This is a genomic window from Flavobacterium sp. ov086, from assembly GCF_900187965.1.
Taxonomy (GTDB): domain Bacteria; phylum Bacteroidota; class Bacteroidia; order Flavobacteriales; family Flavobacteriaceae; genus Flavobacterium.
This window is the reverse complement of sequence record NZ_FZNL01000002.1, coordinates 173,015-230,685: the sequence shown is the minus strand read 5'-3', so window position 1 is coordinate 230,685 and position 57,671 is coordinate 173,015. Positions and strand designations below refer to the sequence as shown.

General features: G+C 37.0%; 29 protein-coding genes (1 of these 29 cut by a window edge). All 29 read right to left on the bottom strand.

Annotation, left to right across the window (positions count from 1 at the left end; translation table 11 throughout):
* On the bottom strand, positions 1-450 hold the 5' portion of the coding sequence (locus tag CHB81_RS03025) for a beta-galactosidase (RefSeq protein ID WP_089350412.1). It extends 1,635 nt beyond the left edge of the window; the window shows 450 of its 2,085 coding nt (coding positions 1-450); its start codon is at positions 448-450; the stop codon falls past the left edge of the window.
* Between the two features lie 5 nt (positions 451-455).
* The gene (locus CHB81_RS03020; RefSeq protein WP_089350411.1) at positions 456-1,244 is read right to left on the bottom strand and encodes a GDSL-type esterase/lipase family protein; all 789 of its coding nucleotides are present in this window, start codon (positions 1,242-1,244) and stop codon (positions 456-458) included.
* Between the two features lie 85 nt (positions 1,245-1,329).
* Positions 1,330-3,093, bottom strand: coding sequence for an alpha/beta hydrolase-fold protein (locus CHB81_RS27040; protein WP_217899708.1), 1,764 nt, complete (start codon positions 3,091-3,093; stop codon positions 1,330-1,332).
* A gap of 26 nt (positions 3,094-3,119) precedes the next feature.
* On the bottom strand, positions 3,120-4,922 hold the full coding sequence (locus CHB81_RS03005; protein ID WP_254920944.1) for a glycoside hydrolase family 2 protein: 1,803 nt from the start codon (positions 4,920-4,922) through the stop codon (positions 3,120-3,122).
* Between the two features lie 76 nt (positions 4,923-4,998).
* Entirely contained in the window at positions 4,999-6,918 is a 1,920-nt protein-coding gene (locus CHB81_RS03000) for a glycoside hydrolase family 97 protein (protein WP_176427478.1), read from the bottom strand.
* Positions 6,919-6,921: 3 nt separating this feature from the next.
* Positions 6,922-9,258: a glycoside hydrolase family 2 TIM barrel-domain containing protein gene (locus tag CHB81_RS02995; RefSeq protein ID WP_254920943.1), complete on the bottom strand. Its 2,337-nt coding sequence runs from the start codon at positions 9,256-9,258 to the stop codon at positions 6,922-6,924.
* 189 nt (positions 9,259-9,447) lie between these two features.
* Positions 9,448-11,226, bottom strand: coding sequence for an NPCBM/NEW2 domain-containing protein (locus tag CHB81_RS02990; protein ID WP_089350409.1), 1,779 nt, complete (start codon positions 11,224-11,226; stop codon positions 9,448-9,450).
* 85 nt (positions 11,227-11,311) lie between these two features.
* A complete protein-coding gene (locus CHB81_RS02985) occupies positions 11,312-13,162 on the bottom strand; it encodes a beta-L-arabinofuranosidase domain-containing protein (RefSeq protein WP_089350408.1) in 1,851 nt (616 codons plus the stop codon).
* A gap of 304 nt (positions 13,163-13,466) precedes the next feature.
* Complete coding sequence (locus CHB81_RS02980) at positions 13,467-15,527, bottom strand: beta-galactosidase (RefSeq protein ID WP_089350407.1); 2,061 nt, start codon at positions 15,525-15,527, stop codon at positions 13,467-13,469.
* 51 nt (positions 15,528-15,578) lie between these two features.
* Entirely contained in the window at positions 15,579-18,008 is a 2,430-nt protein-coding gene (locus tag CHB81_RS02975; protein WP_089350406.1) for an alpha-L-arabinofuranosidase C-terminal domain-containing protein, read from the bottom strand.
* 66 nt (positions 18,009-18,074) lie between these two features.
* Positions 18,075-19,703 (bottom strand): alpha-L-fucosidase, encoded by a 1,629-nt coding sequence (locus CHB81_RS02970; protein WP_089350533.1) that lies wholly within the window; start codon positions 19,701-19,703, stop codon positions 18,075-18,077.
* Between the two features lie 434 nt (positions 19,704-20,137).
* Positions 20,138-20,689 (bottom strand): hypothetical protein, encoded by a 552-nt coding sequence (locus tag CHB81_RS02965; RefSeq protein WP_089350405.1) that lies wholly within the window; start codon positions 20,687-20,689, stop codon positions 20,138-20,140.
* Positions 20,690-20,877: 188 nt separating this feature from the next.
* Positions 20,878-23,742, bottom strand: coding sequence for an RICIN domain-containing protein (locus CHB81_RS02960; RefSeq protein ID WP_089350404.1), 2,865 nt, complete (start codon positions 23,740-23,742; stop codon positions 20,878-20,880).
* A 171-nt stretch (positions 23,743-23,913) separates the two neighbouring features.
* Complete coding sequence (locus CHB81_RS02955; protein ID WP_176427477.1) at positions 23,914-25,530, bottom strand: TIM-barrel domain-containing protein; 1,617 nt, start codon at positions 25,528-25,530, stop codon at positions 23,914-23,916.
* 191 nt (positions 25,531-25,721) lie between these two features.
* Complete coding sequence (locus tag CHB81_RS02950; protein ID WP_089350402.1) at positions 25,722-27,254, bottom strand: glycoside hydrolase family 43 protein; 1,533 nt, start codon at positions 27,252-27,254, stop codon at positions 25,722-25,724.
* A gap of 152 nt (positions 27,255-27,406) precedes the next feature.
* Positions 27,407-28,723, bottom strand: coding sequence for a glycoside hydrolase family 43 protein (locus tag CHB81_RS02945; protein WP_089350401.1), 1,317 nt, complete (start codon positions 28,721-28,723; stop codon positions 27,407-27,409).
* A gap of 145 nt (positions 28,724-28,868) precedes the next feature.
* The gene (locus CHB81_RS02940) at positions 28,869-30,395 is read right to left on the bottom strand and encodes a glycoside hydrolase family 43 protein (RefSeq protein WP_089350400.1); all 1,527 of its coding nucleotides are present in this window, start codon (positions 30,393-30,395) and stop codon (positions 28,869-28,871) included.
* Positions 30,396-30,695: 300 nt separating this feature from the next.
* Positions 30,696-32,234, bottom strand: coding sequence for a glycoside hydrolase family 43 protein (locus tag CHB81_RS02935; protein ID WP_089350399.1), 1,539 nt, complete (start codon positions 32,232-32,234; stop codon positions 30,696-30,698).
* Positions 32,235-32,343: 109 nt separating this feature from the next.
* Positions 32,344-34,464, bottom strand: coding sequence for a family 16 glycoside hydrolase (locus tag CHB81_RS02930; RefSeq protein ID WP_089350398.1), 2,121 nt, complete (start codon positions 34,462-34,464; stop codon positions 32,344-32,346).
* Between the two features lie 200 nt (positions 34,465-34,664).
* Positions 34,665-36,680 carry an NPCBM/NEW2 domain-containing protein gene (locus CHB81_RS02925; protein ID WP_089350532.1) on the bottom strand — a complete coding sequence of 672 codons (2,016 nt, stop codon included), beginning with the start codon at positions 36,678-36,680 and terminating at the stop codon, positions 34,665-34,667.
* A 175-nt stretch (positions 36,681-36,855) separates the two neighbouring features.
* Complete coding sequence (locus tag CHB81_RS02920; protein ID WP_089350397.1) at positions 36,856-38,325, bottom strand: cellulase family glycosylhydrolase; 1,470 nt, start codon at positions 38,323-38,325, stop codon at positions 36,856-36,858.
* A 122-nt stretch (positions 38,326-38,447) separates the two neighbouring features.
* On the bottom strand, positions 38,448-39,953 hold the full coding sequence (locus CHB81_RS02915; RefSeq protein ID WP_141130354.1) for a glycan-binding surface protein: 1,506 nt from the start codon (positions 39,951-39,953) through the stop codon (positions 38,448-38,450).
* A gap of 19 nt (positions 39,954-39,972) precedes the next feature.
* Entirely contained in the window at positions 39,973-41,556 is a 1,584-nt protein-coding gene (locus CHB81_RS02910; RefSeq protein ID WP_089350395.1) for a RagB/SusD family nutrient uptake outer membrane protein, read from the bottom strand.
* A gap of 23 nt (positions 41,557-41,579) precedes the next feature.
* On the bottom strand, positions 41,580-44,762 hold the full coding sequence (locus tag CHB81_RS02905; protein WP_089350394.1) for a TonB-dependent receptor: 3,183 nt from the start codon (positions 44,760-44,762) through the stop codon (positions 41,580-41,582).
* A gap of 681 nt (positions 44,763-45,443) precedes the next feature.
* Positions 45,444-46,817, bottom strand: coding sequence for a glycoside hydrolase family 43 protein (locus CHB81_RS02900; RefSeq protein WP_089350393.1), 1,374 nt, complete (start codon positions 46,815-46,817; stop codon positions 45,444-45,446).
* Positions 46,818-47,588: 771 nt separating this feature from the next.
* On the bottom strand, positions 47,589-51,605 hold the full coding sequence (locus CHB81_RS02895) for a two-component regulator propeller domain-containing protein (RefSeq protein WP_089350392.1): 4,017 nt from the start codon (positions 51,603-51,605) through the stop codon (positions 47,589-47,591).
* Between the two features lie 460 nt (positions 51,606-52,065).
* On the bottom strand, positions 52,066-53,604 hold the full coding sequence (locus CHB81_RS02890) for an alpha-N-arabinofuranosidase (protein ID WP_089350391.1): 1,539 nt from the start codon (positions 53,602-53,604) through the stop codon (positions 52,066-52,068).
* Positions 53,605-53,668: 64 nt separating this feature from the next.
* Positions 53,669-55,264 carry a glycoside hydrolase gene (locus tag CHB81_RS02885; protein ID WP_089350390.1) on the bottom strand — a complete coding sequence of 532 codons (1,596 nt, stop codon included), beginning with the start codon at positions 55,262-55,264 and terminating at the stop codon, positions 53,669-53,671.
* Between the two features lie 396 nt (positions 55,265-55,660).
* Positions 55,661-56,785, bottom strand: coding sequence for an alpha/beta hydrolase-fold protein (locus CHB81_RS02880; RefSeq protein WP_089350389.1), 1,125 nt, complete (start codon positions 56,783-56,785; stop codon positions 55,661-55,663).
* Positions 56,786-57,671 lie beyond the last annotated feature (886 nt).

Below are 57,671 nucleotides of genomic sequence, written 5' to 3'. Positions count from 1 at the left end.
TTCTACAAATTTGCGGTATTTGGCATTAGTAATCGAACCTAATCCTCTTGTACCATTCTCGGCACGAATGTACTGGCTGTTCATAATGAAGGTTTCGGGATAATTCACACGCATCCATGTAGGAGTAGTTGCTGAGGGTGTACACATCAGCACTTTGAGATTGTTCTTCACACATAAATCAACCACTTTATCCAGCCACGCAAAATCGAATTTTCCTTCTTCGGGCTCCATTTTATACCAGGCAAACTCCGCCAGATGAACAAACTCGTAACCCATATCGGCAATTTTCTTTATATCTCGTTCCCACTGGTTTTCGTTCCACTGTTCAGGATAATAATAAATTCCCGTTGTTACCAGATTTTTATCGGGAAAATACGAATTGGCATTTTGTGATTTCACGGTAATTCCGGAGATCATTATTAACATTAATGCCATTAAATATTTTTTCATAATTTTTACTTATTGTTATATTGCTTTAAAAAAGTCAAACGATGACTAACTTGTCTGATCCATTCACGAGCCATCAGTTCATGACCAAATACTGTTGGATGCACACCATCCCAAACCCAATAATCAATTGGAGCATGTTGCCTCGCGTCTTCAAAAACTTTAGGATAATCAACCAGCACAGCATTGAAATCTGCAGCAATTCTTCTTATAATTGCAGCTCTTTCAATTGTCAAGGGATGCCACTTTGCATATTGATCTTTGCGCCAGCCCGAAGCAAAAAAGAACGGTAAACCTAATATTATCAAAATATTTGGATTTTGCTGCACAACCAAATCTAACAATTTACGGTAGGTACTTTCGAACATTTTTGCATCCAACGCGTCTTGTTTTCCTTCTATTAAAGCGTTCACATCATTTATACCAATTAATAAACTTAAAACGTCTGGTTTCAAATCTAAGGTGTCTGTCTGCCACCTTTTTTCAAGATCACTCACGGTGTTGCCACTTATACCCCGATTAATAAACTTAAAGCCATATTGTGGAAAATCAGCGCCAATTCTACTTGAAACAGAGAAACAATAACCGTGTCCCAAAATATGATTGGGGTCTTCATTTCGCCCTCGGTTACCATCTGTTATCGAATCGCCCTGAAACAAGAATACTAAGTTCTTCTCTTTTGGTTTTGTTGTTACTGATTTCGTATTTGAACAAGCAATTGGCAATCCGGTTACAGCTATTCCAGCTACTGAGATAAGTTTAATAAAATCTCTTCTGGAAGAATCTTTTGTTACCATTCTATTTATTTATTTTTTTTCTCCATTCTCCATTCTCCATTCTCCATTCTCCATTCTCTATTCTCTATTCTCTATTCTCTATTCTCTATTTAAAAATATGCTGAGCAAAGAAATACAGATTATTGGCCCATTCCGTATCATCGTGAGCATTATTATCTACATTCCATATATGTGGCACGCCTTGTTCTTTAAGGTATTGGTGCACGCGCTGGCTGACACTAAACAAACCATCTTTACTGCCACAGGCAAGCCATAACACTTTAAGTTTCTTTTTGGCGGCCATCAAATCAGGTAAAAGCTTAGTATCAGAAAGCCCTCCAAATTCATTGGTATTTGGAGCCGAAGAAAATCCACCAACATAAGCGAAAGTATCAATATGAGAAAGTCCTATATTCAGGGATTGACCACCGCCCATCGACAATCCTGCGAGTGTACGATGTTTTCGGTCTGTATAAACTGAATAGTGAGATTCTACGAAGGGAATGATATCAAGAAGTAAATCGTCCTCGAAAGGTTTTCCATATCCTTTATATCCTCCTTTTCGTTCTTCCTGTTCATCACTTTTAGGCTTTTCTACAGTCACATTTGTATTACAATTAGGAAAAACTACAATCATTGGTTTGATTTTTCCATTGGCCAACAGATTATCAATTATGTAATCAGCATGAACCCAATACGGCCATTGACCATTCCCCGAGTTAAGTCCGTGTAGTAAATACAGCACTGGGTACTTTTTATCAGAGGAATAACCAGGAGGCGTATAAACCATCAGTTCACGATGTGTTCCAAGTGTTTTCGAGTCATATTGAACAGTTGTAATAGTACCATGTGCTATATTGTCGCGCTTATCTCTAAAACCAACTGGCGGATCACCAAATGCAGGCTTGTCATCAGGACCTAGTTTAACTGATTCACCAAAACCTACTTTGGGTGCTTCCTTCTCTCCAATATATCCCCTTGCCTCAAGCCATTTGCGACAAGCTTCCGGCCATGAAGATTCTGTGTTTTTTGATTTTCCAAGTCCATAACCATGTCCTCCTGATTGATAAATATGAAGTTCACAGGGAACATTGTACTTTTCCATAGCTAGTGCATAGTCAATACTGTTTTGCACCGGAACTGCTTTGTCATCTATAGAATGAACCAGGAATGCCGGGGGAGTTTCTTTATTTACCTGTAGCTCATTTGAAAAATGTTTTATCTTTTCTAAGGATGGATTATCCCCCAGTAAATTGACTTGTGATCCTTTGTTTGTAATGCTTTCTTCCATTGATATTACCGGATAAATCAATAGTGAAAAATCAGGACGAGCACTAGTCGGGTCTGATGTTTCATAGACTTTTTCATTAAAATGGGTCGATATTGTAGCCGCAAGATGTCCTCCGGCAGAAAAACCCATTATTCCTATTTTGGCAGGATCGATTTCCCATTCCTTTGCATGACGCCTAACCAGACGAATGGCTTCCTGCCCATCTTGTAATGGTCCAATAGATTTATCGACCATAATAGCATCACTCGGCAATCTGTATTTTAATACAAAAGCCGTCACTCCAAGATTGTTGAGCCATTTGGCTACATCCTCTCCTTCGTGAGCAATTGCCAGCCCCAAATAAGCACCTCCCGGGCATATTATTACTGCTGCTCCAGTTGCTTTTTCTTTGGGAGCAGGATACATATCAAGTACAGGGTTTGTAACAAACCTCATCTTTGTCCAGTTATCTTTTGAATCTACTGTCTGTTTATAATCGCTATTAGGAATTGCTCCGGGAATTTTTCCGTTCCAAAGATTGATTTGTGTGCTTTGACCAAAAAAATTAAAGCTGATCATTATCAAACAGACGAAGGTCAAAAGAGGTTGTTTTATATTTATATCTTTCATTTTCTTTTATAATATTGTTCAATAATATACCAGGCTTTCTTTTTTTCTCCTTTTTCAGATAACAATCCTTTTCTGTTATACCCTTTTTGATAAACCTGGTTCATCCTCCCCAATGATTTGTAATCAAATAACAACCAGGGAGAGATTCCGCATAGATTTGGTATAGTTTTAAATAATTCTATTTGATCCTTATAAATTTGTTCCTGATACTCTTCTGTCCAATAAGCAGCCTGATCACTTGGTTCAGTATTATTTCCATAGACTGCTTCTCCTCCAAACTCTGAAATAAATACCGGTTTATCAGGATAAGCAAAGTCCCATTTTACCTCCGATGGTTTACCTTGCCACGGATCATACCATCCAATATACTCGTTAATGCAAATCAGATCAGAATATTCATAAAGCGTATCCCACACCTTAAAGGAGTTATCCTTGTATGATTGTGTATTGACTACATGGGTAATCAAACGGGTTGAATCTAATGCCTTACATTTTTGAGTTAACGCACTAAGAGCATTATTTCGATTCGGTGTTCCCGGATATGTCTCATTTGAAAGACTCCATATTATAACGCCACAATGATTTTTGTCTCTGTGAATCATTTCTTTCAGCATAGTCTCCATCTTTATCTGAACAAGACTGTCCGAAAATTGAATATGTTGATAAATAGGAAGTTCACTCCACACCATTAAGCCCATTTTTTCAGCTTCCTTAATTATGTTCTCATTGTGTGGATAATGGGCAAGACGAACAAGGTTACAGCCTAATTCTTTTGCTGCATTCAACAATACTAAGGCATCCTGTTTGGAATGGGCCCGAGTTCCTTTATATGGATTTTCTTCATGGATATTTACTCCTTTAAAAAAGATTTCTTTTTTATTAAGCAGCACTTTATTCCCTCGTACTTCAATACATCTAAACCCAATAGTATCTTTTACAGTATCTGTTTCACTTTCAATTATTACGTTATAAAGCTTAGGATTTTCAGGAGACCAAAGCTTAAAATTTGAATCAAACTCAACATTGACATATCCCATATCATTTGATTCCATTTTATAAGATTTGTTAATCTCCGGAATCTTTATCGTAACCTTTTGCTTTTTAGCTGTTCCATTTAGCTGTATCCATCCCGAAACTTTTTTCAGACTTCCTTTTTTTAACTGAATAGAATAATCTTCGATAAATGTTTTATTCGTTTCAATCAAATTAACATCACGTGTTATACCGCCATAATTGAACCAATCATAGCCCGTACCAGGCAAACCGCTCTCCAGTCGCTTGTTATCTACTTTTACGATTAGAGAATTCTTTCCTTTTTTTACCTTGCTTGTTATTTCAAACTCAAACGGTGTAAATCCTCCCTCGTGAATGCCTATTTTTTCTCCATTAAGATATACAGTGGCTAAATAATTTACTGCCCCAAAATGAAGAAATAGTCTTTTTTCTTTATTGAGTTTGTAATCGAATAGTTTCTTGTACCAAACAACTCCCTCAAAATAAGTTAGTTCACATAACTGTGAGTTAAAATCACCCGGAACTTTTAAAACTGGTCCGCCATCGAAGGAATATTCGATAAAGTCAGTCTTCTTTTGTGGTTTTCTCTCTAACCAGATTTGTTTCCAATCGCCTATGTTTGTCGGGTCAGTAATAACCTGCCAGTCGCCATTTAAACTTAATAAGTTTCGGGGCTCATCATTTACCATAGCAGATTGAGCCTGTAAATAATTCCCAAAAAAAAGAATAATCACAATAGCCAGTTTCTCCATTTTCAATACTATTTTCTCTGTTCTTTTACGCATTTCTTTTGGTCCTTTCTATTAATATTATCGTCTATTACATGCAAAGTTTTGGAAATCAAAAAAACGTATTATTGAATTATTTTATCACACCAACAAATCCTCCTCCAGGAAGACACTCCACGTTTACTGTACTTCCTTTTTTGATTTTTATCGTTTCTGAAGAAAAAGATTTGTCGTCCTTCCCGTCTTTAATCAAATGCAAATCATAGTTTCCTTTGTCCAGAAAATCAAATTTTATGATTAAAGTCTGAGGTTCCCCTTTTCCGTTGAGTCCGCCTATATACCATTGATTTCCTTTCTTACGGGCAATTACTATTTTTTCGCCCGGATCACCATCAATTAACTTTGTATCATCCCATGCAGTTGGAATCTCTTTCAAAAAGTTTTTTGGTTCTGGTGGTAAAGCTTTATATGCAGATGGCCTGTCTGCAAAATGCTGTAATCCTGATTCAAATACAACTGACAAAGCCAGCTCATGAGCATAAGATGTTATATGTGGATGCTGCGAATTTGAAAAAGTAACAGGCGTGTAATCCATTGAACCAATTGCATTTCGTGTAAAAGGAAGCGTAGTATTATGAACTGCTGCTTTATTAGTCAATACCTGATCATTATTGTACCATTCTGCACCATAAACCGCTTCTGTTGTCATTAAATTAGGATACGTTCGCGCCCACCCACGAGGAATTGTCGCTCCATGAAAGTTTACCATTAAATGATATTTTGCAGCATCTTTCAAAATATCAATGTAATACTTCATCATATCCTGGTGGTCACCGGCAAAAAAATCGACTTTGATTCCATAGACTCCAATTTTGTTGAGCCACGAAAATTCTTTGGCACGTTTTTCTGCTGTAAGTAAACGGTCATTTGGTGTTGGGTCGAGCCAGATTGAGCCGGAATTATACCACATCAATGGTTTTATTCCTTTGCTTTTTGCATAATTCACTGCAGTATTTATATCTCCTCCATTGGTCATTACATCCCATTCCCAGTCGATCAATACATAAGGCCAATTCATTTCAACAGCTAAATCAACGTACTCCGCTACTTTTTGATAATCCTTAGAGCCATGATTGTTTGCCCAATAAATCCATGAAACTGCACCTGGTTTAATCCAATCAGTATCTTTTAATTGGCTTGGTTGGCTAACATCTGTAATCAAAGTTGATTCGACTATATCTGATAATTTACCAATGATAAGGGTATGCCACTGAGAATTCCAAGGTAATGTAGTCTTAACTCCATCCTGCTTAAAATTATCACGGCCATTAGGGTAAGTAACCTGATATTGGTTCGTATTTTTTAAATTACTCAGCTTTGCTCCGCAATTATTTTCTGTTATATCTGCCTCAGAAATTAATGCCCAAACGGGTTGATTATTCACTTTATATAAAGCCGGAAAACCCCATTCCTGGTATTTATCAATGTTCAAACCCGTTTTGCTCAAGGGATAAAAACCTTCATAAGCAAGATTGAAAGGCTGCATCCAACGGGATGTGTTCTCAGGCAAAACATACGTTGTAGCTTCACCTATGACATTAACTTTTGAGTCTGATTGATTTGGGAAAACATAGCGAAAGGCAATACCATCATTATAAACCCTGAAAATAATATCTAATGGCTGATGATTGGAATTTTGAAAACTGAATGTTTTTTCGGTGCCTGAATTCTCGCACTGCTGACGTTTACCGCAAACCATTTCATATTTATCGTGTATTGAAACTGGTTTTGACGTTGAAATCAAACGCAGGTTATCTGCAAATTGTTCATCAACACGATTAATACCTAATTTAGAATCCGGTAATACTTCTACAAACTTGTTTTCAATTTTATACAATGCCTTAAAAAAAAGATTATGTTCCGTATTCTTTTCAGACAAATTCAAAACAACTTTTATTTTTCCGTTAGGCGAAATTATTTCCTGTGCATTTATACTTAATGAACTTAAAATAACAAATAGTACAGAAATACTATGTTTCATTGATGCTTTCATATATTAATTATTGTGCTTTGATTTAATAACTATACTTTTTGCTTCTAATCCGTTAGGGATTACCGATAATTTAATTTCACCTGCCTCATGATTGCTCTTTATTACAACCAAAGCTCGTCCGTGCCATGCTTTACGAGTACTACCTACATATTGCTCAGTGTCTTTTATATCAGCATTATCAACTCCTGCAATAACTCCTGGTCCTTCAATTTTAAAATCCAGACGATTGGCAGCATTCGGTTGGAATATTCCATCCTTATCTGTTATTTCGATAGTTATATACGATAAGTCCTGACCGTTGGCCAATATTTCATTTCGATCTGCTGTAAGTTTTATTTTTGCAGCATCGCCGGCAGTTTGTAAAATAGTTGATGCTACTTCTTTATCATTTTCTACTCCAACAGCTTTAAGCAAACCGGGAGAATATGGAATTGAAAAAGTAGCCTTAAATTGCTCTTCTTTACTAGTTTTTTGTTCACCAACCAGTTTGTCGTTCAGGTATAATCTTACTTTAGGATATTTAGAATATACCTCAACCTGAACCGTTTTTCCTTCAAAGACAGGCCATGTCCAGCTTTCCCACGTTGGCCATACTGACCACCATGTTTCTTTTATTTCCAAAGGTTCCGGAGCTGGTTCACGAACCGCCATATAGAGTTTTTCGTTATTATTGTACAACATACTACGGTAATGAGAAATGGGTTTTCTCCAACCAAGCAGATCTATATCACCGCAGTAAGCACCATGATAGGGAAAGAAATCATTTTCCCAGTGCTGACCAGGTACTTCTCCCGAATAATACCAACGTCCAATTCCCGATTCTCCCAAATAATCCATAGCTGTCCAAACAAAATCACCTATTACATAGTTATTTTCCTGAACGAGTTTCCAATTGTTAAAAGCATCTTTAGGATAAGATTCGGTTTGAACTATAATACGTGAAGGCACTCTTTTATGATCGTCCGGAGCAGTATTCAGGTTGTAATTATATCCGGCAACATCGTGTACGTTTATCAAAGAATCTAAGTTTTCCCATTTGTCTAAATTTACAACTGCAGAAGTTACAGGCCTTGTAGTGTCTATTTTTTTTACTTCTTGCATAAGCATTTTAGCAGTTTCAACAGCCTCAGGTTTTCCTCGCTCTACAATTTCGTTACCGATGCTCCACATAACTATAGAAGGATGGTTTCGATCTCTCAAAATCATTGCCTGTAAATCTTTTTTCCACCATTGTTCGAAATATTTTGCATAATCGTTACTGTTTTTTCCAATCTTCCAGCAATCAAAAGATTCATCCATTACTAGTAGACCTAATCTATCGCAAGCTTCAAGAAACGCCTCAGAAGGGGGATTGTGCGAAGTTCTCACTGCATTGAACCCACCGGCTTTAAGCAGCTCAACTTTACGTTCTTCGGCACGATCAAAAGCAGCAGCTCCTAAACAGCCATTATCATGATGCACACAACCACCGTTTATTTTCACTGTTTTTCCATTAAGCTGAAACCCGTTTTCTGCAGTAAATTTTATAGAACGGATACCAAAATTAGTCTTGGTGTTGTCAACTACTTTTTTATCTTTTACGATCTGAATCTGTGCCTGATATAAAAAGGGAGTTTCTGGTGTCCAAAGCTTAGGATTTGACACTTGTATGGTTTGCGTTATTTCTTTCTCACTATGCGCCGGAAGCTCTATTTGCATCTGACCATTTCCAATATTTTTTGAAGTGTTGTTTGAAAGAACTGTCTTTACAACAATGCTCTGAGCAGATTCTGTTTCATTTTTTACCTTAGTTTTTACCAGTACAACTGCCTTTTTTGAAGATACCTCGGGAGTTGAAATAGCAACACCCCAATTTGTAACATGTACAGGATCTGTAACCATCATCCAAACATGACGATAAATTCCTGAACCACTGTACCATCGGCTGTTCATTTGCTGTGAATTGTCGACACGTACAGCAATAACATTTTCTTTTCCAAAAATTAAATATGGTGTAAGATCATAACTGAATGATGAATAACCATAAGGATAAACACCCAGCGATTTTCCGTTGATAAAAACTTCTGAATTCATATAAACACCTTCAAAATAGATAGCTGTTTTTTTCGCTTTCATTTCATCAGATACCTGAAAGGTTTTACGATACCAGCCAATTCCTGAAGGAAAATAACCGCCACCTGCGCCAGTAGTATTTTTAGGATGAATTTTCCCTTCGATACTCCAGTCGTGAGGCAAATCGAGATTACGCCAGCTTGTATCATTGAAATTGCTTGTTTTGGCTTCAGCGTCATCGCCCAAAAAGAATTTCCAGTTATAATCAAATAACTGTTTTCTTTCCATGCTATTTTGGGCATATCCTGAAAAAAAGCTTATAAATAGTATAAATAGAAATACTATTTGTTTTGCAAAATATTGTTTTTTGTATGAATTTAAACGGTTCATTTTGTTGTGTTTATATTTCTAATTTTTATTTGATATTATAACCAATTTTGCATGGCGAGAAGAAATTCAGTTATACTTTTGAAGGTATTAACGCAAAGGAGTTATCCTATATAGTCCTGCCCCATGTTGCGGCAATTCACGCTCAAAGCTCCCATCAAAAGTTCCCAGATCTTTGTGATTCCACAAATCACGCACTTTTACTTTGCCTTTTATATTAATAGCTTCAAAGTTTACTTTTACATTGGCCTTGTCGGGAAAATCTAATGTTCCCTTATCAACCAAAACTCCAAAATTCACTGAGCCTATTTCTGTTGTTACGTAGCCGGTTGCTGTAAAAGAATCATATCCTTCAGGCAACTCATAAACGACCACAGACTCTGCATGAGCACCAATTCCCTCTCGTTTTTCATTATTTATAATAATTGGGTTATTGTCGCAGGTACGGTTGACATTCGCTTCTCCCCAGCCCGAAGTTGCGCCCAGCCATTTGAGGCTAGTCAGTTTTAAATCGCCTTTGGGGCCGTGAAGTACTGGATCGACCCAAACGATATGATCCCAATCATTAGTGTTTCCGCCATCTTTCACAAAGAGAACAAGTTTTTTACCCCCTTTTACCGATACTTCTACCTTTTGCGAACTTCCTTTACCGGCAATTATTGGACTTACATAATCGGCATTGTTTAAATCAAGATTTTCTCCTCTGGTTTGCGCGTTGAAAAGGGCCACATATTTATCTTTGCTGTTAGGCACATCGGCCGTCCATACTATTAAATTCTTTTCACGTGATACCTGACGGTTATTTATGCTGTGTTGATTTACTTTGAGCATTTCGGGATTGGTGAGCATTTCCTTGGTAAAATCGTCTAGCTTGGTCATATCTCCACCAAAAATAAGTGGCGAACGACCAATAGCCCAAAGACTCATAAGTGTATATTGTTCATTTTTGGTGAAATTCGTTGGGCGTTTAAATTCAACAATTCCAATAGGCAGCATATCGGCATCTGGGAAATGTCCGGGTCCACGAAAAGGAGTCCAAACATCCAGTCGCTCAAACATGCCTTGCAACAATCCCCAGCGATCCCAAAAATCATCAGTGATACGCCACATATTGGCGTGATTCATAACATGTTCGCCCATTTTAACCGGCGTTGCTCCCGGAGATAAACTTAACAGAATATGCCTCCCACTTTTGTCTATTGCTTTGCGGAGAGCCTCAATTTCTGCTTCTTGTATATTATCATAAGGGCGTGAAATATCGTCGCACTTGATAAAATCCACTCCCCAGTTGGCATACATCTGTACAATAGAATTATAGTAAGCCTGACCTTCAGGGCTATTGGCATTAACGCCGTACATATCAGGATTCCATCCACAAGTAGAGCTTTTAATGGCAATATCCTGGGCTTTTACGTTTGTCCCGAGTACAGGCGTATTTTTTTCGACAGCCTGACGAGGAATTCCACGCATAATATGAATACCGAATTTTAGTCCTTTGGAGTGCACATAGTCGGCAAGGTGTTTAAATCCTTTTCCATCAGCAGCTGAAGGAAATTTTTTCAGCCCGGGAGTTAAGCGGCCATATTCATCCATGGTGAGCATCGCTTTGGGGTCGTAAGCATGTCCTTTTGATTCAGGCTCATACCATTGAATATCTACTGTGAGATAGTTGTATCCGCTGGGTAAAAGGTATTTTGCCATCGCATCGGCCTGTTCTTTTACCTGCTGTTCCGTAATGGTTGTTCCAAAACAATCCCAACTGTTCCATCCAAGAGGTGGTGTTGATGCCCATTGGTGGTATTTTGGGGTTGTTTGTGCATTTGTAACACTAAAGACAACTGCCAAAAACAAGGTAAGTTTAAATTTCATTTTTATTTTAATTAGGTTAAAAAAAAATCTTATAATTTTCTATTTTAGTTTTAAATCATTTGGTATTAAGTACATAAGCTAATCCCTAATACTCATTTCGGATAGTCGCATACACTCCATATGACTCATTACTTACTTTGTAAAAAGGCAAAAGCGTATATTCTTTTCCATTATTTTTCAATGTGAATGACATAGAATTCTCTCGTTTAGATATATTTTTCAAAATATCTGGCTCACTTCCTTTTAATATTGTTTCTTCATTAACTTGAAATGCTAATAAAACCGGCCCATAAAACAGTGCAACTACATTTGGATTATCAGGTATTTTTTTTAAATCAAAATGATAATTAAAACGTATTTCTATCTTATCTCCATTTTTCCACTTTCTGTCAATTATAAAATAAGACATCGGAGTTACATGAGTTGTAATGAGTTCTCCGTTTACCAAAACCTGAGTTTGTTTATCAGCCCAGGATGGAATAAATAATTTCAATGCAAATGGCGTTGTTTTATCAGTCGTTATGTTAAATTTTACAATTGAATTATCCGGAAAATCGGATGACTGTGACAACGTAATCCCTTTAGATTTCCATTTCAAAGTGGAAGGAACATACAAATTTACCCAAAGGTTATCATTATTATGAAAATAAATATTAGCATTTAAGTTCGTAAACGCTTCAATAGTTGTTCCGTTACAACAAAAAAACTCATTGGGACTGGCAAATCCCTTCTTATTAGGAGAACCCAATGGCAAGGAATAAACATTCCATCCGGTTTCGGCATTTTGTAGTGCAAAAACAGAATTATAAAGCGTATTCATATATACATCAGCATATTCGGGTTGGGCAGTCCAACGAAACAAAGTACTTGTAATTTTTTGAGTGTTATGTGAAACACATGATTCAGATGTTCTGTCAGTAAGAGTTGTACTTAAACAATCCGGTTTTCCCCAATGTTCTGAAGTTTGAGCAGTTGGAGTTGTAGCAATAGGCCTTGGACCACTACTGGAACCATTCACATAACAATGATGATGTTCCAACATATCCCAAAAATGAGAAACAACATCACGGTAATAGCTGTCACCGGTATTTTCATACCGTTTGGCAAACCCAATTATCAAAGGCAAATGAGTATTAGAATGCAAACCAGACAAAATATCTTTCCCCTCATACAATGGCTGGCTGAACCATTTACGGTCAAAAAGACAAGCCAATCTATAATGAGCTGAATCTTTAGAAATTTCAAATAAATTCTGTAATACATCATTCATCCCACCCACTTCATTTGCGGGATTTGCCTGCGGAGTATATAACATTTTTTCAATAGTTTCAGGCGAAAGTTTATCCATACGCTCTTTTACATAAGCAGCCATATTAACGACTATTGTATAGGCTTTTTTATTTCCGGTTACCTTATAAACATCGAGCATTCCCTGCATCATTTTATGATAGGTATAGTATGGTGCCCAAACTCCGCTAAATTGTGTCTCCAATGTTGTAAAATCTTTTTCGGGGAATGCGCTCAGGTATTTTCCACCAAGTTTTTGCTGACACTCTTCAAGCGCATCAACCATATATTTAACACGTTTTTGAAGCAAAGTATCCCCCGTTTTTTCAATCAAAGAAGCACAAGCCGACAAATAATGACCTACAAAATGCCCGCGCAATCCCACCTTAGGCGACTCCCAGCCTTCAAGTGGTTTCGCTTTTGATTCAATTCCGGCATTTATCCTAAAATTGTGTAATAGCCTATCCGTATCAAACTGATAAATGTACTTTGTATTGACAGTCTCCCGCTGCTTTATCCAGGACTCAGACAAAATAACATCCTTATTTAAAAATGCAATGGGCTGCTTCGCCTTGTCAAGGAATGATTGTCCAAAAATCGTCTGACAAACAAACAAAACCAACCCAATATATTTTATTTTATTTTTCATATTGAAATTTGAATATTAGAAAAATTGCATTATTATTTGAAACTTTCCCAATGAATTTAAAAATAACTACTCTAATAATATTTTAAAAACCACTGCAATATCATAAGGAACGCTATTTGTTTTTTTTATAACTAATGATTCCGGATTAGCTTGCCAGGATAATTTTCTCTTTACTGCCAAGCATCACCGTCTTTTTAATTCTAAAATTATCTTTATTTTTTTCCAAGTAATTTCAAGCATATATCTTCCTTTGGAACTCCTATAACCGTAGTATACACAAGCAGCACAAGCACAGCTCAATACCTTATTTTAATTCAATAAACTCCGGTTCATAAGGCTTAATTGTAAAATTCCCCACATAATCTTTATCCAAAAGAAGACTTCTCGATTTTGTTTTCATCTGTATTTCTTTGGCTTCTCCCGTCACGTTCAAATACAAATAATGTTTTTTATCTATCTGCCTTGCCATTACGCCATTAGGCACTTCGGGACCTTTTTTAATACCCAGCTCCTTTATGAGATCATCAAGCAAGAGATTCAATACATTGCCATTCGCCGGAAGCCCCACATAAATTGCCTGGCCTTTGCCATACTTGTTTTTGGTCATTATGGGATAATCCTTGTCTAAGCTGGTTAAACTTCCAATAACCTGTGCTCCTTTTGGTTCTATAATATCAAACCTTTCGGATTCCAGATCAGTAGTTTTCCCATTGTAAGTAAACTCTATTTTTTTTCCTTTATAGGATTTTCTGGAAATCTCATTCAACATTTCGGTCTCTTCGAAACTTCCTACACGAATGCCAAATACATCGCTTAGCATGCCTGGACGAGTGCTGGAAAATACCTTTCCAGTTTCGTCAACAATAGCCGAATTGTTTGTCATAACAACCGTTCCGCCATTTTTAACAAATCCCCGAATCTTATCAGCGGTTTTTTCATCCATCACGGCTACTCCTGGTACAAAAAGTAACTTATAATTTAGGGCACTTTTGCTTATCTCTACAATGCGGGCATCCATGTTACGGAAATAAAACAGGTCAAAGCAAGCCTTAAGCTGGTCCTCTTGTTTTTCGGGGAAAGCATCGCTTGCCATCTGGCTTGGAAACGAGAATGCCATACCTACTTCTGCCTGGGATTTATAAGGAAAAAACTTCTCGATTTTTTTAAATTCTGTTGCAATTTTTTTATACTCTTCATATTTTCGGTTAGGAATTCCGTCCCAGTCGATCATACCTTCCAGATACTGTTCTTCTCCGGAATGCATGCTTTGCCATGTCCAACCACAAACCATCTGATTGCCGTACATCAAACTGGCATAAGCCGATTTACGGATTGAATTGGGTACGGCTGTCATTGTTGTAAATTCACTGCACCAGAAAGGATTTCTACTTTCAAATTGAATACGCGAGATCCCAAATAATGAATTTATAACTCCCCAGTTAGTCAATAATGTGTTGCCCGGATAAAAGCCTTCGCCCTGGCGGGTCATTTTACCGGAATAAGCAATATCTGAATAGTCAAAATAGCGCATTGAACTATAATACCAGGCATTTGTATTGGTTAAAACACCTGGCGCATTTTGGTTTACTTTATCAAGGACTTTAAATAAGAACTGATTTATTTCATCAGAAATAAATCGTCTGAAATCCAATATTTTTTCAGGTGCACCGTTTTTAGGTCCTGTTACCGGCAATCCAACTTCATCAAATTGATTAATCCTCCTTGACCAGCGCTGGGTAGCCCAGGCATTGTTTAAATTATCAACCGTAGAATATTTCTTTGTCAACCATACTACGAATCTTTTTCTTACTGTTTCTGAATAAGATATTGGTCCGTCACCGGATTCATTATCAATGCCAAAAGCCAATAGTGCAGGATGTTTTGCATAATGTTTACTCAATGTATCCGTAAAGCGTAAAGCATATTTTTGAAACATCGGATCACCAACATCGTCCATGTAGCGATGGTTTGGATATTGTGCATTACCCTCAGGATTTGTAACATCAATAGAAGGGTGTTTTTGATGTAACCATATCGGCGCAGGTCGAATAGCTATGTCTAAAATTACTTTAATACCGGCTTGTCCCATCTGATCCATAACAGTATCAAACCATTCAAAATCAAATTTTCCTTCCGATGGTTCGTAGCTATCCCAGGCCAAATGTCCCATACGGACTACACTCAGCCCTGCAGCTTTCATTAGCTGAATGTCTTTCTTTATTTTTTCAGGATTCTTATCATCATGTGGATGATAGTTTGCCCCGACATATAAATTCTGAGCACTTCCGGAAATACTAAAAAAGCATGAAAGTAACGCCAAGCACCAAAGATTAATCTTATTTATTTTTATATAATGAAACCTCATAGAAAGTTACTTTTTTATATTTAACTCTATTTTTTGACTGCCTGTCATCATCTAATGTAAAGTTTCCAAACGCAATATCGTTAATGAATTTCCAGGGAATGAACGTGTAATAGTTGTTCCTGAAAATTTTACATTTTCTGTTTTCGGGGAAACTTTAGTAGGTTCTTCCATTGTATTTTCATCCAATGGACTGGCAGATGTAAGCACAATGGCTTTTCCTTTCCCGGTAAAAACTTTTGCATCTTTCAGGTCAATCTGTGATTTTATTGCTTTGGCTGAAGCATTTACAATTTTAAGAATCACATCACCCGATTTAGAATCTTTCACAGCACTCATAATTAAACTTTTCACAGGAATAGTTTTATCTGAAATTTCCTGCATTAACTTTCCGTCAAGATAGGCCCTTACGGTACCTCCTTTGATTTCAATTTTCACATCATACCATTGTTCCGCTTTGGCTTCTCCTTTCATTTCTGCAATAGACATACCCATTTCCAGGTGCGTAACAGAATTGTTCCAACCACCTACTTCGAAACGGTTACGTTCATCATTATTCCTATTGTGAAAGAATATCTGGAATCCGTTCTCACCCAAAATCCTGCGAGCTTTCAGAGTGATCGTGTAGTCTTTCCACGTAGAATCTCCCATAAAAATCCCCACTCCTTGTTCTATTGCCGATTGTTTGAGAACTCCATCTTTTACACTCCATTCGCCTTTTCCGGTTTGTCTCCAATCCTTACCGAGTTTTGCAAAATCGGGTTTAAACAGAATTTCCCCGTTAGGAGCTGTAACCACAACATCTTTAAATTCGGCCGAATTCATCCAGGTGCCAAAACCAATACAACCCATTCCTACGGGAGTTTCAATGACCGGATTATTCTCTACAGAGAAAGGAAGTACGTTCGTTCCCTGGTTGTTTGAAAACATTTCCTGAACATAATAGCTTGGCAAGCCAAACCACTGGTGGCTGTCGAAATTAATTAAGTTTACCGGCCATGCTTTGTGGTTTGCATTGCACAACAAGGGTGCATAAGCTCCCAAAACAACTACATCCGAGTTTCGTTCCATGCCCGTCATCCAAGCAGCTTCACCTATTGCACCGCGAAGGTTACCGTTTCCTGTGCCTGAAGTTACCGCATATTCGCCAATAAAAACTTTGAAGCCATTACGGTCGTAGCTGTCATATTTATTTGAATTCCAGATAAACCAATCGGGATTGTTGTAATAATGCTCATCAACTAATTCCGGCTTTGGCTCGTTAGGGTGGCCACCAGCCCACTCGTTGGCAATGAGTTTCATGTACGGGTATTTTGCCTGAATTGCCTTTACAAACAATGGCCAGCGTTCGTTATAAGGAGTTCCTCCATTTTCGTTCCCTATTTCCATGTATTTCAGGTTAAATGGTTCCGGATGTCCGTTTTTAGCCCGAAGACTTCCCCAAACCGAAGATTCCGGTCCATTGGCGTATTCGATTGCATCAAGCGCATCTTGCACCCATTGTCCCATTTGGTCGAGCGGAATTACTTCTTTGTGTGACATTCCAATGTTTATACAATAAAGTGGTTCAGCGCCCAAATCTTCGGCAAGTTGAAGATATTCATGAAACCCAAGTCCGTTAGTGGCATTGTAACCCCATATATTCCAGAGTGCTGTGCGTGTATCAATGTTCCCAATTGTATTTTTCCAGTGGTACATGTGTTTGAAATCGTCACCTTCAACCCAGCAACCTCCCGGGAAGCGCAGAAATTTGGGGTGAAGAGCATCAAGCGCTTCGGAAAGATCGGTGCGCAAGCCATGATTTTTCCATGTTTTAACTGGGAGCAGCGAAACCATATCCAGAAATAGTTTCCCATTGCCTTCACCTGAAATTTGTAGGCTTGCTTTGGGATCGCCTGTGCTTATTTTCAGATTTGCAGTGTAATACGCCCAGTCTCCGGTAATTCCTTTTATTTCAGCAGCTGATATTTCATTGCCTTTCGCATCCAGAATTTTTATTTTTAAAGGAGAAGAAAAACCTTCGATAGCTCGTGCGGCAAACCTTAGCGTATAACTTTCGCCCTGCACCATATTCATGCCCCAGTAGCCTGAATTTTCCAGTTTAAAAGAACCGGAAGCTCCAATTAGTAATGCTTTGCGATTTAAGGAGTTTAATGGCGGTATCACTTGTTTTGCGAAAAGATCGGCATTACTGATCGAAACCGAACTTTTGCCATCGGTACTTGTAAACTTCCAATCCTGAAGGATATCAGCATCTTCAAACGAACGGTTTCTTATCATTTCCGGATACAATCCTCCATCGGCAGAAAGGTTAATATCTTCGAAAAAAATACCGAACAAGGCAGGTGAAATTGCATGCCGCGGATTGTTTACATCAACCGTGATTTTAGCCTTACCCGCTTTGTTCGTCTGCGCGTTCAGAACAGTACTCAGTCCCCAAAGTAATAAACCCGCAATAAGCTTTTTATTGATTTCTTTTTTCATTAATTTATTATTGTTTATTTGTCTATTTTATAAATCCGATCCATCAATTGCCATTTTGTCCCCTGCTTATTTTATCTTAAAAACTACTGCAATATCGTTCGGGATCACTTTTGGTTTTGTAATTACTAATGATTCTCCCGATTGTTTCCATGAAAGTTTCTCTTTACTGCCAAGGATTTCAATACTTTTAATTTTACCACTATAATTATTCTTACCAAGCAATTTCAAGCTAATGTCCTCTGAAGGTACTCCTAAAAGACTTGCATAAAGAATTTTCCCATTTTGATTGTAACGAATATCTTTTGCTGTCAATTTTGTTTTTCCTTCATTAAAACTTTGATCCTGACCAGGCTTTATAGCATCTGAAACTGGTCCTTCACCATATTGTTTCCACGGGCGTGTATCAAAAATACTCTCTTTATTCACCTCCATCCAGCTAGCGATTTTTTCAAGAATTGCAACTTCCTTTTCATCAATACTACCGTCTCCACGAACCGGAATATTAAGCAGCAAATTCCCATTTTTACTTACAATATCAATCAGCATTTGAATTACTGTAGCTGCTGATTTGTATCCATTATTATCATAAACTGATCTGTTGTAGTGCCAATCTCCTATACAGGTACAGGTTTGCCATGGCAAATCTTCGATTTTGTCCGGTGCCCCTCTTTCTACATCCCATACCATACATTTTTTTTGTTCCTCATTCAGTATTTTTCCAAAAAGTACAGCCTCCAGTTTGCCGTTGTGAGTAGCCATATTACGATTATAGAAATCAGCTGCAATTTTTAATCCCGCATCACTTACAGGATAAAGTGGCAGGACAGTATCATCAAAATAAAGCAAATCGGGATTGTACTTATTGATAAGATCTATGGTTCTGTTATAGAATTTTTCGCAGTAAGCCTGTGAAGGTATTGATGCGCCATTGCCCCAATGCCACTGTCCCCATAGTGCAAATAAATCTTTATCACTATTTAAGCTAAGAGGGTGATCTTGAGCATAAAGTTCTTGTGGATCAAGTCCTTCCCACCATTTTCCTTTTCCATCTGCTTTGGTAAGTTTTCCATCATACGGAATTCCTGCAAACGGTCCGTTGGTATCTGAGCGCTGAGCGGTCTCAAACCACGTCCAGGTGTGTGAAGCGTGTACACTAATCCCGAATGGAAGTCCGTATTTTTTTGCTGCTTTTGACCAACCTGTTATAATATCTTTTTTAGGCCCAACACGTACCGAGTTCCATTCTTGATATTTGCTATCCCATAAATCCAGATTGTCATGGTGATTTGCCATGGCAAAGAAATATTGAGCTCCCGCTCTTTTGTAAAGTGCCACAAGTTTTTCAGGATCCCAATTTTGGGCTTTCCAGTCATTAATGATCTCTTTGAATCCTACTTTGGAGGGATGCCCGTAATGCTCAATAAACCATTTATATTGATCACCGCCTTCATTATACATAAATCTTCCAAACCAGTCTCCTTGTTCCGGCTGGCATTGAGGTCCCCAATGTGCCCATATTCCAAACTTGGCATTACGAAACCACTCTGGTGTTTTATACTGCTCCAGTGATTGCCATGTTGGGGCAAATTTTCCGGCAGCAACAGGTTCGTTACCCTCCCTAATCAGGGATACATACTTTTCCTGAGCTGTCAAAAAATTCAAAAACAGCATACAAACCATTATAAACCGGTTCATTTTCATATGTCTTTTATACTTTATATTTATACTTTTTTCAAATTTCAACAAACCGATTTATTTTTAAGAATCTTAAATTATTTTGAGAAATTTGGTTTTAATCCCTCAAAATGAACTATATACAATCTTGATTTCAATAAAGATTCCATTGACAATAGAATTTTGGATAAACCTTAATTGAATTGTCACATAATTGGTTCGGTTTCGTCGTCAGGCTTACACCCAATGTCATTAAGTTTAAGGAGGAATCTATAAAATTACTTAACAGTTTAATCAAGAAAGTAATTAGAAAAATCCGTTTTTATCAGCGTTTTCGCTTTGGCGAATCAGTAGAATCAGCGTCTGATTTTGACGCGGATAAAACAGATTTACTTCGTAAAAACGCAGATAAAACAGATTTCATTTCCTAAAAGCTTAACTTAATGACATCAGACTTACACCTTCTTCCCCGTAATTATAAAATTATCAAACATTACAGCATTAGAAGTCGACGTATTAGGATTTATTCTAAGACTTATTGTTTTATAATTTCCTGAAGGCAAAGCAACCAATTTTGCTTCTTTAGACCACCCTCCCCCACTAGCAACTGTAGGTAGAGTTACCCAAGAAGTACCACCATCAATACTTGCTTCAATTTTTGGTACTACAGCATTTCCTGCATCTTCAACAACAAGTTCATAAGACAGATTTAAATTTGTAAAACCAGCCACATTGATATTAGGTATGGTAACAGCAGCACCTTTAGATTCTATTTTCAAATTATATTGCTCACCCCACCCTTGACGCAAACTTATATTGGCATCGCCAGCAGTTTTTAGATCTATTCCACCACTCCATGTTCCTGCTTTTGCAGATGGTTTAAATGTATGCATCTGACCATCACCGAGGATGGCAACATTTGATTCAAAATTTTCGGCATACAGAGTTTGCTGTGCATTGGCTAACATCCCTGTTAGAGCAAAAATTAATAGTGTGATTTTTTTCATGTTAATTTCTTTTTTAAGTTTATAAATATTGATTAGAATTAAGTAATAATTCGTTTAAAACAACTGGGCAAATAGTCTTAGGTATAAGCACTTATCTCTATATCGCCCTAGTTATTGAAAACATTTTTTTTATTTCAAAATAGTTCGGGATAACTTTTGGTTTTATAATTACCAATGAACGAACCGATTTATTTTTTAAGAATCTTAAATGATTTTGAGAAATTTGAGTTTACTCCTTCAACTTTCACCAGGTATAATCCTGGTTGCAATGAAGACCCCATTAACAAATGTGCTGATTCAAGAGTGGATGCTGCTTCCTGTACTTTTTTTCCTGTAACATCAAAAATGCTAACACGAATTGGTTCCTTCGATTTTGTAGCTTCAATCTTAAATTCATTACTAAATGGATTTGGGAAAAACGCTATCGAAAAGTTTGAGTCCTCCTCAATATCATTTTTAGACAACGAATTCATTTTTGCACTTTGGCTGCCTACTATATTTATTGACCATTGCTGATTAAAACTGCTGCTCTGGCTCCATTGAAATAAATCAGCACCATTGGTCGTGGTACCCATTCCATCTAGATATAGACTTGTGGCTTTGTTTTTAAACTTAACATAGCTTCCTGAAGTTTCGCGTGTCCAATATTGTGCATCACTGCCACTATAACTATATTGTCCTGCAACAGAACCATTGGAATTTCTATACATACCATCAAGATACAATCCTGAAGCTCGATTCTTTAACATCACATAGTTTCCAACCGTTTCAATTGACCATTGTTGTGCCGTTGCACCGCTGTTAGCATATTGCCCTGCATTAGAACCGTTGTCGAACCTGTACATCCCATCCATCAGCAAGTTGGTAGCTCTATTAGCCAGAGTAACGTAGGAAACAGAAGGTTCTGAAAGATCCCAGTAAATTAGACCTCTTCCTCCGCTAGCACTCATGTATACTCTTCCATCAACATTCATATCTCCGATCAGCATTGGTGTTCCTCCAAACTCATGGGCATCATCATTCATTCTGAGCCATGTAGCACCCTTATCAGTTGATCTGAAAAGCCCCGTAACCCCTGACACGGTTCCCCAGATAAAAATGGTTGGATAGCTGGCTCCGGTTATTGTCTTTCCTATCCCAACCGTTGTGCAATAAGGTACATTGGAAAGAGTCGTATAAGTCGCTCCATGGTCTGTAGAATATTTTAAACCATTGCCTCCAAGAGGCACCCAAATATGTCCTTCAAAGCCGGGTACTGAGCGGATCAGCGTTGTTGCTTCCCAGGGCGGAATTGTATTGGTACCAGGATTACCTGCTACTGAAAAGCTGACTCCCTTATTGGAACTTGAAAACATCTGTCCATTCGCTGGATTATAGATATAGAAGTAATTTGAATTTACCTGGTCAGCCACAGGAACAGCGTCTGGAGACGATACACCCGAAGAACTGGACCAGCTTGCTCCATTATTGGTCGTGTAGTACGTAGTTGTGGAACCATTTCCTGGGCGGTGCAGAATCGTACCTCCATCGGCGCTGATACCCACCCTGCCTTCCGTACCCATATTAGTAGCGGAAGCGGTCCATGTAGCCCCCTTATCAGCAGAATAGTAAATAACGCTTCCCCTATCAGAAGCTCTTACTAATTTGTTTGGGTTGCCGGCAGCATAAGCAATGCTCTGGTTATTTTTCTCTGGAGGAGAAAGTTTTGCTGATGGAAAAGAAGTCAGCGGCTCATGTACAAAGCCCGTTACGTCTCCGAAAGAGGAAATAAACGGCCCTCCGGGTATACTTATCCCATCAAGGAATGCGGTCTCTTCAATTCCGATCACATCACACTTCCAAGAAGGATTCGTAGCCGTAATATCGGAACAGGTATATACACCACCACCGCCTATTACCTGTACTATTGAAGGATTAACAGGGTCAAACACAATACAGTCCATCCAGTTAACCGCTCCATCGCCTGTCCATGCCATGCCGTTATTGTTATAAGTGGCATTAGTGCCATTCTTAAGGGTCCAGGTCGATCCTCCATCAGTAGAGAGGAAAATAAAGTCTCCCCAGCCACCACCGTACTGGTTGTTACTATAACTACCACAAGAAGAAACTATTACCCGGTTTATATTCGTTGGGTCTATACTTACTCCGCCGTATGAATGGTCCTTCCAACTAACAGGGGTAACGTTTGTCCACACTCCTGTAGCCGTGTTGAGCTTATATAACTTCCCATCGCCATTAGTGGCCGGACCTGCACTATCCGCATAGGTGGCATACATGGTAGTTCCCTGCAAAGCAACCCGATGTGGCATAAAACTGGTGGTTGCGGAAATGTCTGTAAAGGTAGTGCCTCCATCTGTACTTTTATAAATGTTTCCTCCCCCGGTGCGGGAAACGCCTATGTAAATGGTTTGAGTCGCCCCACTTACTACGCTGCCTGAAGGATCAAATTGGACAAAACATATCCCGTTCCCACTGGAAGTGGTAGTTACGCCGTTCCATGCCTGATTCCAGGTAACGCCACCATCTGTACTCTTCCATAATCCATTGGCTCTGGTTCCGCAGAATAATATGTTGCTGTTATGAGGATCTACGGCAAGACGTTCCCCGTTCCCGCGTCCATTCCCATTTCCATGTGTTTTAAACTTAGCCGTAACATCTGTATAGGTAAAGGTATTTCCTTTGTCTGTAGATTTCAATATAGCCGTTCTTCCCTTGCTCATATACTCGGTGCCACAAAGCATGTAAACGTTATTAGCATTCTGCGGATCAAGTGCCAAAGCATCCACGCCAATAAATCCACTTTCCGACTCGTTGAGCCAGTCTAACAATTGAACCCATTTATTGTTGGCTTCATCCCAGCGGTAGGCTCCGCCCACATCCGTTCGGCAATACCTATCGCCGGATGTTTTATGGGTAACGATCCCTGTCACAAATCCGCCTCCGCCGATGGGTGCGTTCTTTGAGGCATACGTCTGGGCGTTTGTTACAACCGGACTAAACACTAAAATAAGGTGTAAAAAGAAAATTTTTAGATTCTGTATATAGTTTTTCATATTTAATATTTTGATATTATTATTTTATCTTTTCTGTTTCAAATTCTGAATCATCTGAACTAAAAAAAGCTTTATTCCCTTTTCGCCATTGTGGTTATCACCAACAAGAAAGTATGGGGATAAATGTGACCTAATGTTATGGCCAGTTTTCTTATATAAAATCCGTTTTTATCAGAACTTAAGTTTAATACTAAATTCGTTTCCTTTTTTAAGAATTAATAATTCCTGCTTAGTTTCATTGTACTTCCATTCATCTGCGTTAATCACTTCAATGGGTTTTGCAACCTGTTGAATTAAAAATGCATACGGGAGTTTATTGTTACCTTGTACAATTAATTCATTTAATTGACCATCATGAGTAATCTTTATAGAGTCAAACTCTATCCCATCTCCTAACGGTCGATAATACTGATATACCGTTTTCTCTCTGTTTGGAACAATGTATATGGTTTGTTTGCCAGTTAAAGCTGAATCGCCGATACCCGAATAGCTATTCGTAATATTCATTGGAATAATTGCCCCTACTTTAATAAATAAAGGAAATTGGTTAAGCGGATATGTTTTAGTAATATTTGCGCCTCCGTCAAAAATAGTTCTTGACCAAAAATCCATCCATTTGCCTTCCTTTGGAAGACTAAAATTTACAGAATCGTTTTCTGATGTAACTGCTTTTGTAAATAAATAATTACCAACCATGTGGCTTTCTTCTTTGTAGGATACATTTTTAATTAACGAACCACTTGTTTTATGTACATCCACTATAGTGCTGAATAAATAAGGAATTAACTGACTATGCAGCCACACCGCCTGCTGGTAACATAAAGTTGCCTCATTGCCATGATACCAAGGTAAATGATTTGTAAATGCACCATTTTCGCCTCCATTTATCATGCTGGCAGTTAAAGCACCAAACTGGGCATAACGTATCAGTTCTTTTTTACTCGCACGAGCTCCAAAAAAGCCTCCTATTTCGCATCCGGGAGCACCATATCCAAGTTCTGCACTTTTATATATATTGTTTATCTGAAGTTTCAAACCACTCCATGAACCTTCGAAATCGCCACACCATCCAAGGCTTAATTTTTCTACCGATGCTTCTACACCTCCCTGATGTGAGAATGGTCGTCCAACTATTACACCTTCAGCTTTGCGACTAGTAATGTATTGAAACATACTATTGTAATAATATGGCCGAAATTCAGTGTTCGTTAATTTCCCGATTGATGTTTGAATCGTATCACCAAAAAATATTTCACCTTGATCTACTTTAAATCCATACACTCCATCAATTAAAACTTTATCGAGTTGCGAATTCCACCATTTTACGGCATCCTTGTTTGTGAAATCTATATGCAAACCATCGCCTTTCCACCAACGTGATGTTTTTCCATTGTTTACCGCATATTTTTTTGCAACAACCTCATCAAATAAAGGGTGTTCTTGAATCGGTACATCTGTAGCTGTACTATTTACACATCCGGTTAGCCACAATATCACTTTTACATTTCGTTTTTTGAAGCTATGGATCATTTTTGTTGAATTTGGATAACGTTTTGTATCCCAATCAAAATTATTATATGCTGTTGACCAAGGACTATCAATAATAATAGACCCCACAGGCATTTTATGCTTTAAATATAACTCTACAAGTCTTTGCGAGGAAACTTGATTGTTGGCACTGTCTTCCCAAACAATATGTTCTAATGCCCATCTTGGAGTAATAGGCGCAAATTTTGAGTTTTGTGAAAATAAATTTAATTGGATAAAAAGACAAACACTAAAACACACAATGATTTTTTTCATATAATAATAATCGTTAATTAAAAAAATATTTATCAAATAAGATAAAGACTACTGTTGCCATTCAATCCGTTTTTCAAAAATCCATAATACTAACATTTACTATTTACCTCTATTCGGAGTGATTTCAAAATTGGCTATAACTAGTTATAATTAGCATCAAAAACCGGCAAGCGGAGTTAATAAATAAATTTCCATTCATCAAACATGAAATTTTCTCCCTCAAATACAAAATAAATATTCCCTATTCCTTTATCTATTTTCGGTTCTATTTTCTTTGAGAGCGTAGTCCATTCCTTCCCATCAGATATAAGAGAAACAACAGCTTTACCTTTAAGATTATTTATATAAACATCAATTCTGCCTTTTCCTTTCACTCTGGCTTCGAATTTGGAAGGGATTTGCTTGTTGAAGTCGGCTCCTCGTACCATCAGACATTGTTTATCTGCTTTTCCTTTGGCAGCCATATTACCTGCATTACCAACAGCTTCAAACTGGACTTGCCCTGAAGTTCCTCCGGTAGTTTCTGCCTGCTGAAGAACGAATGGATTTAATGGGTGAATTTGAGACGGACCTTTAAAAGTTGCTTTGCCCATATGGATATTCACAGTCTCTTCGTCCACCTGCATTTCTTCGATACCTACATTACGAAAACCGCCCTTGGTACCAAAATAATCTTGTAAATACATGGCATGATAAGCAAGATAATATTTCCCTTTAAACTTGAACAGGTGTGTGTGATTGTTTGTCAAAGGCCCCACATTAACGTCGCCAGTATTCTTAAAGTAATTATCGCGATATTTCCAACTATTCGGATCTAAAGGTGTTTTGCTCGTCATATAAGACATACTACATTGGGTTGGTTTATCAATATTACTATAAGGCCATTCTGTACGTTCTTTCCAACTCGTATTATAGGTATAAGCCCAGGTTCCGTTGATAAAGTTAAGGTCACTGGCTTCAAAAAAATAAGGAGCTGGTATCTTGGCAACGTCGCTTGCCAAACTGATCATATCTGCTCCTAACTTGACGATATGGGAAATACCCGGCATATAATCTGTTTTTGGCGTTCCCCCTCCAAAAGCCAGCCAGCCTGTGCCTTGGTCGTCAATCACAACTCCCGGATCAAATGGAGCATCGCAATCCACTCCCTTGACAGAACGGTCGACTATATTTTTTCCTAAAGGGTCACTCCACGGGCCAACAGGAGAGGTGGAAGTAAGCACGGCTGAGCCAACACCACTATTAGAATAATACAAATAGAAGTGTGTCTTACCATCTGCTTCCAGTCTGGATGTAATAGAAGGTGCCCAGGAATTCTGACTCCATGGTGCCAGCTTTGCTGTATCGATAAGACCATGATACGTCCAGTTGACCATATCATCGGTAGACATCATGACCAGTGTATGGATGTGCTCGTATGAATTTTTCCCATCCTTACCTACCTTTTCATACTGTTGATGATCATTTGTGGCATATACATAAATTCTTCCGTTGTATTCTACAGCTGTCGGATCAGCTGTAAACATAAAATCTAATAATGGATTCGCATTATTGGTGAGAAGTTTCGGCGAAACATTTGCGAATTTTTCTTCCAGGTTTTCTTTAACCACTTTCGGTTTACCTGTTTTAGTCTGAGCTTCTGCAGATTCTCTGCCTCCTAAAAAGGATATGGCAACGACCATACTTAACAATACTTTTTTTCTAAACATGCTTAGTTAATTTGCTTATGAATGATAATATTTATTAATAGTTAGTTTTCCGCCCCTCAATAGGGGCTATCACCAACAAATAAAGGTGTTAAATAATGTTACTGGCCGTGAGACCAACAACAGTAGAAAGGCGATAAGCTATCAATTTTACCTTATCTGAATTTCCACCAATCTATATTGAACAAGGCTCCATCTTCTCCTTTAAACACAAAACACAAATCGTGAACGCCTTTGGTATTCATAATTTTTGCAGAGAATGTTTTCCAGGTACTACCGGAATTATTTATTTCGCACACGCCCACTTTACTACCATATTGATTATCCAGGCGAATTTCAATTTTTCCTCCGATCAAAGAAGTACAGCTGACATCAATCGCATTTGCTCCTTTCCCAAAGTCAACGCCTTTTACAATAAGGTAGTCGTTATTATTAATTTCTGTAACATACATTCCTGTCTTGCTGTCCCTTTGAGTCTTCAGCCCTTCGCTCCAGGAAATGGTTTCTGCTTCTGTCCGCTTATAGGGATTTAAAGTCTTTATCTGTTTAGTTCCTTGTGTACTCCAGTGAGGAAGTTTCTGAATAGTGCCGTCTTCATTGAAGTTCATTTTCTCGAGACAAACCGATCGTCTTTCGTGCTTAGTGAAAACTTTGGCCCAAAGCAACGCGTAATTGAATCCGAACACATAAGTGTTGCCCTTATAATCAATAATACCGGGATGGTTACCAAATGATGTACCATTCGGATCCATAATCATTCCTTTGTACGTCCAAGGTCCGACAGGAGAATCGCTCATCGCATATCCCATTCCTTCCGGACAACAAGAGGAAGCATAAGCCATATAATAATGACCTTTACGTTTGTAGATCCACGGACCTTCCTGGTAGTTTTCGGGTTTGGTCGGTTCTTTTATTATATCGCCGGAAAAGGAGATCATATCTTCATTCAACTTTACATAAAACAAGTTAGGATTACCCCAATACAGATACGCCTGCCCATCATCATCGATCAATACCGTTGGGTCAATATCACCCCAACCTTGTAGGGTAATAATAAGCGGCTTACCAATTGGATCGGTAAACGGTCCGTATGGGCTGTCGGAAACCAATACCCCTATTCCTTTTGAGGGTATTGAACAGTACAAATAAAATTTTCCATTTCTTTCGATGCACTGAGCAGCCCACGCTCCGTGGTTCTCCGCCCAGCTAAAATCCTTAAGTGATGCTACGCTGCCTCTATCTGTCCAATTCACCATGTCTGTTGAAGTATAAAGCAACCAATCCAGCATTTTGAAGTCCTTAGCGTCGTCTTCGTCATGGCCGGTATAAAGGAATACAGTATCCTTATAAACCATTGGTGCCGGATCTGCCGTGAATTTGGTTTGTATAATAGGGTTCTGCCCTGATACGTTACAAACAAAAATGATCGTCTGGAGAAAAATTACCAATGATGTTTTTAGAAAAACTTTCATATTACTATTTTACTATGTTTATTTAATTAGACTGTATTTAAAATTCTTAAATTTTCATCCTGGTTGGTGTTATCACCAACAAGAAAGTAAGATCAATAAATGCTGGAATCTTTAACTTAAAGCATCAATAAACCAGCAACCAGAATTAATAAATGAATTTCCATTCGTCAAACAAAAAACCCTCTCCATTAAATACAAAATAGATATTCCCTGTTCCTTTATTTATTTTCTGATCTATTTTCTTTGAAAGCGTAGTCCATTCCTTCGCATCACATATAAGTGAAACAAGAGCCGGACCTTTAAGATTATTTACATAAACATCAATTTTACCTTTTCCTTTTACCCTGGCTTCGAATTTGGCAGGGATTTGTTTGCTAAAATCGGCTCCTCGAACCATCAGACATTGTTTATCTGCTTTTCCTTTGGCAACCACATTGCCCACATTCCCCACAGCTTCAAACTGAACTTGCCCAGAAGTACCTCCAGTGGTTTCTGCCTGCTGAAGAACAAATGGATTTAATGGGTTAAGTTGTGACGGACCCTCGAAAGTTGCTTTGACCATGGGGATATTCACGCCATTCCCTTCATCCACTGGTACTTGTTCGATACCCACATTGCGAAAACCACCCTTAGTGCCAAAATAATCCTGTAAATACATAGCATGGTAAGCCATATAATATTTTCCTTTAAACTTGAACAGGTGACTGTGATTGTTTGTCATAGGCCCCACATTAACTTCGCCGGTATTCTTAAAGTAATTATCACGATACTTCCAACTACCCGGATCTAAAGGTGTTTTACTGGTCATATAAGATATGTTGCACGCAGTTGGTTTAGCAATATTTGTATAAGGCCATTCAGTGCGTTCATCCCAATTTGTACAATAACTATAAACCCAGGTTCCATTGATAAAGTTAAGATCGCTGGCCTCATTAAAATAAGGAGCGGGTATCTTAGAAATATTGCTGGCCAAACTCATCATATCTGCTCCTAATTTGACGATTCTGGCATTATCCGGCATATATTTTGTTTTAGGTTTTCCGGCTCCAAAACTTAGCCAGCCTGTACCTTGGTCGTCAATCAAAACTCCGGGATCAAATGGATTATCGACATCTACACCAGAGACAGAATGGTCAATTATGTTTTTTCCCAATGGGTCTTTCCAAGGGCCAACGGGAGAAGTAGAAGTAAGCATGGCTGAAGCTCCACCTCCATTGGAGTAATACAAATAGAAGTGTGTCTTACCATCTGCTTCCAGTCTGGAGGTAATAGAAGGTGCCCAGGACACCGAACTCCATGGCGCCACCTCTGCTGTATTTATGACGCCATGATACGTCCAGTTGACCATATCATCTGAAGACATCATGACCAGTGTACGGATATGCTCATATGAATTTTTCCCATCCTTTCCTACCTTCTCGTACTGTTGATTATCATTCGTGGCATACACATAAATTCTTCCGTTGTATTCTACAGCTGTCGGGTCGGCCGTAAACATAAAATCTAATAATGGATTTGCATTATTGGTGAGAAGCTTCGGCGAAACATTTACGAATTTTTCTTCCAGGTTTTCTTTAATCTCTTTCGGTTTAGTCTGAGCTTCTGCATCTTTTTGACATACCAAAAAAGAGATAACAAAGACTGTACTTAATAATACTTTTTTTCTAGACATATTTTTTTATTTTACCAAAAAACGGATACTCGTTATGGGCTAATTTAAATTGATTAATTATTCTTAAAATACTGTAACAAGGAGGTTGATTTTTCCCTGAGAACTGGAAAACCTTTAAATATCAGAGAAGGCAAATAACATTATGCAATAATCTAATACTATGCATGATATATTGATTAAACACTTGATCGTTTTTTTGGTCCTTTCACCAATAGATCAGAATCTATTGGTAAAGGTTCTAATAATCTTATTCTATAGTTTTTAAAATAACACGCTGGATATAATTAAGATTCGACAGGATTAATAAATAAATTTCCATTCATCAAACAAAAAGTCTTCTCCATTAAATACAAAATAGATATTCCCTGTTCCTTTATTTATTTTCTGATCTATTTTCTTTGAAAGCGTAGTCCATTCCTTCGCATCACATATAAGTGAAACAAGAGCCGGACCTTTAAGATTATTTACATAAACATCAATTCTGCCTTTTCCTTTTACCCTGGCTTCGAATTTGGCAGGGATTTGTTTGCTGAAGTCGGCCCCTCGAACCATCAGACATTGTTTGTCTGCTTTTCCTTTGGCAGCCATATTGCCCACATTCCCCACAGCTTCAAACTGGACTTTCCCTGAAGTGCCTGCAGTGGTTTCTGCTTGCTGAAGAACAAATGGGTTTAAGGGATTAAGTTGTGACGGACCTTCGAAAGTTGGTTTGACCATTGGGATAGTCACATCATTCCCTTCATCCACCTGCATTTCGTCGATACCTACATTACGAAAACCACCCTTACTATCAAAATAATCCTGTAAATACATGGCATGGTAAGTAAGATAGTACTTCCCTTTAAACTTGAAGAAGTGACTGTGATTGTTTGACAATGGCCCCACGCCAGCGTCGCCAGTATTCTTAAAGTAATTATCACGATACTTCCAACTATCCGGATCTAACGGTGTTTTACTGGTCATATAAGATATGTTGCACGCAGTTGGTTTAGCAATATTTGTATAAGGCCATTCAGTGCGTTCATCCCAATTTGTACAATAGCTATAGACCCACGTTCCATTGATAAAGTTAAGGTCGCTGGCCTCATTAAAATAAGGAGCGGGTATTTTAGAAATATTGCCATCCAAACTCATCATATCTGCTCCTAACTTGACGATTCTGGCATTATCCGGCATATATTTCGTTTTAGGCGTTCCGGCTCCAAAAGTCAACCAGCCCGTACCCTGGTCGTCAATCAAAACTCCGGGATCAAATGGATTATCGACATCTACGCCAGGGACAGAATGGTCAATTATGTTTTTTCCTAATGGATCTTTCCAAGGGCCAACGGGAGAAGTAGAAGTAAGCATGGCTGAAGCTCCACCGCCATTGGAGTAATACAAATAGAAGTGCGTCTTACCATCTGCCTCCAATCTGGATGCAATGGAAGGTGCCCAGGACACCGAACTCCATGGTGCCACCTCTGCTGTATTTATGAGGCCATGATATGTCCAGTTGACCATATCATCCGAAGACATCATAACCAGTGTACGGATATATGCGTAATTGTTTTTCCCATCCTTTCCTACCTTCTCGTACTGTTGATGATCATTCGTGGCATAGACATATACTCTTCCATTATATTCTATAGCTGTCGGGTCGGCCGTAAACATAAAATCTAATAATGGATTCGCATTATTGGTGAGAAGTTTCGGCGAAACATTTGCGAATTTTTCTTCCAAATGGTCATCTACCACTACTTCCGGAACCACTACTGGTTTATCCACTTCTGTATCTTTAGTACATCCCAAAAAAGAGATAACAAAGACTGTACATAACAATACTTTTTTTCTAGACATATTTTTTTATTTCTACCAAAAACGGATACTCGTTAAGGGTTAATTTTAATTAATTACTCTTTAAGCAACTGTAACAAAGTGGTCCAAAATGGATTGTTCGCCGACAGAATTATTTAACGATATAAATTGGCAATTGTCCCGGTGCTGCAAGAGAAGGCTTCGGCACAGGAGCATTTCTACCCTTGATCAATAAATTATCGTAAAAAGGTGTACTGAGCTTTTTTCCGCCACCAGCGATCAGTCCTGCCATTCCTTGGGTGTACAAACTATCTGTCACTTGCAGTACCTGCTTTTCATCAACGAATGCTCTAATAATAGATCCTTCGAATTGGAGTTTCAGGTTATGCCATTGGCTGTGGCTGACATTTGAAAGTTGTATTTCACCAAGCACCTTTTCCCCACCTTCGCTTTCATCGTTTTGTTTTTTGATAATTGCTTGTTGTTCAGCATCTCCGGTAAGTTCCTTTTTATCCTCTTTCCCCCTGGTTACAATTATGCTGCATTTGCCATTATCTTCAAGCTGCAGGTAATAGCCTTTTGGAATAAATCCATAACCGGTACCAACGTGGTTGACCCTGCCCATAACCCCAACATTATCGCCTGCATTTAAATAAACATCAGCACTTACTTCATAATCCTTCCACTGCGCATCACCTAAAATACTGTAAGGCCGCCAATCTGGTCCCCAGGAGATTGTTTCCTCTGGAACAACCTGGTGCAGGCACTTACCTTTTTTATCCGGGCGTTCAGTGATTTCAAAAGCATCAACAATATCGGCAGTGTAACGTGGTAAATATCCCCATACTTTAGGCAAGGAATATTCTTCAAATGTTTCATAATATGGAAAAGGGAAAGGCTTCGAATCGGGAATATTAGCAAAGCTTCCTTTTTGCTGCCCTTTAGTCGTTGAAAGAGAGTAAACTGAATTGGGCTCTACGGTAAGTGTAAATGTGCCCTTTGTTGGTTTTATACCAGCTTGCTGTACAAAATTCTCTTTCTCGTTACTACGCCATACGCAAAGCTCTTTTAGAGAAAGCCCCTCGCTGATCTGAAAACGGATTTGCTGTGGAGCTTTTGCGTTTTTTGTTTCGATAATGATGCTGTAGTCCTTTGCAGGCGACTTTAAGGTTACTAAAGTTCCACCACCTTTAAGGTTAACACTACCTCCATTCAGGTATTGCCATCCTACTTTCGAGAATTGCCCATAATGTGCATAACCCCACAAAGCCTCACGTACCTGGTAATGCCCGCTCCATGGCCACTGTGCCAGTATAGCCGCAGGATCTTCCGAGTATGGTTCGATAGGGTAAACACCGGCAATATCATACCAATTCACGATCTTGGTAACACCGCTTTGAATAAAGTTACGATTGAAACACTCCACAATACTAATCAGGCAATCGTAGCCTTTCTTATAAATATGATCCTCAGTGTTCCAGATAGGTTTATCAAGTTTCTGAGCTATCTCCTGAACTTGTTGGGAAGCGGCGTCTCCTTCATAAAATGTGTGAGCGCTGATAATATCTATGGAGTTGCGAAGCTGCTCATCTTTAAACAAGTCCTTGACAAAGTCTAGTTTGTCTTTCCACCAGAGATCAAAAGCATGAAGCTTAATTTTTTCAAAGCCATTGGCATTAAGGGTAGAGCGCAGTGTCTTTGCAAAATTGTAGTCAACTCCCTTTTCATTCCTACAGCCGATGGCATCTAATTCAAGACCATAAACTTCACGAAGCCCCTGAAGCCATTTAACGTAATAATTGGCTGCATCCTGCGACCAAAAATTTCCGTTCCCAACCCATCCGGGAGCGCTCCACGCGGTAGCATCGAGGGTAAGATCGGGATTGCGCTTTTTGGCTTCTTGTAAAATCCACCAAGTATAGCCCCGAGAGTAATCAAGATCGTTACGCGTGTGCATGTGGCTAGGCATGGACCCCTGCGTTGAATTACCATCGCCGGGAATCTCAACAAGCAGTGCGCTTACGGAAGCTCCAAATTTTGGCTTATAAACTAAGTCCAGAATCTGACTGCGTTGGGGTTCGGGATAATCCTTGAGCAGTACTGATGTAGCGCCTCCCCCATTTACCACACCAATTCCATCAAAACGCTTTCCCCCCGCATTGCCCTTTAGTTTCATCATCTGGACAGAATCCTGATACATGATTTGTTGTGCATTAGATTTAAAGAAAAATAAAAGAAGAATTAGAGGTACTGAATTAAAAATTGCTTTCATAAATCGATGTCTCTGTGTTAAAATAAATAAGACCATTGATGGCCGTTGCTTTAGCTGGCGCGCGCGACACGACTGCGCCAACTCGGGATTAGTTTGTGCACTTGCCTAATCTAAAGGCAGTAACTATCTACAAAATGAACAGATTGAAAAATTTAAATTTCATGTATTTATCTTTTATAATGCATCAAAGCACGGTGGAGCTATTTAACCGGCGTAAATTTGTACAGAGCCACTCCATGCATCGGAACCTTCACCGAAAGAGCTTCTTTGTCCGCATGGATTGTTATAATATCTTTCTGACGCCAAAGATCACGTACCTTTTGCTTTCCGGAAATACCAAGCTTATTCAGGTCCTTGTACGAGATATCCACTTTCTCCAGACCGAAATTGCAAAAGCCTGCTACACGACTTCCATCCTCCAATTCTTTTACATAAATGCGTAAATCTCCGATAGTCTGAACACAGGTAGCCTGTTTGCCAAGAGCATCCTGATTAACGGCAATCACTTCATCGTTTGTCAATAAATTCAGGGTAAAGTCATCCAACTTTTCCAGATCGCAACCCAGAAGCAGAGGAGTAGAGAAAAGGCTCCAAAGGCTCACGTGAAGATACTGCTCATCCGGTTTAAGCCTGCTCGGATGGAGGTTACCCCAGCCTACTGTTCCTACAACCAGCATGTCCGCATCGTTCCAGTTACCGGGTTTAGCGAAGGCTGCAGACTGATCCTGAGCTAATGCAATGCCTTTAACGTTGGACCAGGTATCCAATATATCATTCGTTGTACGCCAGGTGTTTCCGCCTACCGAATCACCCCATTTCCAAACATCCGACATTCCGTACTGACACAAGCTGAAAACAATGTCACGGGGTTGCTCATGGATATACTCTCCCATTAGTTTGTATGGTTTGACTGCGGTAGACAATTGATAACCTCCATTGTAAGATATCGAGATTACTTTGTTTGGGTCGTTATCAGGTATTCCATTTAGGGCTCCTCCATAGCTGCACCAATCGTATTTCAGATAATCGAAACCCCATTTGGCATACGTTTCGGCATCTTGCTTTTCATGACCATAACTACCCGCACAGCCACCACAGGTCCAGGGACCAGGGCTGGAATAGATTCCTATCTTCAAACCGAGATCGTGCACATAATCCGTCAGACCTTTCATATCTTCAAACCTTTTATTAGGAACTATAGTACCAGCCTCGTCACGCAGCTTACCTTGCAGGGAAGGATCTGTCGAATCGCGGTTATTTTGCCAGTAGTCGTCAATATTTATATAATTCCATCCATAATTTATAAGTCCGCTTTTCACCATTGCTTCCGCAGCCCGTTTAATTTTTTCACCAGAAACTTCATGAGCAAAACAATTCCAGCTATTCCAGCCCATTGGCGGGGTAAGTGCAATTTTATCACCACAGATAATGCGCAAACTTTTTTCGGCTATACCCTTTGCATTCTTTGCCTTCAATTGAATAACGTAAGTGCCGGCTTTTACAAGCTTACCAGTAATAAGTCCTGTTTTTTGATCCAGCTTTAATCCCTGAGGCAAGCCAGTAACCAGAAAGGTCATTGGTCGGTCTCCGGTAGCAGGTATCCTGAACTGAAGCGGCGAGCCTGGGCGGACACCAAAAACGCTTGCGCTATTAATCTTCGGTTTTGCCGATGGCTTAGGGGTAAGAATGTAGGGCTCACTTGGGACAGGATAAAAAGTAGCAAAAGTTGATACGCCTGTCGCCTCAAATTTAGCATCAGCCCAGTTGGCATGATCGCTGCCACCGTCTCCTGCGTCTGTTACCCGCAGCTCAAGTTGTTTCACACCCAAAAGTTTAACACTACATAGCCGGGCAGCATCACCTTCATGCATTACACCGCTCGCCCAAAGTTTCGCTCCATCACCGAATACTATAAACTCTACGGCTGGCTGACGTCCTTTCACTTCATCATCAATGCCCACCTGTGCGGTAAACGAATTTGCCTTACCATCGAGTTGGATAAAAAGAGAACTTTCTGCGTGTGTGCCGAAGCCACGCTCAAAGGTTTTGCCAGCGATAGTCATGATATTGTCATCAACCGTCCTGTTTTTTTTAGGTACACCCCAGCCCTGTGAAGCTACGCTAAGATCCAGTTCATCTAACCAAACCGTTTGTGCGGAAAGAGTACCGCTAACGATCAGCAGTAAAATAATTTTATAAAAATGTTTACGTTTCATTTTTTGGTTCTTTTTAGAATCCATAAATTTTAGATTCATTGTTTCATTGAGAATTCTTTTATAAGTAAATCTGTGACTGGTAAAAGTCACAGATTTTTTAAATTCAATCCTTGCTTAATGGCAGCAATACAAGATATCTACAAACTGATTCTTGTTTAATTATAGCGCCTTACTATTATTTATATCCTTCAATAATATTATCATACATCGCTTGATCCAATATCACATTATTCTTTCTGTCAAAAAGAAAACCTATCTCCCACCAGAATGGCACAACACCATTTACTCTAGCCTGTTTAGTCACATACTTTGCCCAGTAATTCACAGACTGATTGTGCTTATCCATATCCAAAGGAAGATACTTGCTGTTAGTGGCGGCAGTCCTCCTCCATGATGCATATTCGCCTAGTATTACAGGAATCCCTTTATCTATAAAATTCTCTTTTATTCTTTTGAATTCAGTATCGATCAGACTCTCTTCTTCACCGGTGGCGTTGCGGTCTGGCTCAATAGTAGAATGATTTCCAGTTCCCCAGTAGTAAATTGCTTTTCCCCAACTTGCATCTCCATCATTCAATAACGTAAATGTAGCAGGTGTGTAGTCATGCACCTCAACTATCAACTTGTTAGGAATCTCGTCTTTAGGAAGAGTTGTCATCAAAGTAGCAGTTTTATTAGGGTCAGTGTGAGGTCCCTGCACAACCAACACTCTATAACTGTTTTTTCCACCCGTTGAACGAACCGCCTTAATGAATGTTTCGTGATAACTATTAAGAATTTCCATTTGCTCAGGAGTATCTGCCTTAGGTTCATTCGTACCTGCAAAAATAAGGTGTTCGTCAAAGTCACGCATGGTTGTAGCAATCTGCTGCCATATCGCCCTTAGTTTCTGATTAATCACCTCTTTCTTTTCCGGAGTGACATTGTTTTCAAGCCAGCCATTATCTCCGTGAGAATTAAGTATTACATACATATCATTTTCCACACACCATTGAACAACTTCTTTCACTCTGGCAAGCCATGCCGGGTCAATTTTCATTTTATCCGAATCGCTTAAATGGGACCAAACCCAGCCAGTAGGAAGTCGCACGGCATTGAAACCTTTTTCTTTTACAAATTTCACATACTCTTTTGTAATTTTACTATTCACCCACTCCCCTTCGACTGGTGATTCCATCGTATTGCCAAAATTTATTCCCATTTTCATTTTTGCTGCCAATTGCACAGCTGTACTGCTCATATCGGTTGCATCGGGAGCTTTAGGCGTTAAATTATATGATGGATATAAATAACCGGTTTGTGTAACAATAATTCTTCGGGCCTGACCATTATCTGCCTCTACATTTAGTATAACAGAGCGAGCTAATCCAGATTCGTTACTCAAAGCTGTTATTGATGTTACAGTAGTCCCATTATTACCGCTTGTTTTTGTGATTTGCAACCAGGATGTTCCAGAATTAGCAATAGTCCATGTACTGTTTGCATCAATAGTAATTTCTCCTGATGTACCTCCTTCTGGTTCAAAAGAAACCGTTTTTACTGAAACCGATAACTGTGGGGCTTCATCCCCATTATTAGAACAAGAGACCGAAAAACAAGTAACGATCAACAGTAGTAGTATTTTATAAAAATGTTTGATTTTCATTTTTTTTATTTTTTAATTAATGAATTTTTATTTAAAACCTACAGGGAATTTAACTTTCATGAAGTAGCTGTAGGTCTTAAATAAACTATTAATGCTCTGTGTTATTAAATTAAAATATTTGGTTATTTTATTTTCACAACCCTAATATTGTCAATAGCGGCATAAAAACCTGTTGTTGTTTTAAAAGAAGCGAAATTTTTAAGGGTAAAATCATAACTACTAACGCCAGTACCTCCTAATAATTGATTTAAACGTTCAGCTGATATACCATCCCCTAATTCATTAACTTTTGATCTGAATTCAGATAAAGGAATCGTTACGGTTTGCCAACCATTCGTTTTATAAGCACGGGTCTTATTAGAACCTGGAATTTTCCATGGCTCATAACGCGCTACAAAACTGTCACCTGCAAATTCAGTTCTAATATAAAGAGTACCTCCATCCCATGGGTGAGCCACACTTATTTCAAATTGAAGTCCCCAATTTTCTACAGGATCTGTCAAGTTTTCTGCAGGCATCCATTTATCACCAGCGTTAATAGCACCTAATGGGGCGTACTTACTGGCACCGCCATCTAATACAGGAGAATCAAAATACACATACTGACTATGATTTGATCCCATCGGACCATTAAAATCGGCCAGGTCATAAGCTAATTTAATATCTCCAGACCAACGATAACCAAAATAATCACCCCACTCAAAATTTGCTAAAAGACCTAACCATTTTTTGTCTTGAGTATTTATATCATAAGGGGTAGCAACCGTTCCATAACTGTTCACAATGGTTACCGGTCCACTAGAGTAACTGTTCTTGTCAGGAGCCAAAAACTTAACATAAAGACCATCTGGATCTTCTATAAAATCTGTAATAGTCTTACTTCCAAAACTAAAACTTGAAATACCATTTAAATTTTTACCAATTATACGTATCGAATCGCCAACCGAAGGATTTGCATTAGAAACAGCATAAATTTCCGGAACAATTAAAACATTAAATTCATAGGTACCAGAGGCAGCAACAAGCACTCCGGCCCAAGGCATTGGAGCTTTAATTTCAGGAAGTACAAATCCTATAGAACTACCATTATCTGCTTTTTTAAGTGGCGAAATATCCGTACCTGCTATAGTCAATTTTTCTATCAAATATAAATTAGTACCATATATATAAATCGAATCACCTACTTTAGTACCAGCAGTCATCGAATTGCCTGTGATGGTAGCTGGCGGCGCATTTACATTAAATTTAAAAGTAGTTGTTCCGGTAGTGGTAACATATTGTATCGTATTAACAACATCAGGGTCAAGGTTATTATAAGGCAATGACCAGGGAACTTGTAAAACAGCTGTTTTATCTGAAAACAATCCTGCATCAAAGTCAGCAGAAACACCATTAAACTTTATTTTAATGGCATTTTTTAAATTATTCCCATGAATTACAATCCATTGCCCAGGGACAAGACTTTTTACTAATGTATCATTAGGTGCGGCTGCATAGTTCCTTACTGCTGTAATAACAGGATCGCTACTTGAATCGTCATCATTATTACAAGATGCTAACACATTAATAATCAATACCATGATTACAAATAGCAAATAACTAATACGGTTATTTAATAATTTTTTCATATTTATATATTTTTTATTACTATTTATAATAAGACACTGAAGGTTGATTTAATTTTGGATTTGCAATTATTTCTGATGCAGGCAATTGTAAAGTAAAAGTGCCAAAGGTTGCCGGAGAAATAATTCCTATAGGATCTTTAGGTGTAGCAACTTCAGTAGCCTTATCATAATCAAATGTTACCCTTTTTTGATTACTAAGAAGTTCAACAGCTTTAACAGGATTATAATAAGAAAGTCTAATTAAATCAAACCAGTATTGTCCTTCACAAGCAAATTCAACCCTCCTTTCATGTAGAATTACATCTGTATTAAGTACTGTCACCGGATCAACACCTGCTCGCTCTCTTACCTTATTAAAATACATTAACGCATTGGCATCACTTGTAGATCCATTATTACCAAGGATAGCCTCAGCATATATTAAATAAATATCTGCTAATCTAAGTAAGGAATTATGCTCTATAGAAGATAAAGTCGTCATTGCAGAATTATTGTTATCGATCTCATTACCAATAATATGTTTCTTCATCCCCGGTCTGGTACAAGTATATCCACCTCCAGCAGCATTTAACTCGGCATAATGATCTCCAGGGAGCATAATACTCACTTTACGTCTTATGGAATCCTGTCTGGTATATGCTAAATACAAATCGTAACTTGGATCAGCAGATCCAAAAGCAAACGATTTTTGAGGCACAATATCATTACTTGGCGAGTAGGTCAATAACTGATTACCTTCATTCCAACCACCATTAGTAGTAGACCATTGCAGTGCAAATAATGATTCTGGACTATCATTGAATTGTGTTCTGAAAAGATCTTTATAACTCGGAAGTAATACTGCACCACTGTTTTCAATTACATCTTTTGCATAACTTTTTGCCTTATCTAAATATTCCTGATTACGCGCACCACCTTGTTGGCCTAATCCTGACATTGTTAAATATACTTTACTTAACATCCCTTTTGCCGACCAGCTGGTAGCTCTGCCTTTCTCATCAGTTTTAGGAAGATTTTCGGCAGCAAAAATTAAATCTTCAGTAATAAATCGGTAACCATCTGCTACTTTATTTTTGTTTACTAAAGGTGCTTGTATTAAGCTAAAATTATCTTCAATGATAGGTATTTCTCCCCATGCCATAACAAGTTGATAGTATGCCATGGCCCGAATGAATCTTGCTTCGGCTATTGCAGCATTTTTATCTTTCTCAGAAAGTGCCGCCTTCGTATTTTGAATACCCTTAATTGTGACATTACAATGAGCAACCACAATATATAGCCCTTTCCAACAAATTAATAAACGATTGTTAGTTCCTGAAAGCGTAAACGTGTTAAGCTGTACCAAATCTTCACCTCCATATGGCAAAATAAGATTTCCGCTTAATATGTCCCCTATAGGAATGTATGCGTCATTATTCCATTGCGCCCATATTCTACCTCCATAAAGTCCCGCCGTAGCTAACCTCATTTGTTCTTTTGTCTGATAAAAATTTTCAGGGCTTATCTCTGACAGAGAAGGTCGGTCGAGAAAATCATCCGAACAGCTTACCACAAAAAACACAGCAAACAACACACAAATTTTTTTGAATTGTAAATATTTCATAATATGTATATTTATTTTTTTAATTAAAGTCCCACGTTAATCCCTAAAGTAAATGTTCGTGATTGCGGATAATAACCGTAATCAATTCCAGCCTGTAATGGATTCCACGAACCCACTTCGGGATCAATTCCTTTATATTTAGTAATAAGAAAAGTATTAGTCACAGTAGCGTACACACGAAAAGAAGACATGTAAATTCTTTTTACTAACTTTTCAGGTAATCTGTATCCCAGCGTAATATTTTTACATCTAATAAAAGAGCCGTCTTCAACATATTTATCAGAGAAACGATTGTTTAGATTGCTATTATTATTTTTAAACCCTACAATTGTGGTGTTTGGGTTAGTAACATATACATTTTCGGGATCTGAAGGCGAACCTTCTGGATTAACTAAAGCAAGTACCGCATGATCTTTTAATGCTGATAAGTATCCATAATTAGTTAAAGGATTTTCTCCATTAACTCTCATTGCGTTTACTACTTTATTACCAACATTAGAACTAAAGAAAATATTCAAATCAAATGATTTATAAGTAAAGGTGTTACCAAAACCTAGTTGAGCAACAGGAATTGGAGAGCCTAAATACGTTCTGTCTTTTTCAGTAATTACACCATCACCATTCAAATCTTTAAACTTAAGATCTCCATACCATACTCCTCCTGAATTTGGTGTGATTGGCAATGGAACACCATCTGTTGAAGTAGGCAAAGCATGTGTTTTAAAATCCTCTGCAGTTGCAAATACACCTCCATCTAATTTGTAACCATAAAAATCACCTATAGATCCCCCAACTACCGTTTGAGCAACTATTTCATTGTTAAAATATCCAGGTAAGGAAGCACCGTCTGTATTTAATTTTAATACCTTGTTTTTATTATGAGATAAAGTAAAATCAGAACTCCAGGAGAAATTTTTAGTAGTTATATTTTTAGTATTTATATGAAAATCTATACCTCTATTTCTAACAGTTCCAATGTTTATAAATGGAGCATTAATTGATCCCGGAGACCACCCGGCAGTTGTTCCGGAATAAAATGGTAATGGGATTTGCATTAATAATCCCTCTGTAAGACGATTATAAACATCTACTGTAAGATTAACCCTCCAATTAAAAAAAGTTGCATCAATTCCGGCATTACTATATTTTGTACTTTCCCATTTAACATCAGGGTTTCCTAAATTAGTTATAATTTGTGCATTACCCCCTAAAGCTGTTGCAGATGATATTAAGGTTGATAAATAAGCATTTTCTCTAACATTTTGATTATTAGTCAAACCATAACCAATCCTTAATTTTAAATCATTGATAGTTTTTACGTCTTTTAAAAATTTCTCGTTATTTAATCTCCATGCAAATGCTCCAGAATAAGTATTTACCCAACGGTTAGCCGATGCAAATTTTGAAGAACCATCTGCACGCAAGTTCGCTGTAAACAAATATTTATCACTTATAATAAAATTAAGACGACCAAAAAAAGATTCCTGTGCACCACTTCCCTTTCTTCCATCATTGGTAACAGTTAGTACATCACCACTACCAATATTGGTAACTTGATCTGAAATGAAATTTTTTCTTGATGCTGCAACATTTTCAAACTGAGTTACCTGTGCCTCATGACCTAACATCATATTGACATTGTATTTATTTTTAAACACTTTAGCATAAGTAAGAAAACTTCTAAAAGCAGTATTATAATTTTGACTATAACTATATTTTGACTCATTTATTAATCTCTCCGCCAAGCCAAACTTATATTTAGGATAATACTCATCATTTGTTTGAAGATCAAAATTTCCTGAAATCTCATTTCTAAATGTCAAATCCTTTGTAAATGCTATTTCTGCATAAATATTACCAAACAACTGATTTCTTTTAGGAGTAATTTTATTAACAAGAGCCAAAGCAACTGGATTTACACGTTTTGCAATCCATCCTTCATTACTTTCTTCTCCAGCATAACTACCATCAGGATTTCTAACCGGTATATCTGGTGTTTGGCTTAATGCTGCTCCAATAACATTTGAACCTGTTGAATTTACATTTTCTTCAATATGGGCTAATTGTAAGTTAGTACCTATTTTTAACCAGCTAGTAGCTTTGGAATCTAAATTAACTCTTAGTGAACCTCTGGCAAAATCAGATCCTAAAGCAATACCTTCCTGATTAAAATAACCAGCTGATAACAAATATTGCGTTTTATCATTCCCTCCACTCACAGTAAGTACATGATTTTTTACCGGAGCTCTTCTAAACAATTCTTCTTGCCAGTTGGTGCCCTCACCTAAATACTGAGGATTAGCAAACTCAGGTCTTTTATCAAATCCCCAAACAATAGATCTGTCATTAATTAACTGAGCATAATCCTTTAAATTCATAGTTGGATATTGCTTAGTGTTCTCTTGGAATCCAGTTGAAAATTCATAAGAAATTTTTGTAGGCCCGTCTTTACCTCTCTTAGTAGTAACTATAATTACACCATTGGTAGCCTGTGAACCATAAATAGCAGTTGCAGATGCATCTTTTAAAACATCAATAGACTCGATATCTGCGGGACTAATAGTTGCTAATGGATTTGTACCATTGGCTCCCTGAGAACTTTGGCCAATTATAACTCCATCAATTACATATAATGGGGAACTACCACCAAAAGAAGACAGACCACGTATTTGTATATTAACACCACCTCCTGGCTGGCCGGAAGTTTGCTGGACCACTACACCCGCTACTTTACCTTGTAATGCCTGATCAAAAGTTACCGGAGCTGTTTTTCGAAGGTCATCTCCTGTAATTGAAGATATTGACCCGGTTACATCTTTTCTTTTTGAAGTTCCATAACCAATTATTACTACTTCTTTTAATGAACTAATATCTTCTTTTAATTGAATAGTAATTCTATTTCCGGTTACTTTAATTTTTTGAGTTACAAATCCAATGTAAGTAACAATAAGTGTTTCATCTTTTTTTGCATCGATAGTAAATTCACCATTTGAATCCGATATTGTACTTTTTTTAGATTCCTGGATAAAAAGACTCGCTCCTAAGACTGGAGTACCATTTGCTTCGTCTAAAATAACACCAGAAATTTTTTCATCATTTTTTTGAGCTGATACTACTCCAACAGAACAAAGCATTACCAGACAGGTATACATACTAAAGAGTTTCTTTGCTTTTACAAAGCGTTGAATTACATGTTTTTCATTCATAATTAATTGGTTTTGGTTAGTTAGTCAAGTGGTTATTTTTTTACATAAAAAATGTATCGGACAGAAATAATTGTATCATTATTTCATTGAATACATTTTTGATCTATTGGGAACAAATTAACAATAATACAATCCTAACCGACGGTTCATTTTGTATCAAAAAACGGTGCCAATTGTTGCAATTATTATACTTGTAATAAAAAAATGACTTTATTTATTTTATTTTCATATTTAATATCATAATAAATTATCATTTCAACAAGAGAGTGTTTTCTATGTGAATGCAGGAAATGGCCCGTTTTTAACAATAAGTTCACACTTAATAATTCTTTGGACTGCATACAACATCATTAGATTTCTGAAGAAAGAACAATTACAAGAACTGTATATTATTACCCATAAGCGGTATCATTTTTTGCTATCAGATTAGCTGGAGCCGTACCATAGTTGACACTATTTCATTTTTGAAACCAATGATGGAACGGAATGGAATTTATCGACAATACAATTGCCCAAGGTTTCTTTAAATTTCTAAAACCGAAAGAGGCAATAGAGCTGATATTTAGTTTGTCAAAAGGCTTTAAAATATAAAACAGCTATTGATATAAACAAGCAAGCCACACGAAAGGATCGTGTGGCAGCAGGATTTTTTTTTAACAACAGATTGCTCTTTGTTAAAATTTATTTTAAGAATTTCCAATAATCAAAATACAGTATATCGGTATTGGCTTTTCCTTTAAATACAAAATACAAATCGTGAATTCCGGAAACTTTTTTAACATTAATTGTTTGCAATGTCCATTTGTCATTACCTCTCTTTATTGGTACATTTACGGTCCCCAATAACTCTCCATCTTTAGTATCCAATCGTATTTCCATTGAAACATTTTCGTTGTGTGTGGTGCCAATTCTTGTGGTGAATTTCGAAGCGCCCTTTTTACCGAAATCCACCTCTCTCACTTTGGTAAAAGCGTCATTGTATTTTGCGGTAATAAAAGTGCCAATCCCATTATCATTCATTGACTTTACTCCTTCAGACCAGGCAATGGTTTCTGCTTCCGTTTTGACATAAGGATTTAATGGATTTACACTCTTTTTAATTCCTTCTGTCATATTCATTTGCACGATTGAACCATCTTTATTAAACTGAGTTTCTTCTACACAAACTGAACGTGTAAAACCACCACCTCCTGGCAACGCACTATTGTGATAGAAAAAATAACTCTTTCCCTTAAAATCAATTATGCCGGGATGATTGGTAAAAGAACCTCCTTGTGTAGGCATGACAACACCTTGATATATCCAGGGTCCTGTTATGCTTTTACTGGTTGAATAACCAATATGTTCCGGTATTGGCCCAGCGGCAAAAAATAAATAATACAGACTATTGCGTTTATACAACCATGGTCCTTCCTCATAAGTGACAGGTCTGTCACTTTTTTCTCCTTTGCGTTTACCAAAAGATTCTATAGTATTGGGTATTTGTTTAATTTCGCCCGAATAGGATATCATGTCCTTATTCAGTTTTATGTAAAACAAGTCGGGATTTCCCCAATACAAATATGCCTGGCCATCTGTATCCATAAATAGAGTCGGATCGATATCATTCCAGATATGATCAGAATTGATAAGTCTCTTGCCAATAGGGTCTTTAAATGGACCATAAGGACTATCTGAAACCAAAACCCCTATGCCCCCGCCATGCACTGGACAATATAAATAAAATTTACCATTTCGTTCAATACACTGAACTGCCCAGGCACCATTGTCCTGCTTTGCCCAACTAAAATCTTTTAGAGAAGCAACTATTCCATGGTCTGTCCAATTGACCATGTCGGTTGAAGTATAAAGTGACCAATTGAGCATTTTAAAACCCTTGCCATCGGCATTGGCATCGTCTTCATCATGGCTTGTGTACAGATACACTGTGCCGTTATGTACCATTGGTGCAGGATCTGCTGTATAATTGGTTTGTACAATAGGATTTTGTGCTTCAATAATAGAACAATTTAAGATTGTTATAAGTGTCGCTATAAGTTTATAAGTATGTTTCATTTTAGTTATTTAGTTATTTTAGGCCTATAGGAAAAAATGATTGAATTTTGGGCTTGCGCCAAACCAACGGTCTGAACAAGCAAAATAAGGAAGGTAAAAAATGAGCTGATTTTTTTTTCATGAATAAAATAATAATAGAGAATAGAACTTACTTGATTTTGCTAACAGCTTCAAAAGATAAATAGCCAAAAGCGACGAGTAGTTTTTTTCTCATGGTTTAAAAATGGGTAAATGGTTTCTTAAGTAAACAAAGTAATAGGAAAACAATACCACACAACGTTTCCTTTTGTATTACAAGAGTGCACCAATTGTATTAAATGAAAAACCTATGCTCTCAAATACATTTATAAATCAATTCTTTATGAAATTATATTAATTAAGATTTAAAAAAGTATAATTCATTGAGCAGATTAAAATATAAGCAGCGTCAAAAAAAAGCAACTAACTTAAGCTTACTACTCAATGTCATTAAGTTAAGGGAAAATCTATAAAATTACTTAACAGTTTAATTCAGAAAGTAATTAGAAAAATCCGTTTTTATCAGCGTTTTCGCTTTAGCGAATCAGTAAGATCAGCGTCTAATTTTGACGCGGATAAAACAGATTTACTTCGTAAAAACGCAGATAAAAACGGATTTGATTTGCAATAATTTTATTTTTCAGAAGCTTAACTTAATGACATTGGCTTACTACTCTGTAAAATTGTACTTGTATTTGGTATTTAATCTGTATTACTTTTTGAGATCATTTAATAATTCCTCTCCAGCTGCTATTATTGTTGCTGTTTATAATTACGTAAGTATTCAGAAGGTAAAAAACCAAACTCTTCCTTAAAGTACTTAGCGAATCTTTTTGGGGAATTAAAACCTACTTCGTATGCTATTTCAGCAATTTGCATTTGGCTTTTTTCGAGAAGCTGGCGTCCGCGTTTCAATCGTATCGTTCGAATAAATTCTATTGGACCTTTACCCGTAATCGCAACCAATTTTTTATATAAATGACCACGGCTTAGACCTAAAGCCGTACTAAGGGCTTCTACAGAAAACTCAATATCATTTATATGTTCTTCTACAACCTTAATAGCTTTTACTATCAGGGCTTCATCCAATGAAGTAATAGTAATTTCTGAAGGAGAAACATCTAACTTTTGACTAAACGAAGCATGACTTTTCTCTGTCCATTCGACAAATTTTTGGATACGCAGCTTTAGCAAATTAAAATTAAAAGGTTTGGTTATATAATCATCTGCACCAAGCTCCAAACCTTCTACTATATGTTCTTCGGCAGTACGTGCCGTCAATAGAATAACGGGAATATGAGACCAATGGATATTTGTTTTGATCTTTTTACATAGTTCTATTCCATTCATTACAGGCATCATTACATCGCTGACAACAATAGTTACATTAAACTTTTGCAGCAATTGCAGCGCTTCTTCTCCATTATTGGCCGTTATTACAGTATAGGTATCTTCGAGATTATCTTTAATAAATTCACAAAAATCATTGTTATCGTCTACAAATAATAATATTTTTTTATTTGTAAGCCCATAATCTTCTTCTTCGGTTGTATATTCTTCCGTAATATTTTCCGGCAAATATTCTGAGTCCGCATTTAAATCAGCCACTCTGATAGGAATATGGAAAGTAAAAATACTGCCTTGAGGAACATTATCCGTAACATTAACTGTTCCTTCATGAAGATTGATATATTCGGCTACAATATGTAATCCTATACCTGTTCCTGTTTTCTCCTGTTCTTGCTGAGCCTGATAAAATCGTTCAAAAATATGTTCTTTTTCTTTATCGCTAATGCCACGACCTGTATCAGAAACACTAACACAAACATTATTTCCGGCTCTTTTTATATGAATCTTTATAGTACCTCCGTCTAAAGTATATTTGAATGCATTTGAAAGTAAATTTGAAAATATTTTCTGAATCTTATCGCGGTCAAACGACATAACTAAACTTTCAATATCACTGAATAAAAGTAAATTGATATTGCGCTCTTCGGCATAAACACAAAATAAAAGGTAAATTTCATTACTAAAACTAACAAAATCGTCCGATTTTAAATTCAGTCTCTCTACTCCAACATCCAGTTTATGAAAATCCAGCAGTGAGTTTATTAGTGTCATAAGTTGCTGTGCATTTTTATACATAACACTTAACTTTTTTCTCATACTTTCGCTCGTTGCATCATTCAATAAAATCTGCAAAGGAGTAATAATAAGGGTAAGCGGAGTACGCAAATCATGACTAATATTGGTAAAGAACTTGAGTTTTATTTCATTGATTTGTGTTTCTCTCTCATGATCCATTTGAATACGCTGCTGTTCCAGATTTATAAAATGGCGTTCTTTTGTTTTACGTACAAAGAATATCAGCGTACCAATAATTAAAATTGCATAAATGATAAAAGCCCAAATTGAAAAATAAAAAGGAGGCATTACATTAATAGATAATTCTGTAGGGATATTGTTCCAGACACCATCAGCATTACGTGCTTTTAATAAAAGTTTGTAATTACCTGTTGGAAGTGACGATATTACTATTTTATTTTTTTGAGTTGGCAGCCATTGTGTACTAAAGCCTTCAATTCGATAAACATATTTCACCTTATCTGCATTCAATAAATTTCCTGTTGTAAACTGTAAGGAAATAAGTTTATCATCGTGCCTGAAGTTTAACTCTGAAGTTAATTGCATTGAATGCTCGAGTAGCTTGTGACCATCATAATAGGAGTCGACCTGAATTATATTGTTACCAACTGTCAATTCCGTAAAAATAACCTTTGGTGTAGATTGGTCTTTTTCATACAATTTATTCGGATTCAAAACCGTATACCCTTCTACATTTCCAAGGACAATATCATTATTTTGTAATTTACAAAAAGAGCGGTCATTAAAAAAATTATTCATAAGACCATCTTTGACAGAGTAATTTTTACTTGAAAAAGAAAATTCTCCGTTTGATGTAGGCCTCACTGTAAGTATTGAAAGTCCGTTGCTTGTTGGTACCCAAATATTATTGAAATTATCTTCTGTTATGCCTTTAATTGAGTTATCGCATAAACCACTCTCGTTGTTAAAATAATAAAGTGTATCCTTTTTTTGATTCCAGATGGTCAATCCGTCATTAGTACCTAACCATATCAAACCACGTTTATCTTTATAGACATTTGAAATTTGATCCTGAGAAAAAGTTTGATTCCCTCTCCTATTGCCATGATATAAAATCTTCTTGTAATTGGTAATATCAATTACTAATAATCCACTTACAGTACCAAAGTACATTTTATCACCACCATCATAAAACATATCCAGCGCATAGACAATATCATCAAATGGGGTAAGTACAGAATTAAAACTATTCGAATCTGTTGGTAATACCTGAATTTTTCCACCCAACGATCCTATCCATACATTTCCGTAACGGTCCTCTTTTAAATTCCAAATACTATTACTACTTAATTTGCTGTTCTTTGTGGTATATTGAGTCATTTTGCCATTTTCATAACAAAAAAGTCCTTTTTGATAGGTACCAATCCAAACACGATTCTTCCTGTCTTCGAATATAGATATTATGGCAATATCCGGAATAGGGAGTTTACTTACTGCCTCTGTTTTTTTATCTTTTATATACAATCCGTTTCCATCAGTACCCAGCCAGATATTTCCCTGATGATCTTCCATTATAGACATAATATCGGAACATTGCGGGTGTTTGAAATTGATAAAATTTCGAAAACTTTCGTGATAATAGGATAATCCCTTTTTATTATATCCCACCCAGATAGTCTCGTTGTTGTCTTTGTAAAGACACTTTACACTATTCGAGGACGGCCCCGTCTCTACCCATGGATCAGATACCAGATTTTCAAACCGATCTTTTCCCTTGTCATAGATAAACAGTCCCTTGTGATCTGTTCCTATCCAGATCTGTCCGGGTTGATTTTCAATAATACTAGTTATATGATTGGCCTGCGTTTTTAATCCCGAAGTCAATTCGAATTTTTTCCACTCTTCAGTTGAATTTTTTTTATAGAAAACCTGCTCGCTTTTATCCGAACAAATCCACAAACCATTATTACTGTCCAGATAAATTATATTAAGAGCATTAGTAGTATCTTGTTTAATATCGTCTGGTAATTCCAGAAACGTCAAAACTCCTGTTTTTTTATTCAGTTTCCAACAAGTCCCTGAATCATATTGAATTGCGAACAAAAATTCACCATTATCAGTAATAGAAATTTCATCTTTTAATGTAGTTTTTAACTGGAATACTGAAGTTTTCTTTTTCCTGAAATCATGAAAAAATATTTTCTTTTTGTTTACAACCCAGAGATTGCGATTTTTATCGATAAAAACTTCAGCATTAAAATCCGGCTGTATGCCCAGATTAAGCAAGAACAATTTTGGGTCTGAAAAAGAATCTTTATCTCTTTTATAAATCATATAATAATATCCAAAGTCTATCCAGATATTACCGAGACCGTCTTCCTGTAATTCAATTATATTATTTGACGACAAGGTATTAGGGAGCCCGGAATGCATTTTATAAACCTTAAATCCATATCCGTCATATCTATTTAATCCTGACTCCGTACCGATCCAAAGAAAACCGTAACTATCCCTTAAAAATGCTCTGACATTATTATTTGAAAGGCCCTCTGTAGTTTCTAAATGATGAAAAACATAAGAAGATTGTCCGACAATACTTTGGAAAGAAAAAATCCAAAATAGTACGCAAATAGAAATGTAGAGCTCTCTGGTATTTTTTTTCATTTTAAAATGATGAGTAAGTCTTCAGGATTCAGAAAGATAATTATTTAGTATAAATTTATTTATCCCTCTTTTTGCTATTCCTGAAAATCAAATATAATAAATGTTTTTGGGATCAATCCAAAACCTATGGAGGCAGCAAAAAAATTACCGCAGACAACACAAAGGTTTTTGTCTAAGAATGCCTTAGAAAGCACAGAGTCCCCAAAGCTAAACCAACACAAAGCTTTGCGCCCCGAGGCTTCGGGATGCCTTTTATAAAGCTAAGAGTAAAAAACTTAGCGTTCTCTGTGGTAAAAAATAATTAGTGAGTATATTTTTATGTTTTTCCACAACATTTAGCATTGATTCTGTTTTTGGTCCGTCTTTAACCGCTTTTAATTAATTATGATATCGCTATACTACATTTCATTGTAAAAGTATGGCGATACCATAATTGCAATTTATTCTATACGCTGTACTTTTATTTCCCTTCTAGAACCACAACAGAAAAAGGTGGGATTGTAACTTCTAAAGTATCATTCTTTACTGAAAATTTAGTAAAAGCAACTGGACTTATCTTGTTTGGACTCTCAAAAGAATTATAATCCTGAACTTTTGAAGAGGACAGGACTTCTCCTTTTATACTTTTTATTCCCAGCTCTTTTAAATTAATTTTGACTTTGTTTTCTTTCTTTAAATCAATATTTACAAGTGAAATATGCGTTAAATCTGCTTTATCTTTTGATGCCGAAACAGAAACCGCCGGTAATTCTTTATTATCAAAAATATATTTTGGAGATTCTATTTTTAAAGGAATCAGTACTGCATCCTGATGTACATTATACATTTTCATAACATGATAAGTGGGAGTAAGTACCATTTTTTCTTTATCAGTTAAAATCACGGCTTGTAAAACGTTAACTATTTGAGCCAAATTTGCCCCTTTTACACGATCGGCATGATTGTTAAACACATTCAATGTTACACCAGCAATCATAGCATCTCTCATTGTGTTTTGCTGGTATAAAACACTAGCACCTTCTTCGGTATCATACCATCCGCCCCACTCGTCTACTATCAAAGCAATTTTCTTTTCCGGATCGTATTTATCCATGATTGCAGAATGCTTTTGAACTAACTCTTCCATTTTAACAGCTGCATTCATGGTTTCAAAATACTGCTTTTCATCAAATTTTACAGATGATCCTTTCTTTTCCCAATTTGAAACGGAATACCAATGTAAAGCCACAGCTTCTATAAGCCCCTTAGGAATATCACGCATTAAAACTTCTGTCCAATGATAATCATCACCATTCGCACCCGAGGCTATCCTGAATAACTTTTTATCTCCTTGTCCGTCCGGGATAAAAGTCGCATACTGTCTGTATAAATTAGCATAAAATTCTGCAGTCATATTTCCGCCGCATCCCCACATTTCATTTCCAACTCCCCAAAGAGTAACTTTCCAAGGCTTTTCTCTACCGTTTTTCTTTCTTAACTCAGACATTGGAGAACCTGATTCGTAATTTACATACTGAACCCATTCGTCTAATTCACGAGGAGATCCGCTTCCAACATTTCCTGCTAAATATGGCTCTGCTCCAATCATTTCGCACATATCTAAAAATTCATTAGTTCCAAAACTATTGTCTTCAACAGTTCCTCCCCACCAACGATTCACAATACTTGGTCTGTCTTTTTTAGGACCAATTCCATCTTTCCAGTGATAAGTATCAGCAAAACATCCTCCGGGCCAGCGAAGATTAGGAACTTTTAAATCTTTCAATGCTTTAATTATATCGTTACGAACACCTTTTGTATTCGAAATATTACTGTCTTCTCCAACAAAAAGTCCTCCGTAAATACATTTTCCTAAATGTTCTGCAAAATGACCATAAATATGTTTATTGATAATAGCTTTATTTTCTGTTTTGACCAATGTTACTTCTGTAGCTTTATTTTGTGAAGAAACATTCTGACAAACAATAAAAATACAGCTTAGTAAAAAGAGTTTTTTCATGTGAATTATTGGTTAGTGGTTAGTTAGTTTTTTTAAGTAATTATACTTCTCTGGAGAAGCGGTCTTATTGTTTGACAAGATTCAATAAATAAACATCGTTTTCATTAATATCAAAATCCTTACTGTAAGTTCCGTTTGAATCAATTGTTATTTTTTGTGTTGCAAATGGAGAGCCGTCATTTAATTTTTTAAGTGTTTCTACCTGTTCTCTGGTTAATTGGTTTGGTTTGCTCATAGCCACATAATCTGCATAAACATCATTTTCTTTGTAACCTACTTTGTATAGCTCCAAATTATAATTCCCCGATGGAAGATTTGCGATTTCAATTTTAACTTTGCCTTTTGGTTTTGATGGCAAATCTTTCAAATAATACGTTTGATTAAGTTCCTTATCACCAGGATGTGTATTTGTAAAATCCCAAAATAACACTTGAGTGTCTCCGTTTGCTTTTTTACTTGCCCATGATAAAGGATCTGTATTTTTAAGCTCTGTTTCTCCTAATTTGTTCATTAAATAATAAGAGAAATAAGCTGGCTTTTTAATTCCTTGTGTATTCACTAATCCAAAACCACCATGAAAAGGGGTAAATCTAGGTCCGGCTTCCTCAAAAATATCGGTAAAAACCCAGTATGACATAGAGTTTGCTGCTGTTCCAATCTGTTTCATTTTTTGAAGAATATAGGCTGCAGAATGATAACTGTCATGAATTGGATCAGCAGGTGTATAAGAGGAACTCCATTCTGTATAATGCAATTCCAAATTAGGTTTGGTTGAATTTGATATTTGCTTGCGAGAATTTAAAACCTCGCCACTAACACTCCATTCATCCTTACTCAAAACTGTACCAGATGTTCCATATTCATCTAAATAGCCTTGCTTAACACCATAACTATGGGTTGAAATAAAATCTATTGGAACATTATTCTTTTCACAAAACTCAATTGTTTCAGGAACCCAAGCCGCACCAGCAGTAGCAGGTCCTCCAACTTTAAAATCTTTATTTACACTTTTAATGCCTTGTGCTGCATATTTATAAAGCTTAAAATACTCTTCCTGAGTACCAGTCCAGAATCCAGGTGATAAATTCGGTTCGTTCCAAACTTCAAAATACCATGTTCTAACCTCATCAACACCATAACGTTCTGTAAAATGCAACGTTAAATTATGAATTAAATCTTCCCATTTCTTGTAATCTTTGGGAGGTGTTACATTTCCTCTCCACCAAAAAATTGTTTTATCACCACTCGCAAGTCTTGACGGCATAAAACCCAGTTCTACAAAAGGTTTCATTTTAATACTTATAAGATAATCAAACAATACATCGACGTATTGATAATTATAAATCGGATTTCCTTTATCATCTTCACTATAAACAGCCATATCATCTGTCAATAAACCATGCATTCTAATGTACTTAAAATCACAATCTTTTTTTACCATAGCTAATTGCTGCTGCCAATCTGCACGCAATCCTTCATTTGCCCTTCCGGCACCAATACACTCCTTAAACATAGTATTTAGTACTCCTTGTTCATTCTTATAATCTACTTTTATGATTCGGGTATCAGAAGTGCTTTTTTTAGATTTTGAATTTTGTCCAAGCAAAACAGCATTATTGAGAGATAATACCGTAATAAATAATAAAAAGCTTTTTTTCATTTTGTTTTTTGTTTGCTATTTTTTTCTTTAAAAGACAGGGATTTATCGAAACCGTTCCCTGTTTTGTATTTCACAACAAATCAGAAGATGTTTCTGTAATTTTCGAAAACCCTTGACTTATTGACAACTCATTTTAAAGTATTAGTATTTTGAGTTCTGTCGAAATAATATTTCAAAATAAAACAGACTCTAAGAGAATGAAGAACTCATTACCCCAAATAAGATTTTTATTAAAAAAGTGTTCAACTCAGCTTTATGCAATAAAAATTGTCGCTACAAATGTCCTTAAAACTTGATTTTGTCACAGTACCCATTTGTATCAAAGGACTAGCTCATTTGTTGCATTTATCAAATTAAAATTGCTATTTCAAGTAAAATTAGTCTTATAAAAACTAACTAGTCTTTAAATAAAAGTGGTGCTAATTCTTTGAAGCTTCGTCGCCAGGTCTGAAATTCATGACCTGTGTTTTCAGAAACATAAGAAACAGCATTATATCCGGTGTCTTTAAGGCTTTTTACTGCATTTTGCACAGATTCCGGTCTTTCGCGGCTTCCACAGCTTATAAAAACAAGTTTAACTTTTGATTTATCCTTTATTTCTTCAGGTTTGTAAATCCCTCCACTCAGCAGTGCATAATAAGAAAAAACATCCGGTTTATTTAGCGTAATACTATGGGTTTCCATTCCTCCCATTGATAAACCCGCCATGGCACGATTTGCCTGATTGCTAATGGTACGGAAATTTAAATCAACATAAGGAATCAATTCTTCGACAAGAACGGTCTGAAATGGTTCTATCTTGAAACTTGCCAAACCACCATATTTAACTTCATTTGTCATTCCGTACGTCATTACAATGATGAATGGTTTTATTTTGCCTTCTGCAATCAAATTGTCCATGATTAAATTTACACGTCCCTGATTGCTCCACGCTGTTTCGTCTTCTCCCCAGCCGTGTTGTAAATACAAAACCGGATACTGCTTCGATTTATCTTTATGATAGCCGGGAGGTGTGTACACAAAAGCCTTGCGTGAGGTATTGGTACTTTTTGAAGGAAACAGAATTTGCTGTACATTTCCGTGCGGCACATTTTTTAATGCATAAAAATCCTGATCATGTGCTGGTATTTCAATACCGCTTTCCCAACGGGTAGAACCATAAAAGTTGAGTGCACCGGGATCGTTAAAAACGCCTCCATCGACAGTTACATGATAATAATGAAAACCTTCATCCATTACGCCTGCAGTAGTGCCTCTCCAATAGCCGTCTTCGCTTTTTGCGAGAGCGGTACCTCCTTTTGCGCCGCCCAATCCAAGGCTTACTACAACAGATTTGGCTTCTGGAGCCAAAATTTGGAATCTAACATATCCCTGAGAATTGACTTGCGGATACTCTTGCCCGGGCTGATTAACGGTTGAAGGTTTAAAATCCTCAGTAACAGAAGGCTGATTTGTTTGTGCAAAACTCACTCCACTCCATAAAATAAATACCAATAACGTAACGATTGAATACTGCTTCATATTTTTTTTGTTTAAAAATTTAAAATTTATTGAATTGCCGGTTCTATAATTTGATAATTCCCACTAAGATGCATTAAACTGAAAAGCTGCATTAATACGGATCAAAGGAACAATCAAAACGAAAATGAGTATCAAAACCCGAATTCTAACTTTGCATTGACTTGTGAAATATTTATTCATAATCATGTTGTCTTTTTTATATTTTGATATGTTATCGTTAGTGAAGTAATACGGTTTTAATACTATCTCGTTTAAACTCCGTTTTTATCATTTTGCCTTTATCTTTATTTAAAGTGTATGCCTTATACTGTTATGCGCTGATTGAAGTGACCAAAAAGTCTAAAAAGAATATAAATACTTCTTTCATCTTAATATTTTTGAGATTTTATGCCTGCAGCAATTAGGCAGGATAATCATTATTACCATTTCTCTCTATTGCTAAAACGGCAGACATCATAGTTTTTAATTTAAAAAAAGCCGAAAGGGTATCAACTTTCGGCTTTTAATTAAAAAACTAACACTAACCAATAGTGAATTGTAATAAATAGAGACCTACAAATTAATTTAAACAACAAATTTGTCTTTGTTATAATTAATAAGTGTATCTATTACAAATATAAAAAATATAACGAATACACAATCGGTTGTTTTTACTTTTTTTATTAATTATAAAAATATAATCACAATAAAACAGATTATACATATATTTATAGCCAAAAAATTAATTAAAAACCACAAAGCGGATTGTTTTTAAACTGAAATTTACAAGTTCCAAAAAAGCTAATTCAAACTTTTGCAAAAAAGAAGTAAAAAATAAAAAAATAGTTTTTTACAATAATCACAGGTAATGAGTACTATTTACTTTTAAACATCTACAGTAGAGATT

Bases quoted from the DNA above. Each gene is read 5' to 3' on its own strand.
- CHB81_RS03000 (WP_176427478.1), bottom strand. From the start codon at position 6,918: ATGAAAGCATCAATGAAACATAGTATTTCTGTACTATTTGTTATTTTA.
- CHB81_RS02965 (WP_089350405.1), bottom strand. From the start codon at position 20,689: ATGAAAAAAATCACACTATTAATTTTTGCTCTAACAGGGATGTTAGCC.
- CHB81_RS02980 (WP_089350407.1), bottom strand. From the start codon at position 15,527: ATGAGGTTTCATTATATAAAAATAAATAAGATTAATCTTTGGTGCTTG.
- CHB81_RS02905 (WP_089350394.1), bottom strand. From the start codon at position 44,762: ATGAATGAAAAACATGTAATTCAACGCTTTGTAAAAGCAAAGAAACTC.
- CHB81_RS03005 (WP_254920944.1), bottom strand. From the start codon at position 4,922: ATGCGTAAAAGAACAGAGAAAATAGTATTGAAAATGGAGAAACTGGCT.
- CHB81_RS02895 (WP_089350392.1), bottom strand. From the start codon at position 51,605: ATGAAAAAAAATACCAGAGAGCTCTACATTTCTATTTGCGTACTATTT.
- CHB81_RS02950 (WP_089350402.1), bottom strand. From the start codon at position 27,254: ATGTTTAGAAAAAAAGTATTGTTAAGTATGGTCGTTGCCATATCCTTT.
- CHB81_RS02920 (WP_089350397.1), bottom strand. From the start codon at position 38,325: ATGAAAATCAAACATTTTTATAAAATACTACTACTGTTGATCGTTACT.
- CHB81_RS02915 (WP_141130354.1), bottom strand. From the start codon at position 39,953: ATGAAAAAATTATTAAATAACCGTATTAGTTATTTGCTATTTGTAATC.
- CHB81_RS02910 (WP_089350395.1), bottom strand. From the start codon at position 41,556: ATGAAATATTTACAATTCAAAAAAATTTGTGTGTTGTTTGCTGTGTTT.
- CHB81_RS02945 (WP_089350401.1), bottom strand. From the start codon at position 28,723: ATGAAAGTTTTTCTAAAAACATCATTGGTAATTTTTCTCCAGACGATC.
- CHB81_RS02960 (WP_089350404.1), bottom strand. From the start codon at position 23,742: ATGAAAAACTATATACAGAATCTAAAAATTTTCTTTTTACACCTTATT.
- CHB81_RS02940 (WP_089350400.1), bottom strand. From the start codon at position 30,395: ATGTCTAGAAAAAAAGTATTATTAAGTACAGTCTTTGTTATCTCTTTT.
- CHB81_RS02990 (WP_089350409.1), bottom strand. From the start codon at position 11,226: ATGAAATTTAAACTTACCTTGTTTTTGGCAGTTGTCTTTAGTGTTACA.
- CHB81_RS03020 (WP_089350411.1), bottom strand. From the start codon at position 1,244: ATGGTAACAAAAGATTCTTCCAGAAGAGATTTTATTAAACTTATCTCA.
- CHB81_RS02935 (WP_089350399.1), bottom strand. From the start codon at position 32,234: ATGTCTAGAAAAAAAGTATTGTTATGTACAGTCTTTGTTATCTCTTTT.
- CHB81_RS02900 (WP_089350393.1), bottom strand. From the start codon at position 46,817: ATGAAACATACTTATAAACTTATAGCGACACTTATAACAATCTTAAAT.
- CHB81_RS02930 (WP_089350398.1), bottom strand. From the start codon at position 34,464: ATGAAAGCAATTTTTAATTCAGTACCTCTAATTCTTCTTTTATTTTTC.
- CHB81_RS02890 (WP_089350391.1), bottom strand. From the start codon at position 53,604: ATGAAAAAACTCTTTTTACTAAGCTGTATTTTTATTGTTTGTCAGAAT.
- CHB81_RS02975 (WP_089350406.1), bottom strand. From the start codon at position 18,008: ATGAAAAAAGAAATCAATAAAAAGCTTATTGCGGGTTTATTACTTTGG.
- CHB81_RS02985 (WP_089350408.1), bottom strand. From the start codon at position 13,162: ATGAAAAATAAAATAAAATATATTGGGTTGGTTTTGTTTGTTTGTCAG.
- CHB81_RS02995 (WP_254920943.1), bottom strand. From the start codon at position 9,258: ATGGAAAGAAAACAGTTATTTGATTATAACTGGAAATTCTTTTTGGGC.
- CHB81_RS02970 (WP_089350533.1), bottom strand. From the start codon at position 19,703: ATGAACCGGTTTATAATGGTTTGTATGCTGTTTTTGAATTTTTTGACA.
- CHB81_RS02885 (WP_089350390.1), bottom strand. From the start codon at position 55,264: ATGAAAAAAAGCTTTTTATTATTTATTACGGTATTATCTCTCAATAAT.
- CHB81_RS02925 (WP_089350532.1), bottom strand. From the start codon at position 36,680: ATGAAACGTAAACATTTTTATAAAATTATTTTACTGCTGATCGTTAGC.
- CHB81_RS02880 (WP_089350389.1), bottom strand. From the start codon at position 56,785: ATGAAGCAGTATTCAATCGTTACGTTATTGGTATTTATTTTATGGAGT.